The sequence below is a fragment of the Eubacterium sp. 3_1_31 genome (genome assembly GCF_964249515.1).
GTDB lineage: Bacteria > Bacillota_I > Bacilli_A > Erysipelotrichales > Erysipelotrichaceae > Longicatena > Longicatena caecimuris.
The window spans coordinates 1-57671 of sequence record NZ_CAXUBY010000002.1; the positions used below are offsets into that span (position 1 = coordinate 1).

The window sequence follows — 57671 nt, forward strand, 5'->3', positions numbered from 1 at the left end:
CTCAAAATTTAGTAATCCTAAACAGCTTTGCGCTTTTTGTGGAGTAGAGCCTGCCATTTACCAATCTGGAACATCTTCTCATAAAGGCAAAATGGTAAAACACGGTTCTTCTCAATTGCGTTATGTCCTTTTTAATGCAGTTCCATATCTAGTTATTCATAACATAACTTTTCGTAAATTTTTTTATAAAAAGCTTCATGAAGGAAAGAATTACCGTGTAGCACAATCACATGTTGTCAAAAAACTATTACGTGTGATTTATCATTTAGAACTTACTGGAGAATCATTCGACCCAACCTTTCTTTACTAGTCAATTTTATCTAATTTTCAAAGATCAATTTTTGTGCTTTTACTAGCACTTGTTTTTGTCATGCTTTTTCAATCTTTTTCAAAAATGCTTGACTTCTTAATAGTTAGCTCCTTATACTCTTTGCCTAGTTGTGCATAATGCATAGCATTGTCTTGAATTTCCTGTATTTGTTGTGCTGATATTGTCTTTATAACCTTGGCAGGGCAGCCAACAACGATACTGTTTTTAGGTATCTGCATATGTTCTGTCACTAAAGCCCCGGCTCCGATAATACTATGGGAACCAATATGAGCACCATTTAAGATAATGGCACCCATACCAATTAACACCTCATCCTCAATATGACAGCCATGCAAAATGGCATTATGACCCACCGTTACATGTTTTCCTATAGTCAATACATGCTGTGGATCGGTATGTAACGTACAATTGTCTTGAATGTTACTGCCTTCACCGATTTCAATATGATCTTTATCCCCACGAATCACACTGCCAAACCAAACACTGGCATCTGCTTTCATAGTTACATCACCAATGATAGTCGCATTATCCGCAACAAAGCAGGTGGCATCAATTCGTGGAGTATGGTTTCGATATGTCTGTATCATATGTTTCACCTCTTTGCCTTTATTGTAGTTGTATTTGAAAGAAATGTAAATGCTTCTTTAGCTTTTTACAAACGCTTTAAAATGGTATCTTCCCCATCTTTGATTTTTATGAAGCACCATTCAACGCTAAAACCCAATCTAGATGTGTGATAATTACATGCTTATCTATCAGAATTGTAGCGTATAGTAAAAATCATAGATCTTTATACAACTACTTTCCATTGCACTGTTATACCATGCTTTAACAGGTATTCTATGAAATCTTCCTGCTCTATATCAAAATCTATTATCTATTCTAACGAATATTTGCTCATCTTTTCATTTTTTCTTATGTTTATCAAAAATGAGCCTTTCTTTTTTTTGGTATATTTATACTTTGTCACATATTGGTCGATAAACCCAGATAAAAAAGCTAATAGGAAAACCTGATAATCCGTAAATACTTTACCGGTTACAAGCCTCTGTAAGAATAAAACTCAGATGAGAACTACATTGGTGTTTTAATGACTAAAAAAGCATTTTAATTAACTTCCCTTTTAATCGTTTTATATATTTCATCGTCTTTTCAACTCATCGCAAGAATTTCCTCTTTAATCATAAAATCCACCTCTTTCATTGACAAGATCTGTTGCCAATAACTTTATGTAAAGTTACTTGTTAATTCGCATTTTTAATAGGCTTCACATAAAAACACGCTTCTAGCGTGTTTTTACTTACCGGATAATACTTCATTTAAATTGTTGTTTGTTTTTAAGCGTTTTTCTGCTTCCTCATAGGACAGCTTCAGCTTATGCATGACAATGGCGGCTTTTACACTATGATGACTTGCTTCAAATAGCTGCTCTGCACAACTTTCATCACAATCACAGGTCAATTTGATGAGATGCTTTGCTCGCTGCAATAATTTTTCATTTGTTGGCATCACATCTACCATATAGTTTTTATATACTTTACCTAAGGCTATCATTAACGAAGTGCTGATCATATTTAAAACCATCTTTTGTGCCGTACCGGCCTTCATGCGAGTAGAACCGCTGACTACTTCAGCGCCGGTAATGACTTCTATTGCTGTTTCGGCATAAGCCGATATTTTTGCCTTATGACAACAGCTCAATGCACCGGTATATGCACCGATTTCTTTGGCATAGCGTAAAGCTGCCACCACATATGGCGTTCTGCCACTGGCTGCAATGCCAAGCAGGCAATCATTCTTGGTAAAACCGACCTGCTTTAAATCTTCAACTGCCTGTTGTTCATCATCTTCACAACCTTCTACCGCATCCGTTAAAGCAATCGTTCCACCGGCGATAATGCCCTGCACAAGCTCTTTCTTTACACCATAGGTAGGAGGACACTCACTGGCATCCAATACTCCCAATCTGCCCGAAGTTCCTGCACCGATATAAAACAGGCGGCCCTGCTGTTTCAAACACATGGCTGCATGATCCACAAATTCTGCTATCTTTGGCAAACATAACGATACGGCCTGTGCAACCCGTTTATCTTCATTATTAATAATGGTAAGTCTTTCTAATGTGGAAACTTCACTGATCTGTGAAGAAGCCGGATTGATCTGTTCTGTATCTAAGGTTTCGATGGTATCCATGACGTATCTCCTTGTAATTGTTGTTCAATGGCTTTTAATGTTTCCTTTACACGCATTTGCACATTGGCCTCTCGAAATTTTACTCTTGTCTTATAAAACCAGTTATTGATACTTCCTTTTGCACTGTTATCCTCACAATACGTCACTTCAATATGATGTTCATCAACTTCTGTAATATCATAGAAATAACGATTGGATGCCGTCGGTGTCTGATACTTCACTTCATAATAGCGGTTTTCAATTAACGGTCCAACCTGAATTCGAATTTCCAATGCATCTTTTTTTTGTCTTTTTAAAAATCTTGAATACGTATAGCCATCTAGTTCCTCTAACGTAGCCGGTACGGTATTTTTAGAAGCCTGAATATCGGTTTTGATCTGTTTCAACAGATATGTATAAAAACTTTGGGCACTTACTGCCAATGGTACACTGACCTTCATACTGTTTTATCTCCTTTCTCTTGTAATTCTTCCAGCAGCTGACATACCGCAAGAGATTGTTCCCATTGCTGTTGTTGGAAGGCATGATTATTTTTTTGTATCATTTTCAGAAAGGCATCTACTTCATACCAGTGATGATTTTCCTTTGTTTCTGTACCAAGCGCATGCGTGCCTTGTTCATCATGAAAAACAATCGTTCGTAATCGGCTGCAAGCTCCTTCCATATCATAATACCCTTCTTCACATTGGATTCTAGTATGGGCACTTCCCTTACTGTCTTTTCCATAGCTGATGATGGCATTGCATTGCTCATACTGCATCACGATAACACCGGAGGTATCAATACCATTGGTATATCTTACATCATATTTCGTCATAGCTTTCGGATATCCAAGAATGCCATATACAAAATGTAAACAATATACACCTAAATCATACAAAGCACCGCCTTTCATCTGCTTAGCAAACACATTGCTTATTTCTCCCTGTTTTAAAGCATCATATTGTATTGAATATTGGGACAGATCACAGGTTAGTAAATGCGGATGTTTATCCTGTATGGCCTGTTTTAGGATGGAAAAGTTTGGCATGTAAGTTACCGTCATAGCCTCTTGAAAGAAACAGTGATTCTGCTTAGCCAATGCAATCAAAGAATCCAGTTCATCTCTGGAAAAAGCAATCGGCTTTTCACAAAACACATGCTTGCCATGTTGTAAACAGATCTTGCTTTGAGCTACATGTAACGCGTTAGGGGAAGCGATATATACCAAGTCTATTTCTTTATCGTTTACCATATCCTCAAGATCTGTATAAACTTTGGTACAGGAAAATACCGATGCGAATTCCTTTCCTTTTTCCTTTGTTCTTGAATACACAGCATTTACTTGCATATCCGGAAACGTAAGAAAGGTGCTTGTCAATTTTTGGGCAATCTTACTTGTCCCGATAACAGCCAGATTCATGTTCTCACCTTCTCACAGTGTACTAATTTTCTTACGACCTGCATGCCCTGTCGTTCATAAAAACGTCGCCCGTTCTCATCGGTAGAGTGAAACCAAACATTTTTTAAGCCATTTGCTTTCATATCCTGCCACATCAGATGCGCTAAGATGGAACCGATACCGGCATCGCGATATGTTTCTTTCACACCAAAAGGGCCATATCGGTTGGCTTCCTGTAAAATGCCTCTTTGCACATAGCCGATGATTTCCTTTCCTTTTTTACATAACAGAATCGTATTTTCTGCCGTAGCTGATTGCATTGCCGATATAACGTGTTTGCGCCAACCGGCACTGAAATTCATTTGTAGAAAAGATAAAAACGCTTCGCCATCTGCCCATGTAAAGTAAACAAAAGAATAGCCTTCTGCTTCCTTGCGTTGCTTTAATTCCTGGATGCTTTTTGGCATTTGATACGTCGTAAGATCCATCTTCATCGGATATGCGCAAGCTTTGAGCTGATAACCGTGCTTTGTGAAAAAAGACACAGTTTCTTGTTTATTTGCATCAATACCACACATTAGATAATGTGGACTATAAGCACCGACAATCACATGTGGACATTGCAGATAGTTTTCTGCATAAGCCAGTAACCGACTGCCTATCCCCTGTCTTTGATAAGCTTTTTTTACGGCAATGGCATAAATCCATCCCTTATCTTCTTCCAGACCTTTTTCTAAATACGGATACTTTCTTTTGATTGCTATACAAAAACCTACGATTTCTTTTTCGTTCTCTGCTAAGAAAGTAGCCTGATTATCATAATTTTCATCACAAAATAAAGTCTGTACCAGTTTTTTCATCGTTAGCGGATATTCTAAAACCACCTCATTCCACAGTTCCAAAAGCTGGGAAACATCTTTACTTGTAAGTTGATGATAGTTCATTTCCTGCCTCCTAAAAAGACATCCCAAAGGATGTCAAACAGCAATCAGACGATATGCGAAACCTTCCCGATAATATTGCAGTTTCCATGCATCCTCTTTCGCTATACAGCCTGCTACATTAACCCGTTCATCACTGGGCAGATCCTGTAAAACAAACTGTACTTCCCCGCTATAACGCAGGTAGTTTTCATTATCAATGGTAATTGTCAAAGCTTTTCTTTCAACTGTATTATGCGCTTTGATTTTTTTCGCAAACTCCGCCATCTCTCGTGATGATTGGGAACGGAGTATGCGGGAATTGCTGTCATAGCGAATGGCATGCACGCGCCCTAACAGCAACTGCTTTTCTTCCTTTGTTGCATTTTCTAAAAATGAGACATGCAGCACCAATTCCTTTTTATGCAAGATGCAATACAATGCATCCAACTCGGTTTCCTTTAAATAGGCATCCCCTGCCAACAGCCAATCAGCCACTAATGAAGCAGAAAGTTCTAAAGCGGCTTTTTCCACCGACATGTAACGCTGTTTTTCCATGGTAGGCAATCCTTTGAATATCGGCCCTCTTGGATGAGTGTGAGAAGCGATACAGGCAGTGACCGGAATACCATATTTATGAAACAACTGATATTGACTGATCATGAAATCCATATCTAACCCAGTATCTTCTCTAGGATAAAAATTATGACAGTCCTTTATTTGTATCTGATGCTCTTTTGCTTTTTCCAAATATGGAAGCAATTCTTTTTCCTGTAAGATGGAAGCATTTAAAATAAAGGTAGAAATCCCGGTTTGCTTGTGCAAAGCTTCCATGATATCCGCATTACATCCGTAATCCAATCGCATGGCATCTAGTTGTAATGAAGCAATGGCTTCGCATGTAAAGGGATCCTGTAATATTTCCATGATACTGCCACCACCGAAATCCACACTGATTTCCATACGGAAACGATGTACCTGTTTAACCAATATGGCGAGGAATCGGAGTTGTTCTTTTAGCGTGTATTCTGGTAAATGGGCAGAAGTAAATATTTCCTTACAGTCTTTGCTTTTTGCCAATGCCAGATAAGACTGCATTTTTGTTTCATCTGCATGTTCTTCTAAATAAAGAGATACACCATATCCCTGTATCATATTAGGCATCCTGAACAGTGATACGGATGATACCGGTATCTCCTGCTTCTACCATTTCGTTTTCTTTTAATAATTCAATCTTTTCCTGATTCAAAAAAACGATTGGCGTAATTGGTGATTTGGCCTTTTTACGTAATTTTTTATAATCCGCAACAACCAGTAAATCGCCTGCCTTCACATGTTGTCCCTGTTCAACTTTTGTTTTATACAAATGTTTGATAGTGTGCGTTTCCAAGCCGATATGTATCAATACCTGTACACCGCAATCCGCTTGCAGACAAACTGCATGTCCTCCCGGAAATACTGCCGTAACGACACCATCCATCGGAGCAATGACTTCACCGCCTAAAATATCCAGCGCAAAGCCATCTCCCATAACACGATCCGCAAAAACCTCATCAGGAACACAACTGATATCCAACAGTTTTCCTTTTATCGGAGCAAGAAAAGTCTTTATCTTTTCCATAACATTTGAATCTCCTATCTGTTTTCTTTTAATTCCTTTAAGATTTCTCGATAACCATCCAATAACTGGCTCGGAGAATTACTTATCCGTTTTGCCAGACCGACAAAGAGCATATCGACAACAAATAACTGTCCATAGCGTGAAAAAATAGCGGCCAATCTTGATTCATTCATTTCCACACTTGGTATCACAATATTAATATCACTTAAGGCACGCAATTTGTTTTTTGTATTATTGGTAATAGAAATTACCTTTGCGCCCATTTCCTTTGCTTTTCTGGCAGCTATATTGACTTCCTTGGTACGACCGCTGAAACTGATTGCCACAACCACATCTTTATCCGTACACAAAGCGGCATTTAACGTACCAAAGTTAGAATCGGTAATATATAGAGCCCGCTTTCGCAGCTTAATCATTTTCTGATGCATATCCTGAGCAACGATGCCACTGCTGCCGACACCAAACAGGAAGATGTTTTCCGCATCTGCCAGTAAGGTGATAACTTCCTCAAATACCTTGATTCCATTGAAGTCCAGCACATCCTTACAAACCTGATCGATATGCGAAATGATTTTATTCGGCATATCATCAAAGTCTGATGCCCATTCAAATATTTCATGGGTATTTTCCACACTCAAACTTTCAATATTCTTTGCCAGTTCAATCTTGGTTTCCGCAAAACTCTTTCCTAATACTTTTCTTACGAAACGAGAAACAGAAGCAGAAGAAGTACCGATTTCAGCCGCAAGTTCATGAATGTTCATAGAAATTATGTCTTTGCCATGGCTTAAAAAATAATCCGCAATGGCTTTGTCAGATTTAGACAATGTCGCATAGACACTTTCAATTTTTGTGTTCATATTCACACCCCATTAACATTCATATTATATCATTACCCCGGTTATTATGCTAACTGATTTCTCGTTTATCGCTCATTCTTATGCTTTTTAAATAGCATTTTCATGCATATTTCATCGTTTTATGGTTTCCAACCTTGTAAAATACGCAAATTTCCTTTGATGCGATATTGCTTCGCACTTGCCGGTATGAGTAGCGTCTGCGTATAGTTTAAAGCAAATGCTTCCCCTTTACACTCTACAACCCCACTTCCATCTACGCATACGATTACATGATATTGGTTGTTTGTTTCAAACAGTCCTTCCTTGGCAATATCAATCACATCAACATGAAACAGCGGGTGATCCACACCAGTATTTCTCTGATTGCATGGTTTATCTGGCAATGGATGATGTGTCATGCTGCAGGCTTCATCACAATCCAATACCGCAAAGCCTTTTTCCAGATCCAAGGGTCTTGGTCTGCCATAGTCATACAAACGATATGTGATACCGCCAAAGCTGCCAATCTCTATCGCCAGCATATCCTTACCACAAGCATGCAGCAATCCTGCCGGAATCAAAGCAAAGTCGCCTTTTTTTACCGGTATGCGTTGAATGTATTTTTCTAACGTACCTTCTTCAATCGCTTTTTTCAATACTGCTTTATCCGTAGTAGTCGTACCTGCTACGATGCTTGCACCTTCTTTCGCATCCACAATGTACCAAGATTCTGATTTTTCATAATCCCCTAAAATAGCGGCATCTGTTTCCTTGGGATGTACCTGAATGGATAGATCTTCGATTGCATCAATGTAAGCAGCCCGAATCAACTGATTACTATCATCCCTACCCATCAGTTCCTCATGATGTTCTTGAATCAATTCCTTAATACTTTTTCCCTGATATTCACCTTCCGCAATTAGATTTTCTGAATTTTTATAGGCACATACTTCACGGGCGATTCCAATACCTTCTTCCGGTAAGGAACGGATATCATGTAGGGTATGCCCTGCCCATATCGTTTTGATATAGACAGGCTGAAGTCTTAAGGGTTTCATTCCTGCTTCTCCCAGACAATCTTACCATCTCGTTTATAACAGCGGTAAGGGAATCCTCTTTCTTGAATGGATTTGTGATCCTGTTTACTAGAAGGTAGCGAACATGCCGCCACTGCCAACACTTCATCGCCACTATTGATGATACGATGTGCATAATGCCCATTGATATAATGCAAGGAGCCTTTGAATATTTTTTCTACATAGAAATCCTGTGCGCCATCCCAAAACAATAGGAAACCTTCGCCTTTTAAACCATAATAGTATTCATCACAATCACTATCCCCATGATAATGGCCGCTGGTCATGGCACATTCCCCATCTACCGTAAACGGATTGATATAAGTAATACCCCATTGCAGATTTCCTTTCACATAACTTTCACGATTAAAGTTTTGATTGCTTACCCAATACGCTAAGTTATCGCCATGTTCCTTTAATGCTTCTTCATTATTATAAACACCGATGCATTCCTTAACTTTCTTTTGTCGATCTACTACATTTTGTCCCTGTAATTTACAGGTATCCCAAAATTCCTGTATTGCTTTTGGTTCTCTGATAAAATCCATGGTATCCTTCCTTTCTAACGATTTTTATAGTCCAAATTCTTATAACGTGAATAATTTTCTCTTAAGAAGGTCTTATGTATCACAACCGGCTGATAGCCTTTAGCTTCAATGACATAATCCTCAATCGTTGCCGGAATCGTTACAATATCCAAGTATTTCTGAGTATAGCTAAATTCCGGATGCGATTTGGAATATACCTTGATTTCTTCTCCATCCACTAAGGTGAGTACGGTAAACTGACCGTTATTTTTACCTTCGTAAATTGCATGGGTTTCCATTTCGATTCGATTGGTCTGATAATACATCAAGTCTGTAGAACCAACGGTATATTCACGATATTGTGGTGTTTCTTCGACCATTATCGGTTCAATGGCAATGTTGTTATCTACCCATTCACTATCCCTTTCAAAATGTAAAACCTTTTCTGCATTCGCAGTATGGATTGGTCGTACCTTACCTTCTTTATCCTTACGGTTATAATCATATACCTTATACGTATATGAGCCAATCGTTAAGCTTCCCAGTTCCAAAATCAACTGATTTCGTCCGGATGAATGAATCGTTCCTGCCGGCAGCATGATCTGTTTGCCCGGTATGGATGGTACGGCATTAACATATTTCTGATAATCAATATCACAGTGATCCTTTTCTGATTTTTTCGCCAGCTCCAAAAATTCCCTGCCATCATTTTTCCAGCCGACATACGTCTTGGCTCCATGTCCGGTCGCAATCACATAATAAGCTTCATCCTGACGGCCGAATTCATCATAGTTTTCAATGATAAAATCTTCATCCGGATGCACCTGAATCGACATGTTGCCATCACTGTGCCATGTATCATCATAGTTGAAACGAATTGGGAAATAACCTTCAAATTCTTCCATACAATGCTGTCCCATCATTTCTAAGCCTTTCTTTTGAACAAAGGTATAGAATGGGATATCCGCAACATCATCTCCCACTGCGACTTCAATACTTACTTCCATCGGGATAAATTCAAAGATCCATGCGATATTGCCGGCAATATCCATAGGAATATTACGAATCTTACGGATGTATTCTCCTCCCCAGATGCCTTCCAGATATACCGGTTTGGCACGGAATGGATATTGAATCAGCGTATCTAGGATTTCATTTAAGGCATGGTTGTATAACATGCGGCGATCATTATCATCATTATCCAAGATGTAGAAAGTAATGGCATCTTCATCTAGTAAAGTCTTACGTAAACGCAGTGTTACTTCAAAGTCGACAAAGTAATTACGACGCATCAACAAATTGAATGGTCTTGCACTTTCATCGCCGATATTCACGAATTTTTCTTCTCGAGCACGAATCGCCGCAACTTTCGGTGTTACATCTAAATAGGCAATGCCATTGGCTGCCTTACGGATGGCTTCACTGGCACTTCCCATGCCATATATCAAATGAATGCCTTTTTTTCTTTCCTTCAGCGTTTGTACTACTTCCGCCTGTTTCGCAGGATCAATAAAATTCTCGATATTCCCTTTGTATAATCTACCGAATAATAGTACCGGATCATCTTCATAGTTTAATGGTAGACTTTCTTTTGTCAGCTCATCTATTTGCGCCTGTGTTTTATAAATATCCCACATATCGTAAACATACAGGTCTGTTTGATTTTCTTTTGCAGCTTTTTGCAGTGCTTCCACCATAGATCCAAATTGCGCACTGACATAGCCATCCATGCATAAGACATAGCAATCATCACGCATGGCAGTCTGCATAGTGGTAATCATCGTTTTAGCGATAATTTCATTCCCACGAATGAAATTTTGTCGTACATCATCTTTCAATTGAATTTTGTTTACAGCATTTGGCTCATCATAAGCTAATGGTTTAAACATGAAACTCATAACAATTTCCTCCTTTATACGATACATTCATTCTGCTTCGCATATATACTATATGAAAGTTCATTTGCATAAAGTTTTGATACATATATTTTACATAGTCGATACAGAATGAATGGTTTTGTTTTTAATTATGAACTTATGCACCATCCTGCCTTTCATAGGCAGGATGTACATAAGTCTTTTTTTATTCTTCTACGATGAAGGTATCCAGATTTTCCTGTTTAACACCAACAAACCAAGTGAATAAGAAGCCGCAAGCAATAGAAGTCGCATATGCTAATAAGTATACCAGTGGTTTGGTATTAACCAAAGTTCCTAAGATACCGGAAACGTTGATTGTTACGGCGCCCATTTCTGGGAAGAAGCCACAAACCAAGCCGCCAACACCGGCACCTAGGCAGGCAGTCACAAAGGCTCGGCCTAATGGTAAGGTAACACCGAAGATCAATGGTTCACCGATACCTAAGATACCAGCAGGTAAGCCACCGACGATGGCACTCTGTAAAGCTTTTTGTTTACGATATTTGAAATACAACGCGGTCGCTGCACCAACCTGTCCGCCACCAGCCATAGAGTTAAATGCATACAACGGTGTGTAACCTAACTGCTGAATCAATGCCGTATGTACCGGTGTCAGACCTTGATGCATACCGGTCATTACCAATGGCAGGAACAATGCAGATATAACAGCACCGCCTAAAGGACCGGCATTATTGAATAACCACATCAATGCTTCTGTAATACCATCTGTGATAAGTCCGCCAACCGGCTGCAGGATGTAAATCGTAATGATACCGACAATGACAACCGATAAGAGCGACGGCATGTGAATGCGCAAGGCATTTGGTGTATGCTTTTTGATTTTTCTTTCGACAACAGCAATCAATGCACCAGCTGCCATTGCGGCCAATGTACCACCACGGCCATTTGCGAAAGATAAGCCTAAGAAGCCCATCGCAACGCCATTTAATCCGGCAACGTTGGTAACAATACCACCGGCAACCAAGCCAAGGTATGGATTTCCACCCATGACTTTTGCGGCCTGCATGGCAACAGCAATATTCAGATACGTAAAGAATGTACTAGCTAATACATTTAATACAGCCATGAATTGTGAACCGCCATCCACAACAGCAGCCGGATCAAATAAACTAATACCGGTCATGTTAAAAATCAACACAAACAGCTTCATGATACCAAAGATCAAACCGGTTCCGGCAAATACCGGAATCAATGGTGCGAATACTTTCGCAAAGAAACTGAAGATACCTTTAGCATCTTTCTTCTTCATCAAAGCACCATCGGCTTTCACTTCGGAGTAGTTCAAGCCGGGCATCGTTTTTAATTCCGTACAGACATCATCTGCCACACCCGGACCTAATACGATCTGCGGTTCTTCCGGAGAACCAACTACCCGTAAAACCCCTTTAATGTTTCCCAATGCCGCTCTGTCAACCTTAGATGGATCCACTACAACGACACGTAGCCTGGTCATACAATTCTCAAAGACCTTAATGTTTCCAGCTCCTCCTAAGCCTTCTAAGATCTGCTGACCTAGTGATAATTTTTCAGCGCTCATAAATTACCCTCTCTTTCTTACACCGAAATTACATTATCTGAAACTAACTGTAATTTAATTTCATGTATATTATAATATCTGTGTAATTAAATTACAACTATTTTTTATACTTTCTCGTAATTTAATTTCATTTATGTGTAAAATGTATTAAAAAATGGCATTTTTTGCCACTTTTCGACGTATTTTATCTTTTATTATGTAATTTATTTTCTTTTTTCTATAGTATAAAAGTGTACACTTGTTGGATTCATCTCTCTTGTGAACGTAATTTTATCTACATTTTGAAATTTAGTTTCTCTTGAAATACTCAATTTCATACAACTTTTATCTTGCAGACAGTTGTTATGAAAAGCATCCACATAATATTCTTTCATGATATAATCCGCCTTTTTTATATGTTTTAGCAGAAAATGATATTCCCGTTTATCTTCTAATGGATTCGCTGCCATGATGGCATAGCTGTCTTTATCTTTGGTCGCGATGATTTGATTTTCCGTATCTTCTTCCACAATGAGCTGCCAAGGCTTGAGCCAGTGAAACATCGTCATGACATGCCCGCTTGGTGTTGGGATATAAGTATCTTCCATTTGTAAGAACATCGTTCTTCCTAACTGCTGATTCGGATTATGAAAACTGCACCAAGGAAACATCTTTAAGTTTTTACAATAGGAACCTAACAACATGCCGGCTACTTCACCACTGGCGTTATGTAAATTGTCCGGTCTGCCGGCATCTCCCAAACCATAACGCATACCGTATTCGCTCATCATCAAAGGCAATTCCGGTAAGTTAAATTCTTTTCGCAGTTCTTCATGACGAATATAAAATTCTAAGATGCGGCATGGATTTCCATGATATTCATGCATTGAATAATAATCAATTTTGCGCTTTTCATCCTTTGCCAGAAGCCGCATAAAAGCATCCCAGTATTTCCAATTGGACATACCTGCCGACATCCCAAAACCACCAATCTGCAATGGCTGTTCATAAGAATGTTTGGCATTTAAACGAGCTATGGCACGACTAGCACACTGATATAACGGATAGTATTCTTCCATGCGCAAGCCACCGAAACGCGGAATTTCCACTTCATTACAACATTCAATATAGACAATATTGGCAATATGCTCTTTATAGTATTCCACTACCTTTTCAAAAACTTTTTCATAGGTTTCCAGAGTAATGATTCCTTCAATAACTTCACGCTCATAACGGCGAATATTCAACATAACCGTTTTGGCATGCGCCGCATGAGAACGCAGATAATCTTCTTCATGCACCTGAAAAGGACTTACTTCCGTCAACGGCCAATCGTATTCATAATGCTTATTATCACCAACATAGCGATTTTCACCAATCAGATAATTCCAATGATATTCATTCGTTCGATAATCCCAAACTTCGTCCAAGGTCACAAACAGCCGAATGATATCCGGCTTACCGATAATCTCCTCCATGACCTCAGGAAAATCCGTATTCGGGGTATAACGTAAAGTCGTGTTCTGGTATTTCTCTACGTTTGGCCATGCCCTTAAAACAGTTGCTGCATCAATTACAATGTTCATGATATCCTCCTCTTATGTAATTATATTTCATTTATAAGATATCACCATTGTAATTAATTTTCAATATGTTATTGATTCTTTCTTTTCCAATACCTTTTATCTGAAAAATTTATTTCTTTATCTAAAAAATTCATTACAGCATGAAACATAGAAAAAAGAGACTGTAACCTCATAGACTTATCAATCTTGTCTATTTCATTACAGCCTCAAGTAAGACAATTATTTATGCAATTTATTCTTTCAGCTTTTTATCAGCCTCATCTTTTTTATAATCTTCATAGAAATTGGAAAATGCATGACAGGAACTGCAATCACTTGTACAAGAGCCACAACCGCTATTTCCTTTTTTAGCTCTGGTTACATAAAAGACAATGATCAATAAGCCGATAATAATGGCGCTCACGATAACATCTGCTAAGTTCATATCATCACATCCTTCTTATACTATTAGTATATGTTTTTTTCTTGATTCTGTCATCAGAAAAGCAAGGAACCTATCTGATAAACAAGTAGTGCTACCACATAAGCTACACCGGTTTGATAAGCCACTGTAGCCAATGCCTGTTTCATAGAACCTAAATTCACGTTTTGTTGCCGCAAAAGCAGCTACACATGGCATATATAACACCGTGAAACATAGGAAAGCAAATGCGGATACCGGAGAGAAGATCGTTTGCAGAGCTACGGATAATCCGGCATCACTAGTCGTATTGGTTAATACAGAGAGGGTAGAAACAACACTTTCTTTCGCCGTAATTCCGGTAACCAATGCCGTTGATGCACGCCAGTCCTCAAAGCCTAATGGGGCAAAAATATGGGAGATCCAAGTTCCGATGTTAGCCAACATACTGGTAGATGAATCTTCTACAAAGTTAAAGGCAAAGTCAAAGCTTTGTAAGAACCAGATGATGATACTAGCTACAAAGATGATCGTAAAAGCTTTACGTAAGAAATCTTTTGCTTTTTCCCACATGTGTAAGAGCACACTTTTCGCACTTGGAATACGATAAGCCGGTAATTCTAAGACAAAGGGTACAGATTCCCCTTGAAATACAGTACGCTTTAATAATAAAGCAGACAGTATCGCAACAAAGATGCCTATCAGATACACACTAATCAAAATAAGTGCCGTATGTTCAGGGAAAAAGGCAGCTGTGATCATGCCGTAAATAGGCAGTTTTGCACTACAGGACATAAAAGGTGTTACCACGATTGTCATCTTGCGATCACGATCACTACTTAAGGTCCGAGTTGACATGATTGCCGGTACGCTGCAGCCAAAGCCAATCAGCATTGGCACAAAGCTTCTGCCACTTAAGCCAAGCTTGCGCAATGCCTTATCCATGACGAAGGCTACCCTTGCCATATAACCACTATCTTCTAATAAAGAAAGAAAGAAAAATAAGGTAACGATGACTGGAAGAAACGATAAGACACTTCCTACCCCATTACAGATACCATCAATCACCAAGGCATGCAGCCAAGAGCTTACTTGTAAATGCATTAGTAAATCACTTAACGCATTGACCGCAATGTCAATTCCTTCTTCTAATAAGCCTTGCAAAGTACCACCAATCGGTCCAAAGGTTAAATAGAAAATCATCAACATAATAAGGATAAAAACCGGAATACCTAAGTATTTATGCGTTAACAGCTGATCAATGCGCTGACTGCGCTTTAATCCTTGTGAGCGATGATTTTTCACAACACAATCTTTTACCAGCTCTTCAATATAAGAATAACGCATATCCGCTAATGCCGCCTCACGGTCTGTACCTAAAGCATCTTCCATGCTTTTAACGATTTTTTCTATAATATCCAGATCATCTTGATGTAAGTGCAAAGCACGCTGCATCGGTTCATCACCTTCAACCAATTTGGTAGCCGCAAAGCGTGTTGGATAATCTGCAGTCTGCGCATGATCTTCAATGATATGTGCAATTGAATGAATGGCACGATGTACTTCACCTTTACAAAAATCCAGATGAATGGCTTCTTGATGTTTACGTGTTTCCTTCTTGATTACACTAATCAAATCATTGATGCCTTCATTCTTACTAGCGGAAATCGGTACGATGGGAATTTGTAAATGCTTTGACAGCTTTTCTACATCAATACTGTTTCCACTGGCAGTAACTTCATCCATCATATTCAATGCGATGACCATCGGTGTCTTTAATTCCATCAACTGTAAAGATAAATATAAGTTTCGTTCAATATTGGTCGCATCCACGATATTAACAATTAAGGCAGGATGATCTTTTAAGATAAAATCTCTTGTGACAACTTCTTCACTTGTATAAGGCGACAAAGAATAAATGCCCGGAAGATCGACAAGTGTTGCCTCTTTGAAATTCTTAATGATTCCCATTTTCTTTTCTACTGTTACCCCGGGAAAGTTACCGACATGCTGATTGCTTCCGGTTAAACGGTTAAATAAGGTTGTCTTGCCACAGTTCTGGTTACCGGCTAATGCAATTAGCACTTCACTCATAGCACTTCCTCCTTAACTAGTACTTCAATCTCTGCTGCATCCTGCAAACGCAGTGTTAATACATAACCACGCAAATATAATTCCATGGGATCTCCCATAGGGGCAATCTTAGTTACCTGAATTTTGGTCTTAGGAGTTAATCCCATATCTAAAAGTCTTCTGCGCAATGCTCCTTGCCCACCTACACTTTGTATGATGCCGCCCATACCCGGACGTATTTTGTCTAATGTCGTCATCATGCTGTCTACCGCCTTCCTAAAAAAGTTATACGCGTCTAACGTTTACATATCTATCATACTCGAAATTCTTAACTTGTCAACAAATTGCATGTGTTTCGTAAAGAAAAGTAATAAATTCATGTATGAATGCGTTTACATCAAATGATATGCTCTGTCGTGTATAATGATAAGTAAAAAAGACAAGAGCGAAAGTAAATTCTCGTTAGCGGGTCTTTCTGGATTTGATGCATATTAGGCAATGAAAAGCACATCACCCTGTGAAACAAAGTAACGACTAGCTTTGTGCCTAATTGAGGCAAAGACTGCCTTTTATATAAAACAGCTTTCTATATCATAAAGGCTTTTTCCAGATAGATGTGATGTATCAATTAAGATTCTTCATTACAGGAAAAAGCAAAAAACGCCATAATAAAAAGAGTGTTTCCACTCTAACAGCATAATATAGGATAGCACATGCCGCCTCCACCAAGGCACATATTACATAACAGCAAATAACAACAGAAATTGCTTGCACCACCAAACGGTGTCTGCATCTGCTGATAGCGCGTCCTGCCTCTTTGCAACTGCGCATACAATTGACGATACTGTTGGTTGCTTGGATCCATTTGACAAGCTTTTTCCGCCGCATCCATTGCCGCAATATGATTACCTAAGCCATAATTCGCAATGGCAAACAGATAATACCAGCTGGCATCACGTTCTTGAATATTAATTAAAACATTGTACGCTGCCTGATATTGACCGGTATTCAGATAATTCACTACCGCTTGATAATCATTCGTTGCCCCACCCTTTTGATAGCCTTGATAATTACCATAGCTACTGCTAAAGCCACTGGCATTCCAAAAGTCTTGCGGTCCACCGTTTTTCTTATAATCCATGATCTGCTGGTAAGCATTCTGAATTTCTTTAAACTTTTCTTCAGCTCCCGCTGTTTTATTTACATCCGGATGATACTGCTTTGCTAATCGTCGGTATGCTTTTTTTATTTCATCTTCACTGGCATCTCTTGATACCCCTAATATCTTATAAGGATCTTCCATCTTCTTCACCTGTTCTCTTTTTACGTGCTAATTCATATTTTGCCCATATCCCTGAGTATAATACGTTGCGGATGATATCTGCATACGCAATGATAGGCAATATTTCAAAAGCCTCACATGATGCGGAAATCATCAATTCTAAAATCGTGCGCATGCGTTCATCAAAATCGCTTTTCTTCGCTTCTTCTAACAAAGGATTAAAACACTGTTTCTTTTTATCTTCTTCTAGATCATCATAAGCATCCAGCAGATAAATATAGCGTCCCAGATAATCGCCCATCGTTCTTAAAGTGGGTGCCCACACATCTTCCTTGTAGCATAAAATTTCTGCCATAAAACGTCCTGTATAGGAAGCCAACAGATCCAGATCCCTAGTTCCCTTTTTTTCTTCTTCACCAAGTGCTATCAAGGCTTCTTCAATACGTGTTACTTTCTCAGGATACTTTTGCTTAATGCTTTCATAGCGATGCTTTAATACTTTCTGATACATATGTGATGTATGCGAATGTTCATCCTGCCAATTGTCTTCACACTTTAAATACGTTAAGACAATCGTCATCTCGGCCGCATAGCTAAGATAGATGTTATCATACATCCTATGCTTTTGCATGGGATGTATCATACAGCGTTTCATCTTCTCTTCCGTAGGCGGTTCATATAACGCAGTTAACAAAATGGCCAGAAATGTCATATCGTAATTTAAGGAAAACCGTGACAGCTGTCCAAATTCTTTTTTCAAACATTGACAAAGGCCACAGTAAAAACTGCGATAAACATCAAAATCTTTGATTTTTAGTTCCGGTTTATTTACAATGACATAGCCAAACATGCTCTTACCTCAAATATATTCATGTCATATAGTTTAACCTGTTCTTTAAAAAAATTCAAGAACAGGCGTTAAAATAACATGATTCTACATATTCAAAGGATATAAAAAACATTGTTTTAGATGCTTTCTTTGTGTTTCATCAATACCGAATTCTGCTTGAAAATAGGCTTCATAGGTTTGATAGCGTTGTTTAATAGCCTGCAAAGCTGCCCTAAGATACTGCTTTTGTACCCCCATTACAGCCTCCATATCCGTTTGCGAAGCTGTTACCTGCGCATAGATTTTCGCATTCTCCTTTTTACGATACTGATTGCTTAAGACATAATCATTTAAGATGGTTTCTTCATCAACATCAAGCAGCAACAATAGCAAAGCTGCCCCAAAACCAGTGCGATCTTTTCCTGCACTGCAATGAAACAATACAGGTACCTCTTCCTCTAACACCACTTGTACAAGAAGGCGATATGCAGGATTATCAAAAGGAAGCTTCCTATAAACCTGCATCATCATATTCTTTAACAATGTGACATCTACTTGTTGCAATAATGTCGCAAAATCAAAACTGCCTTTTACATCCATTCCTTGATCAAAAGTTATCGCCGATATGGGATGATACTTCGCTTCCCGTAAGTGGATGTCCTCCTTGCCTTTACGTTCCATATCACTACGCAAATCCAGAATATGTTGTATATGCAGTTGATGCAAATAATCCACATGATCCTTCTGTAAATCACACAAAGGAGCACTGCGATAAAAACAATCATAGCGTACCTGTTGTCCATCACGATTCACATAACCGCCAAGATCACGAAAGTTCACAACACCGGTGTCAGGTAGCGCCCGTGGTTTTACGACAAAGGTTTGCTTGTCTTTGCGAATATAGAGCATTGGACGTTTGTCCTTGCCAGAAAGCAAAAGGCGCTGATTTCCTGTAACCTGCTGTAAGAGGCATCTTTTCTCATCGTAGACATCATAAACTCCTGCATCTGCATCCATCTCTAACAACCAACCATCTTCATAACGTAATTCCATAGTTAATATCTCCTATTCATCACACATATCATATATTTTCTACTATCTTCTAGTATACCTGCAATGTATCATGAAAACAATTCTTCAAGAAGGAATCCATACGTTTTCTTGCATTTCGTAATCCTCTATCTGCACATTAATCCTAGCCGTTAGGCGTTAGATAAGTCCTTATTCGATTTATAATTCACTGGAAAGGCATAAAGGATACATTGGTAATGTACCTTATAAAACTACTGGGTAAAACAGCCATAACAAAAAAAGATCCCTCCTTTCATAAACAACGTTTTATTTATTTTCATTGTCTACTTTAGAGGAATCATATCAAAGCTGTCTGAAAAACAGTCAACAAAGGGAATCTTTTTTTTATTCTAGTCCTTATGCATGAACCGTAACGACGTAATCGCCATCAACGACATCAACACTGATGACATCATCCTTACCGGCATTGCCTTCAATCATCTTACGAGCAATCAGCGTTTCAATGTTACGCTGGATATAACGCTTCATAGGTCTTGCCCCATATACCGCATCAACGCCTTGAGTAGCAATACTGCGATATACAGCGTCACTAACTTCTAACTTAATATCTTTATGGGCTAATCGCTGTGTCAGCTCATCCATAAATTTATGAGCAATCTTACCTAACATATCATCATTTAAAGCATTGAACACAACAATTTCATCAATACGATTGATAAATTCCGGCTTAAAGTATTTCTTCACTTCGTTTAAATATTTGTCTTCTTTATCTTCTTCATCAAAGGCAAACTGACTTCCCAGATTACTTGTCATGATCAGCAGCGTATTCTTAAAGTCTACGGTCACACCTTTGGAATCGGTAATACGTCCATCATCCAGAATTTGCAATAATACGTTAAAGACATCCGGATGGGCTTTTTCAACCTCATCAAACAGTACGATAGAATATGGATTCCGACGGATTGCTTCCGTTAACTGACCACCTTCATCATAACCGACATATCCCGGAGGAGCACCAATCAAACGGGCAACGCTATGTTTCTCCATATATTCACTCATATCAATACGAACGATATGTGATTCACTATCGAAAAGCTGTTCTGCCAATGCTTTGGCAACTTCTGTCTTACCGACACCGGTAGGTCCTAAAAATAAGAAGCTTCCGATAGGACGATTTTCATCTTGAATCTGGGCTTTGCTACGTAGAATGGCATCACTTACAAGCTCTAAGGCATTATCTTGTCCAATGACACGTTTTTGCAATGCTTCTTTTAAATGCAATAATTTCTGACGCTCACTTTCCACTAATCGTGCAACTTCTATACCGGTCCAGCGCGAAACAATCTTGGCAATGAGCTCTTCATTTACCGTTTCCTGAATCAAGGCATCCTCATTATGTTCTTTTTCAGCTTGCTCACGAATGAGCTTCTCTAAATGCGGAATGGTTCCATACTGCAGCTTCGCCGCATCCTCATAACGAGCCTCACTTTGTGCCTGTTCTAAGTCTAAGCGTGCTTTTTCCAGTTTTACCTTGGCATCTTTGCTTTCTTCCAAAACAGCTTTTTCATCTTCCCATTTTGTATAAAGCTCATCTTTCTTTGCACGTAACTCTTCCAATTCTTTCTTAATATCATTCAATCGTTCAATTGCTTTTTTATCTTCTTCCTTCTTTAACGCCGTTTCTTCGATTTGCAGTTGCATGATCTTACGTTGTAATTCATCCAATTCTTGTGGCATGGATTCCATTTCCACCCGTAAGGTAGCACAAGCTTCATCTACTAAATCAATGGCTTTATCCGGTAAGAAACGATCTGTGATATAACGATTTGACATAGTAGCTGCCGCAATGATTGCTTCATCTAAGATTTTTACACCATGATAAGATTCAAAGCGATCTTTTAAACCACGCAAGATACTGATGGTATCCTCAACCGTTGGCTCTTGCACAGTAACTCTTTGGAATCGACGTTCCAAAGCTGCATCCTTTTCGATATACTGACGATATTCATTAAAGGTCGTTGCTCCGATACAACGCAATTCTCCACGCGCTAGCATTGGCTTCAACATATTGCCGGCATCCATACTGCCTTCGGTTTTACCGGCACCAACCAAATTATGAATTTCATCAATAAACAATATAATGTTTCCTTCGGCATTTTTTACTTCTTCCAAAATTGCTTTTAAACGTTCTTCAAACTCACCACGATACTTCGCACCGGCAATCAAAGAACCCATATCCAATTCAATCAGTTTTTTATCCTTTAACGAACTAGGTACATCACCCTTCATGATACGCCAAGCAATTCCTTCCACTACAGCGGTCTTACCAACGCCTGGCTCACCAATCAATACTGGGTTATTTTTCGTCTTACGAGATAAGATTTGGATAACACGGCGAATTTCATCATCACGGCCAATAATAGGATCAATTTTACCGCTTTTTACATCTTCGACCAAATCACGACCGTATTTACTTAAAGCCTCTAAATTGCTTTCCGCATTTGGTGTATCCATATTTTTGCCACCACGACGTTTCAGTTCCTCTTCCTTGCATGCTTGCTCATTCAGGTGGAACTCTTTCACCAACTGTTTAGAAATATAAGATTTGTTAAACAGTAAGGCGATAAAAACACTGGCAACACTTAGATAGCTTTCCTGAACGGAATCACTCCATTGCTGCGCCTTATCAAATGACTTCGCAACTTCATTTGAGAATTGCGGATTCACATTGGAACTGCGAGCTACCCTGCTCATCTCATCATCAATCATTTGTAAAGCTCTTATCTTATCAATATTCAATCGCTTAAACAGTCCATCTAACACATCGTTTTCAAAGATAGCTTTCAGCATTTGAATTGTGTCAATGGTTGTATGCTGATAGGTTTTACAGATTTCGACGGCATGCATGATAACTTCTTGCAGTTTCTCACTCATCTTTTCAAAGTTCATAGTATCACGCTCCTTTAGCACTCTAACACTTTGATTGCTAACTGTATTATAGCACAAGTTTTAGCACTGTCAACACTTGAGTGCTAATTTTTACTTAAAATGATTTTCATTTAAAGTAGAGGTATGCTATTTTTAAGAATCATTTGCCAATATTTTAATGACTTGTATATTTTATATTCTTGCATCATAACAAAAAGCTATACTGCATATTGCGCAATATAGCTTTTTACATGTATCTGAAAACTTTTTATACACTATTTTTTCCATACACCACTTTTTTTACGAATACGTCCATTACGAAGGACTAACATTTCGCAAAATAGCAATCGTTTGACAATAACGTATTATTCTTGCTCAAGAGCAAGCGTTCTCGTAGTGATATCGCATACTTCAGCAGGTCCGTAATACTGGATAGCTCCTGGATAAACAAAGCAAGTTTCACTCGCCCATTCTTCTCTATGTGCTTCGAAGAATTTGAATGGTTTTCCATCAAGTTCAACTAAAGCCTTTCTGATAACTGGTTTATCTTCGCCATGACGTCTTTCTACGTTCATCATCTTCGTGATTGGCATACCACCGGCAACCCATTCGCTAGCTGGCTTAGAAAGATTAGAAATCTTTGATAAGTAGCCTGTATAACCATACTGGATCAACATAAATGCGTTATATCCTAATGAGTAGCAGTAGTCTGAATCGAAATTAGATGGGAATGCACATCTTCCTTCATATCCAAAGAAATGGTGAAGAGGATTAAATTTACCATTGTATGTACCGGCTTTTCTTCTCTCTTCTAATTTATCTTTTACTAAAGCAGAGAATAATTTTTCTGATTCGATCAAAGAAACCTGCACATTTCCATGTGGATCTCTTTCTAAGAATAACTGCTGCTGGATACCTTCTGGAAGGATTGCAAATACATCCATAGATGCTTTTGTTAAACCATTTTCGATGAAGGCATATTTTTCTTTCCAAGTTGCTAAAGCATTGAATGCTTCTGCTTTGCTGCCTGCTAATAATTCATTGATTTCCTGAATCAGTGCAGAGAATTCAGGAACGAATTCAACAACACCTTCTGGGATGATGGCAACACCAAAGTTCATGCCTTTCGCTGCACGTTTTTCAACAGAATCAGCGATATAATCAGCAATCTGTGATAATGACATCTTTTTCTCAGCTACTTCTTCAGAAATCAAGCAGATGTTTGGCTGTGTTTCAAGAGCACATTCCAAAGCTACATGAGATGCAGAACGTCCCATAACTTTGATGAAATGCCAGTATTTCTTTGCAGAGTTTGCATCTCTTTCAATGTTACCAATCAATTCACTGTATGTTTTTGTTGCTGTATCAAAACCAAAAGAACATTCAATATCTTCATTTTTAAGGTCACCATCAATAGTTTTAGGACAACCGATAACCTGAACACCTGTATTATTAGCTGCAAAATATTCTGCTAATACAGCTGCATTTGTATTAGAATCATCTCCACCGATAATAACGATAGCCGTGATACCATGTTTTTTACAAACTTCAGCAGCGATAGCAAACTGTTCATTTGTTTCCAGTTTTGTTCTGCCAGATCCGATAATATCAAATCCACCAGTGTTTCTGTATGCATTGATATATGCATCATCGAAAGTTAAATAATCATCTTCGATCAAACCACTAGGACCATTTTTAAATCCCAACAATACATTTTCTTTATTGGTTGCTTTTAATGCATCGTATAAACCACAGATAACGTTATGTCCACCTGGAGCCTGTCCTCCAGAAAGGATAACACCGACAACCTGTTTTTTTGCTTCAGATGTATTTGCTCCTTTTTGGAAAGTGATTTCCTTTTTACCATAAGTATTTGGGAAAAGTTCTTTGATCTTTTCTTGATCGGCTACACTTTGCGTTTCCTCACCTTCTACAACACAAATATCTGCAATACCGTTTCTTAGCATTCCTGGAAGTTTAGGTGCATACTCATATCTAGCTTTTTGTAGTGATGAAATTTCCATAATCATTCTCCTTTTCATTTATCTAATTACATCCTAAATTATAAGGCATTCACCTTAAAATGTAAACTACTAAAAGGTCATAAGTATGATTTTAAAGAGTCCAAGACAGATGTCCATGATAATCACTCATACTTCATTTAAAGAGATAGCTTTGAAACAAAAAAGCTTGTATGATATCTTGCTTATTCACAATCTTTGCTACCTTTAGATCTATTGCTTATTCATCCTTTTTTTGCAATATTCTTTTATAGCATCATGTATCCAAAGACCTTTATTACAGAATATACCTTCACCTTTATCTTTTAGATATTCTATTGCTTCTTGATATTGGGCATTGTAAGTCATTGATAGAGATACCCTTAGTTCTTCATGATATGGTTGATCACTTATATGAGCATAAAAATCATCTATTGTGACCTCATTCATAATCTGATTAAATTTTTCTAAATACAGATCCACATAGCTTTCCATTTCTTCGCTTGTCCACTCTTTTAGATAATCATAGTCTAAATATACTTCAACACCACTAACCGTGAATGCGCCGACAGCCCTTAAACTCAGTGGCTCTGTTTTATTGTTATCCATATGTAGACAATCCCATAATAAATCATCTATCCATAAGGGCTTGATTTTTACTCGTATACTGCAACAACATCTATCGTCAACTGTTTCTCTAACATCAATCATACATTCTATAAACAAATCATTTTTACTATACCAAATCATATAGTCTTTCTTCTTCATTTTGTATGCCTTGACTTTTTCCTTTAACATCCTTGGCAATGCTTTTTTTAATTCTCTTAGTTTTCTTTGTTGCTCTCGTTTCATATTCATTCTCCCAACATATCGTAATAGACTCATCTATGGTTATTCTTACCATATACGTTTCCTCATAAAACTTGTTAGTTATAAATACCTATTCATTCGTTTTTTAATTGTATCATGAAATCTCATTCCATTGATAGATAGTTTCTTTTTAATTATAAAAAGACAATCAATTTCTTATTTAAAATCAACTGTCTTTCCTATGTCTTATTCAATTTTATGTGTTAAATGAGTGCCTTTCAGTTAACACCCTGTTAAAAGCGGTTTTGCCTTGTAAATACAGCGTTTTCCGCTTAGTAGTGTATATTGTCTCTTGTTTTTTGTGCCCCCCTTGTTAGATAACGGGGGCTTGATAAGGCTCGCTACGCTCGCCAGCAAGCTGGCGTGGCGATATGTCTTACGACCGCCACCGCTGGCGGATCACTCCGTCGATTTGCAACATTTTGAGCGTATCTCCCATACAAACTGAGATTTATTGCTCTAACACGAAATATGAATCGTATTCTGTTCCGTCATGACCTATTAGTTTTTCTTCCGAGAGTTTAAAACCTAAGCTTCTCAATGCTGAAATGCGTTCCGTCGCTGATGTAATCCCTTTTGTGGCTATTTTATCACAGTGAAACAGTGTATATGTATGTTCAATTATCAACTTTAGAATTGAAACAATCTCACTTGCAATTTCATAATCACTCCGAATATCTAATCTAAGTAAACCACAATTTGTAAAATAATCATCAGCTTCTCTGTGGAAAAGCTCTATCGTACCTATCGCTTCATTCGTTGCCTTTGAAACAATCGTCCAACGGACAAATCCTTGTCTCTTATACTCCCAAAGCCAGTATTCAATTGCCTGCCCCATTCTGTTTTCAGTTGTATAATGAAAATCATCTTCACCACAATTATCACTATTAAAAAAAGGTACAGATTTCTCATCAGAATAAACTTTTAACAAATCTGCTTTATCCTCCTTGTTTGTTAATCTTAACATATAATATTCATTCTCATAGTTAGGACAATTTTTATATACATCAACCATTTTGTTAATCCCCCTTGATAAATTCCAATTTGCCTTTACTTGTATTATACCATGCTGTTATAAACATTGTCATTTCTTTTCTACTTTTGAAAAGTTACTTCTCAGTCCATGATTTGTAAAGGGTGCTATATAGCATTGCTTACGCAATAAGCCCTTGACAAACCATAGCCCGATAAGTGTAGAGTAATCAAGCAGAAATGAAATAGTCTGCTGTTTCACGATATAGAAAAAGACGCTCTTTTTCAAGCGTCGTTCTTCCATAACTCTGCATTTCTTTGTATAAGTCGTTACATCAGGCTCTTTCGTTTGTTGTAATTTCGTTGTAATTTTCTTTATTTTTCTTCTGCTGTTTTGTCGATAGACACTGTATTTATGCGGATTTTCTAAATTTTTTATCCGTTTTTCGTATTATAAAAGTAGGAAAAATATCCTAGTGATAAGAAAATTAATCAAATTATAAAATGTAGTTTGCATGTATGAACTAGAAATAACATTAATTTTCATAATCAACGCTAGTTTATTATGAAAAGGTAATATAACTTTTATCCATCGACAGGTTTTTCTTTTTAACTTTTCTCAATACTCTTTTCATTTTAACCAACGAGAGTTTGAAAACAGGGTTCTGTTCATAGGGGAACAGGTAATGCCATATATTGTAATAGAAATCAATTCTGCAAATCGAGGTTGTTCTATTTATTCTTTTTGGGTTTTGGATTTGGCAATTCATCATACATGGCATCAAATAAGCCAGTCAAGTAATCCTCGTCGTCAACATCATCAACAAGTAACATCTCTTTTGCTCCTTCATATGGCAATTCATGCACAGCATTTGGCATATATGAAATGGCTGATTTTACTGGTTTCACGAGTAATCGATCATCATATATTCCGCCGACAATCTTGCCCTTATAATAGAGTATAAATTCTCCCATCATTGCTCTATATGATACTTCTTCCAACTCATATAACTGCCCTAAAATAAATTCTAAATATTCTTTGCTCGATGCCATAATTTCCTCCTCAAATTCTAATTTCATATTCATTACCTACAAATGACTGACCGTGCCATTTCCGATGAGAAGATTTTCTCCTGTGGAAGTCAAAATCCCGTGCAGATGCTTTGCCCAATCTTCCATTGTCATAGGCACTTCTCGTTCTGCTTATCTTTCCACAAAATCAGGATATCCGGAAACAAGCTGTTCCATTGCTTGAAGATTGTAAATGGCATCTCCCTTGCCACTTCACGATTTTCTTCTTTTTGAACCTATCGGAATTTTTGACAAGTTGAATTTTCATTCAGTTCGCCTTCACCATAAATATGCTTAATGTGTTCTACAACATTAGTTCGTGAAGTCTGAAACAAGTCTGCCATCTGTTGTTGCGTAAGCCACACCGTTTCATCTTGCAGGAGGTGACCCATTTGGGTTGTGACTTGAGATAATCAATCATCTCCTAAATTCGTTCTTTTTCCTGCCTAGTAATTCACGTTGGCAACCATCGCTGATATTCTGGGCAAAGATAAGTCTACTGTCGCAAAAGAAATAAAACTTCACCGTACAGAATGCCTTTAGAACGCTCTTCTTATTCTTCATACTTGCTTCACACCCATAAAATCAGTCTTTCCAAGAAAACATTATATACATATATAGAAAATAATATTTTCAAGAATATAGGTATCGACATTTCCACATTACCTTCGCTAGACAAGAGAACCCTACTTTTCTTTTCTTGACATCAATACGATACTTTCCACATGAAACGTATTCGGAAACATATCGACACCATACAGTACATCCCCCACATAGCCATATTTTTGAAACAGCTGCAAATCGCGTAACTGCGTTTGTGGATTACAAGAAATATACAGCACCTTTTTAGGACGAATGGTCGCAACACTGCGAATAAACGCTTCACTACTGCCTGAGCGCGGTGGATCTAAGATTACAACATCCAAACGTTCTTTTTTCGCAGCCATCTTCTGCATGAACTTACCGGCATCATCGCAAACAAAACGAATATTACGAATTTGATTCAACTTCGCATTATTCTTAGCATCCTCCACTGCATCCTTATTCAGCTCCACACCAATGACCTGCTTAGCAAACTGTGCTGCATACATGCCAATCGTTCCAATCCCACAATAGGCATCTAAAACCGTTTCTTTGCCTGTCAACTGTAACAGCTCCATACCTTTTTTATACAACACTTCACATTGCTCATGATTAATCTGATAGAAAGATTTTGCCGATATGCGAAACTGTAAGCCACATAAGGTATCTTCAATATAACCCGGACCATATAAAATACGTTCCTGTTCACCTAAGACAATGCTCGTCTTACGTGTATTCACATTTTGTACAATGGTCGTTATCTGCGGATGCTTTTTCAATAGCTCCTGCACAAATGCCTTACGTGCTGGGAATACCTGCTGATTGATGACCAGTACCACCATGATCTGCTTACTAAGCATACCATAACGTATGACAACATGACGAAGTAACCCTTTTCGCTTATCCTCATCATAAGGTTCAATGCGCAGCTTTATCATCAATGCCGTAATCGTATGTAAGATAGCATCACAGATTTCCGGATGCAGCAAGCATTGTTCATAAGGGATAATATGATGTGAAAATTCTTCATAAAAGCCTGCCTGCAGTTTCCCTTGTTTATCCTTTTGAAAACCAATGATCATCTTATTGCGATAATGATATGGGTGTTTCATTGTGGCAATTTCCTCTGCCTTGATGTGCAACTGTTTGTTTTTTGCACACAACTTCTGTAAGTAGGATAGCTTCTGGTGCTTTTGCCCCTGCGCACTCATGTGCATTAAATGACAGCTGCCACAACGCTCATAAATTCCACAAACCGGTTTTATGCGTTCCTTATCTTTCTGAAGAATTTCGATAACATTTGCACTATAACCTTCTTTCAAACGCTTTTGTATTTTCACCTTAACTTTTTCTTTCGCCAATACATGACGTACAAACACCTTATCCTTGCCAGCCATCAAAATACCATTGCTGGATTCATCTAAATAAGCAATCGTTCCGGTTAGGATTTGTCCACTTCTTAACATACCTTCTCTCCTTCCAGCAATTCTTTTAGTTCCTGTAAAGCTGTCTGAATATCACAAACAACGATTCCTTGCATACCTAAGGAACAAGCTTTTTCAATATTTTGTACTCCATCATCTAGAAATACACAAGTTGCCGGTTCTAAATGATAGCGTTGCAGCAGCTCTTCATACATCGCCGCATCTGGTTTGATGGTATGCAGCTCATAAGATAATACCGCACCATCTGCATAGGCAAAGAAATCCTGCGTCTTTTTCAGATAATCTGCGCTATCCTGACTGATATTTGATAACAAATAGATGCCATAGCCTTGCTGTTTTAACTCCTTCATACAAGCTAAGGTTTCCGGAATTGGTTCCATCAGCTTTAGCCAATGTGTCAGCATATGATCCATTTCTTCATGATACTGTGGATACGCCTGATGATAGATCTCATACAGATCCTTTCGCAACAGAATACCTGCATCATACTGTGACCAAGCCTCATGTGAAAACATCAGTTCACATAAGGTACGCGTTTTGGTTTCTTCTTTAAAATACTTTAGAAAATAAGTATAAGGGTCAAATGTCACTAAAACATTCCCGATATCGAAAATAATATTTTGTATCATCGCTAAAGCCTCCATCATGCTCTCATTATACTATAGTCCACAAGGTGAAGAAAGCAAAATTGTCTATCCCCGACATATCTTTTCACAGACGAAAAAAGACTGGTCTTGTGTTTCCCCACACAGCCAGTCTTCTTCTAAATAATACTTTCTTAATGATTCACTCTTATCGACGATCTTAATTTGCTGCTTTAACCATAAACTCACAGATTTTTCTTGAGAATTCTGCTGGATCATCAATTGGGAATCCTTCAATCAACAATGCCTGATCATACAGTAATTGTGCATAATCCTTTACCGCATCTTTATCTTTCGCATACACATTTTGTAAGGCGGTAAAGATTGGATGGCTAGGATTGATTTCCAGTATTCTTGTGGCTTTCATGCCGTATGGATTGCCATCTGGCATTGCGCTTAACACCTTTTCCATCTCAAAGGACATACCTTCATCGGCACTTAAGCATACCGGATCATCTACTAAACGTGTACTCAGTTTGACTTCTTTGACTTTTTCACCTAAAGCCTCTTTTAAGCCATCAAGCATATCCTTGCTTTCTTCAGCCTTCTTTTCCAGTTCCTTCTTTTCTTCTTCACTATCTAAGTCTAAATCTCCCTGTGAGATATTCTTAAAGTTCTTTTCCTTATAGTTCATCAAAGACTGTAAGACAAATTCGTCCACATTATCTGTCAAATACAAGATTTCATAGCCTTTCTCTTTGACCTTTTTAACAATTGGCAACTGGTCAATCTTTTCTACCTTGTCACCACTGACAAAGTAAATATCTTTTTGCCCTTCTTCCATATGGTTGATATACTCGTCCAGTGTAATCAATTTCTTTTCCTTGCTGGAATAGAACATTAATAAATCCTGCAGCAATTCTTTATGTGCGCCAAAATCATTGTATACACCAAACTTGATCTGTACGCCAAAGTTCTGCCAGAATTTCTCATATTCTTCACGTTCGTTTTTCAGCATCAGCAACAGTTCTGATTTGATTTTCTTTTCAATACGGTTTGCAATAACTTTTAACTGACGATCATGCTGCAACATCTCACGGGAAATGTTCAAAGACAGATCCTGAGAATCTACCAAACCTTTCACAAAACGGAAATGCTCCGGCAGTAGTTCTTCTGCATTATCCATGATAAAGACACCGCGGCTATACAGCTGTAAACCTTTCTTATAATCCTGTGAATAGTAATTCATTGGTGTCTTACCTGGAATGAACAATAAGCTGGTAAAGGATACCGCACCCTCTACACTGAAATGGATGACTTTTTGGGGATCGGTATAGTCATTAAACTTACTCTTATAGAAGTCATTGTATTCCTCTTCCGTGATCTTTGCTTTTTCACGTTTCCACAATGGAATCATAGAGTTCAATGTTTTTTCTTCCATCACAGTTTCATATTTTGGTTCTTTTTCTTCTTCGCCTTCTTTTGTTTCCTCTTCCACACGGCGCTGTTCTTCCACCATCATCTGAATAGGATAACGGATATAGTCAGAATATTTTTTGATCAGACGTTCAATTTCATACTGCTGCATGTATTCATCATAGTTTTCATCATCACTGTTCTCTTTCAGATATAAAGTGATTTCAGTACCACAGCTATCCTTTTCACATGGTTCAATCGTATAGCCATCAACTGCATTGGAACTCCAGATATAAGCTTCTTCACTGCCATATTTCTTTGAGATGACATCAACTTTTTGAGCAACCATGAAAGCGGAGTAGAAACCAACACCGAACTGTCCGATGATATCTACATCATCCTGTTTTTCCTCTTCTTCTAATTCCTGCTTGAAGGCCAAAGAGCCACTCTTCGCAATTGTTCCTAAGTTTTCTTCCAGCTCTTCTTTATCCATACCTAAACCATTATCACGAATGGTTAAGGTACGAGCTTCCTTATTTACTTCCAGATAAATGTGGAACTTATCGCGTTCGACATCGCTCAGATTTTCACTTAAAGATTTATAGTATAATTTATCGATTGCGTCACTCGCATTGGAAATCAATTCACGTAAGAAAATTTCTTTATGCGTGTAGATAGAATTGATCATTAAATCTAACAGACGTTTTGATTCTGCCTTAAACTGTTTCTTTCTAGCCATTGCAAATTACCTCCCATTTAGCACTCTTTTACTAAGTCTGCTAATAGTATAAATCTTTTCTTTAGCACTGTCAACACCCTAGTGCTAAAAAATCTTGCTTCTCTACATGCAGGTGGCAAGGAATCGTATATGGGGTTGTCCTTTTTGTTTTGTTCTATCTAAGTAACTAAGAAATGTTTGCTTGTTTTCTGTTTCTCGTCTATAATATAAGAAACAATTTACAAAGGGGTTGTAAAAAAATGAAAGAAATGAAAGATGTGCGCAGAATTGTTGTGAAGGTAGGCTCTTCCACCTTAACCCATCCACAAGGAGGACTTCACTTTCAGAAGATTGATCAGCTTGCCATGGTATTGAGTGATATCAAAAATAGTGGCAAAGATGTCATCTTAGTGAGTAGTGGTGCTGTGAGTGCCGGTGTTGCGAAATTGCAAATGCGTCATCGCCCCACTTTGATGAAAGAAAAGCAAGCAGCAGCTTCCGTAGGACAGAGTGAATTGATGTTTATCTATGATAAATTCTTTTCCCAATACGGTCAAACCATTGCACAGCTGCTGTTAACAAAAACCATAACCCATAATGAAACTTTACGAATAAATGCCGTTAATACGTTAGAAACGCTGTTATCTTATGGTGTCATTCCGATCGTCAATGAAAATGACAGTGTCGCAACGGATGAAATTGCCTATGGTGATAATGATACGCTAAGTGCCGTGACTGCTTATCTTACAAATGCCGATTTACTTATTTTGCTATCTGATATTGATGGCTTGTATGATGATAATCCTACCCTTCATCCAAATGCCAAGCTGATTCCTGTCGTCAATCACATCAGCGAAGAAATTCAGGCAATGGCAAAGGGCGCCGGCAGTAAGCATGGAACCGGTGGTATGGTGACAAAACTATATGCTGCACAATATGCTGGTGAACATGGTATTCCGATGATCATTGCCAATGGCAAGCAACCATCAATTTTATATCATATCTTAAAAAATACGTATCGTGGTACGTTATTTGATTTAAAAAAGGAGGAGAATTTATGACGTTAGAACAATTGGCACAGAAAACAAAAGCTGCTTCCACCGCAATCATGAATGCGGATACAAAACGCAAAAATCAGCTCTTAGCAACCATCGCAAAAGGTTTAGAAGAACATATGGCAACCATTTTAAAGGCGAATCAAAAGGATGTCGAAACAGGCAAAGTGAATGGCATGCCAGCTGGTTTGTTAGATCGCATGATGTTGAATGAAGAACGCATGAAACAGATGATCAAAGGCATTGAACAGGTTATCGCCTTACCTGATCCAATTGGCGAAATACGTGCTATGCATACAAATGAAAATGGTTTACAAATTGGTAAGATGCGTGTCGCCTTAGGGGTTGTCGGGATGATTTATGAAGCTCGTCCAAATGTTACCGTAGATGCGGCCATTCTTTGTTTAAAAGCAGGCAATGCCGTTATGTTAAGAGGTTCTAAGGATATTTTGGAATCAAATAAGAAACTCGTTGCCATCATGCAGGAAGCACTTATGAGATGTGGCTTTGATAAATATACCATTGCTTTATTAGAAGACACCTCCCATGCATGTGCAACGGCATTCATGCAATTAAATGGCTATTTAGATGTCTTAATTCCCCGTGGTGGTGCCGGACTGATTCATAATACGATGCAGCATGCAACCGTTCCGGTATTAGAAACCGGTACCGGCAACTGTCATGTTTATATCGACGCGGATGCTGATCTGCAAAAAGCGATGGATATTGTTATTAATGCGAAGACTTCTCGCACGTCGGTATGCAATGCCTGTGAAAGTATTTTGATCCATCGCGGCATTCGTGACAGCTTCATTCGCTCTTTATTGCAAGAATTATCAAAGTATAATGTTAAGATTCATGGCGATATGACCATTTGTGAGTTGCATCAAGAATGCATTCCGACAACCCAAGAGGACTATTACAAGGAATATTTGGACATGGAGGTTTCGATAAAAATGGTAAACAGCTTAGCCGAAGCCATAGCCCATATCAACACTTGCAGCACGCATCATAGTGAAACGATCGTATCTGAGAATTATACGAATGTGAAAAAGTTTTTAAAAGAAATTGACAGTGCCTGCGTGTACGCCAATGCCTCCACAAGATTTTCCGATGGCTTTGCATTTGGCTTAGGTGCCGAAATCGGTATCAGTACCCAAAAGCTGCATGCCCGCGGGCCGATGGGATTAGAAGCTTTAACGAGTGAGAAATATATCATTCTCGGTGATGGACAAGTTCGCTGATGAACGTAACAAGAAATATGCAATTTTCGACAATTTTCACGCAAAATCATCCAAATAGTTTCACAAAATTTCAAAATACTTCTATAAGGAATGAATTTCTTTTTCTATCCATCCTACACATAATACGAAACATTTAAAAAAGTTATAAAGAGCTCTAATGCAAACAAAGAACTATTTCAATAAATGAAGAGAATTTGCCTTATGAAATACGCTCAAAAAGATACCATCAAAAAGGAAGGACTATAACCTATGCCTATGCATACTGACATGTCAAAACGTAGTCCTTCCTTTTTTAATATTTTTAAATTTTTTATGTGCCAACAGTTCTGCTAAGTATAAATTCTCTTCTACATGGATAAGGCGATACTCAGCACGTAAGATACTAAGATCAACACACTACATAACAATACTGCTCCGCGATGTTTTTTTCCATAAATAACACCTAATGTTGCCAGCATGGAAAATGCCCCAAAACCTAACAAGTTCAAAACTTGTGGCTCATTCACATAAATACCACCCTTGACATAAAGCACATCCGCAAAGCATAAAATGATAAAATTAAACAAATTGCTTCCCACAATATTGCCAAAAGAAGCATTAAAGTTCCCAATACGTACCAAATTAATGGAAGCACTCAACTCAGGTAATGAAGTTGCCACTCCAAGGAAGATAGCACCAGCCACCGTAGCTCCCAACTGCAATTCATTCGCAATCTTATCTGTTACTTGGGTTAATAAGATACTTACAACAACCAAAGCAACACTGAAGATGATAAAACGCAAAGCAATTTGTTTTACTGTTAATGAAATATACACATCCTCCACATTGTCTCCACTTTCATCATGTTTCATGAACTTCACATTCACAAGATAAACAATCAGAATGAGAACCGACATCAAATTTACCTTTAAAAAGCCAATTCCTAGTTCATAAGGATAAAAAATGGCTATAAAGACACAGGCGTACATGACGATGCCATACCATAACGTCTTAGAATGGGAATTTGACAGTGTTGCACGTTGATAGCGTTTGCTGGTAAACAGCATCAATCCGCCAATCACACAAAGGTTAAAGATATTAGAGCCAAGCACATTCCCCTGCACCAGATCAGGCTGATCTAATGCCAACACAGCAGTTAATGAAGTGAATAGTTCAGGCAGTGAGGTGACTGCTGCCAGCATGACTCCCCCGATAAAAGCGCCGGATAAATTGGTCTTTTTATCCAGGCAATCCACATAATAGGATAGTCGGACAGACAAATAAACAACCAGGATCGCTAATACCAGATATTCAATATATATCATACATTCGTTTCCTTTCTTATTTTCAGCTTTTTTATGATACCTTCCCTTACGAAAGAAGTCAATAGCCTTTCTGGGAAAACACCATCCGTTTCCGGCTTGTAATCATTCTTGTAAAAAAACAGAAACACTTTAGGTTTCTATTTCATGATTTATCCTTTTTTAGTCGTAGGAACACGTTTACTAAATCACCTACAAAGTTATTTCACCATTTTTTCAAAAGCATCCTTGGCAGCCATTTGCTCAGCCCGCTTTTTGGAAAAACCCTTTCCTCTTCCTAACGTGATATCATCCAACATCACAGCTACTTCAAATTCCGGCTTATTGCTAGGTCCTGACACATGAATGGTTTCATAGTGGACCGTCTTGCGTGAATCGGATTGGATATATTCTTGTAATTTTGTTTTATAGTCAATGACCTTCTCACTTTTTGGTTGTGTGATGGCTGGCGTAAGTACCTCTTCTAAAATAACATTAATGCTGTCCATCCCGGAATCTAAATAGATAGCACCTAATACTGCTTCAAACATATCCGCCAGTATGGAATCACGTTCTCTACCACCAGTCTTTTCTTCTCCTACCCCAAGCAAAAGATAACGACCTAAGCCTAATTTGCGATTATATTCCGCTAAAGCCTCCTCACATACCAATTGTGCACGCAAGGTGGTCATCTGCCCTTCACTTAATTCCGGTGTCAATTTAAACAACTTGGTTGTTGACCATAACTGTAAAACCGCATCCCCCATAAATTCTAAACGCTCATTATCGTGGGCAAAGGTCTTATGTTCATTCACATAAGAAGAATGAACCAGTGCCTGACGTATTAATTCCTTATCTGTATATGGAATTTTTTTGCTTTCTAACCAATCAAAAATCGTATTCATATCATTTCTCCTTCTTATATACCCTATTTAAAGTCACCTTTGCTTTTCATGAGTATGATCTTTCCTTTTATTAGTAAGCAATCACGAATCCCTTATCTAAAACGAAACATCATACCAACTGCCATTGTATGATCAAAAGCGCGGTCACACCGCTATTATATCACACTAATCCAAATATGTGGCACGCGCAATGGTCATATCAATATAATTTTTTATCTGTTCATAACCAGGATCATGGATGTGCTTTAATAATGCTTGTGCATCTTCTCTGGCAACCTCTAAAATATTTGCATCTTGAATAACATCCCCTAAAATAAATCCCGGAACACCACTTTGCCGTGTCCCTAAGATATCTCCCGGACCTCGCAATGCCAGATCATAACGCGCAATCACAAAGCCATCATTTGTTTTCTCACAAACCTTTAAACGCTGTAGGCTATCTGGATCTTTTGAATCACTTAATAAAAAACAATACCCCGGTTGACTGCCGCGTCCCACACGTCCGCGGAGCTGGTGAATTTGACTCAAACCAAAACGATGTGCATCATAAATAACCATTATATTGGCATTAGCGACATCCACACCCACCTCAATAACCGTTGTTGATACTAAGATTTGCAAATCCCCCTCTACAAATGCTTTCATTACAGCATCTTTCTCTTGCGCACTCATTTTTCCATGGAGCAAGCCTATCTGATAACGTCTTCCTAAGGAAGCCTGCATGCCTTGATAGATATCTGTGACATTACGCATCTCATAATCTTCATTTTTCTCAATGGCCGGGCAGACAACATAACACTGATTGCCTTCATCAATTTTCTCTAACACAAAATCTAAAATACTACTCATGGATCTTGCGTGCACCAGCTTTGTCGTGATTTTTTGACGTCCAGATGGCAATGTCTGAATCGTGGATACATCCATGTCGCCATACAAAGAAATGGCTAATGTTCGCGGTATTGGTGTAGCACTCATCAATAAGAAATCAACCTTATCCCCTTTTTCTAACATTTTCTTTCGCTGGGCAACCCCAAAACGATGCTGTTCATCCGCCACGACCATACCCAAATCATGAAACTCTACACCTTCTTGAAACAAGGCATGCGTTCCTACAAGAATATCAATTTCATTTCGCGCTAAACGCTCTAAAATATCTTTTTTCTCTTGTGTCTTTAAGCTGGCATACAATACCTCAACCTGAATTTCATAATCGTGAAAGATTTTCTTCAAATTGTTTCCATGCTGTTTCGCTAGGATTTCCGTCGGTGCTAAAAAAGCTGCCTGCTTATGTGCTAATACACAGGCATACATGCCAAAAGCCGCCACCAAGGTCTTTCCACAGCCTACATCTCCCTGCACCATACGATACATGATGTGATCACTCTTCAAATCGGCTAAAATCTCTTCGATTGTTTTGATTTGATCCTCGGTCAAAGAGAAAGCTAAGGTTTTTTGCAGATCCATGACTTCCTCATTATCAAATCGCTTTTCATGTCCATGTACCACTTCTTTTTCCTGTACCTTTAAAGCTTGCATCGTGATTTGGAATTTTAAAAACTCTTCATATTTTAAATGGCGCAGGCTCTGTTTTACCGCCTCCATATTTTTGGGATGATGGATGAAATACAAGGCCTGCGAACGAGAAATTAAGCGATACTTCTGTAAGTATTCCATGGGCAGAAATTCTTTAATGCTTTCTTGTTGCGCCAGCCATGCCTTATCAATGTATTTACGGATATCTTTTTGACTGATTCCCTCTTTTACATTATATACCGGGAAAATACCAAGCTGTTCCTGTAATGGCTGAAAATTATATTGCAATGCCGTCATCCGTGAACCACCTTCATATTTAGCGATAAGTGTAATTGTTTTTCCTACCGTAAACGCTGATATCCAAGGGCGATTAAAGATAGCGATATCCAATTCTTCCTCTTCATATAGAAGTTTAAATTTTGTGACACTCTGTTTGCCTTTCAAGCGTATTACTCTGGCACGATTTAAAATCACACCTTCCAATGCGATCCGATCTTCTTTTTGCCATTCCTTACGTGGTTTCGTTTCTACGCTTTCATAACGAAACGGATAATACGTTAAAAGATCCATGGCATTTTCAATTCCCATGGTATGCAAAAGTGCTCTTTTTTTCTCTGATATCCGCAGTTCCTTCAGTTCCATATGTCACACCCTAACTGATTTTCATTATATAATAGGTTTTGAAAACATTCAAACAGAAATATCCTTCCCCTTTACGATCGTATCGCACAATAGCATTTCTTCTTATTATCTTTATCTATCTTCATCTTATCCTTATCTTTTATAAAAGTGATGTTTCCATCATCCTTACCTGATACTTCCCCATATCCATTTCTTCTTTCGTAAAATGAAATCCCAACTTTGTCCAAAACTTTTCGGCCACGACATTTCCCTTAATGCAGCCCAAACGCGCATACTTAGCAGAAAAACACTGATGCAACAGCGTCTTCATCAATGTTTGGGCAAACATCGTACCTTGATACTTTTTGTGAATCATAAACCATCCGATATACAAACAATCTTCATTGGGATAGCCAACAATAGCATCCAAAAAACCTAACAATTCCTCCTGGTGATAAAAACCAAGAAAGTACTTATCCTGCATGCTTTTCCCCATAGGTAAAGCAGTTAAATCTTCTTTCAATGAAGCTTTCGTTGGTTTGCTTTTCATACAAGCAAAATAATAGGGATTGCTGATACAGATGGCATACATAGCATCTATATCTTTTTCACTCAGTTTACAAACCTTAATACCATCCTGATACGGTGGAATCGTTATTATGCTTTGAAAACAATGCTCTTTATTTTTCATGATATACCTCCATTGGCCATTTTTTTAGTTTCTCGTTATTCGCTTTACTTTCCTAAGATATCATAGAAATCTTAAGCGATACGTGCAATGCTGACACAACGCTTCCTCTACTTGATGCTTTTGAAAGCCCTCCAACATCTTTAAACAGCGTTTCGATGATAAGATTTCTTCCAAAGGGGTCTCAAATAAATTCCCCAAAGCAATATCTCCTTTACTGTCTAAACAGCATGGCACTAGTGTACCATCCACCAATACCCCACACATGCTTTTCATACCTAAACAACTTCCTGTCTTCGACACAAAAGGATTCATCAAAGAAGGCCAAGTAAAGATATTCTCAAAATGCAGATGAATATGATCCGCTAAATCAAAACGATGCATTCGCTTAATCATCACATCTTCTAAGTTCTTCTGATATTGTTTTACTACGGTCGTTAACAGTGTTTGTGTTTCTTTGCTTAACTTTTCATCTTGTATGCTCCATAAACGATAGTTCACATGTATACCACAGGCTGCTAGCTTTTCCGCACATTCCCATATCGTCTCTAAATATCGTGGTTGTTCATGCTGAGGAAAGCTGTGCAAGGAGATATTTAATTGTCGGATACATTGGGAAGCACATAAAGCATCCACTTGTTTTTTTAATAAAGTTCCATTTGTCGTCAGGATGACCTCCATATCATTCGCTTTGCATATCTGTAAAAAAGCGGGAAGATCTGGATGGGACAGCGGTTCCCCTAATACATGCAGATAAACATGTCTTGTGACACTGCGTACCTCCTGAATGACATGCGTAAATTCTTGTATATTCATCCTGCGTGGCTGTCGCTGATTTTGAATACAGAAGCTGCAGGCAAGATTACAAGTGTTGGTAATTTCGATATAGACTCTCTTAAATCGCATAAACGCTCCTTTTTTTCTCTTATTTTACCACAGCTGATAAAACAAAGAAATAAGAAAGCTATCTTCGCTTTTGTTAGCAAATCTACTTTTTCTGCAAAAACATAAAAGGAAGTAAGAAAATCCCATCTTCGTAGGTACACATTTACTCATTCTTGTATCTTCTTTGATGGGATCCTATCAATGCTTTTAAACTTCCATATTTATTCAACAATCACTTTCTGCCTATAACCTGTTTTCTTATTTATCCTTCGCGAACCATTTGCTAGCTTCATTAATGAAAATCACACTGGCACTTAAGCCAAACACCAACCCCCAACTCATCATATCTAACGGTACCGTTTTTAATATAAAATTAAAGATCGGCAACTGACATACGGCGATCTGCAATGCTGTACTAAACAAGAACGTCAAGATTAACCATTTGTTCTTAAATAAACCGACGGCAAAGATAGAATGGGTACGGCTGCGCAAATTAAATGCATGGAAAAGCTGTGATAAAGACAATACCATAAATGCCATTGTTTGTGCTTTAGCGGGACTGCTATTTAATCCATAACGGAAAGCGACTAGTGTAATGGTACCGATAAACATACCATTTAAAATGGTAAACATCCAACCTCCATGGGCAAACAAACTCTCTTTTGCATTTCTTGGTTGTTGCTCCATGATATCCCATTCCATAGGATCTACACCTAAAGCAAGTGCAGGGAAAGCGTCCGTAATCAAATTAACCCATAAGATCTGGATAGCACTTAAGGTTGATACCACATGTGGCATGCATAAAATGGCTAAAAATAATGACATAATTTCTCCAAGGTTACAACTTAACAGATAAAGAATCGCTTTTTGGATATTTTCATAGATTCCTCTGCCCTCTTCCACAGCTTTCACAATGGTCGCAAAGTTATCATCTGCCAAGATCATATCACTCGCCTGTTTACAAACATCGGTCCCTCCCTGTCCCATAGCGATACCGATATCTGCCTGTTTCAAGGAAGGCGCATCATTGACTCCATCTCCCCCCATGGCTACCACCATATCATTTTGTTTAAAAGCCTGAACAATGCGTACTTTATGCTGCGGTGTCACGCGGGCAAACACACGATATCCTTTTACACTGGCACACAGTTCCTCATCACTCATCGCATCTAACTGATTTCCGGTAATCACTTCTGTCTCTTGTTTGGCAATTCCAAGTCTGCGGGCAATTGCTAATGCGGTTAAAGGATGATCTCCGGTGATCATCGCCACACGGATACCGGCTTTATAACATCGGGCAATAGCATCTTTAACTTCTTCTCGCGGTGGATCCATTAAACCAACAAAACCAATGAAGCACATCTTATTCTCAACATCATCTTCATAAGGCGATTTCAATGTTTTTCTTGCTAATGCCAAGACCCGCTGTGCATCTTCACTCACTTGACGGCTGGCTTCTAAAATGCGCTGCTTTTCATAATTTGACATGCGTACTGCCTTGCCATCCTGCCAAACACTGGTGCACATCGCTAAGATCTTTTCCAATGCTCCCTTCGTATAAGCAACAACTTCTCGCTCATGCTGATGGATTGTCGTCATTCTTTTTCGATTAGAATCAAAAGGAATTTCATTGACGCGGACATATTTCATATCCAAGTCCTTCTTATGAAAGCCTTGTTTTTCACCAAAGCATAACAATGCTGTTTCTGTTGGCTCTCCTAATACTTCATTTTGCGATATACTGGCATCATTGCAAAGCACCATACCTTTCAATAATTCATCATTTACTTCCTGCAACATGCCATTGGCATAACTGCTGACCACATGCATCTTATTCTGTGTTAAAGTTCCGGTCTTATCACTACAAATAACACTAACAGAACCCAATGTTTCTACCGCATGCAGTTTGCGCACGATGGCATTTTGCTTACTCATGACCTGAACGCCTAATGCTAACACAATGGTGACAACGGCTGGTAAGCCTTCTGGAATAGCCGCCACTGCCAAAGAAATGGAGAGTAGCAGCATATCAAAAAGATTTCGCCCTTGTAATATGGCAACCACAAACATGGCCGCACAAACTCCTAACGATAGCATTCCCAAAATCTTTGATAAATGTGCCAACCGTTGCTGCAAAGGCGTCATATCCTCTTTTGTTTCATCCAGCATGCGGGCAATCTTGCCAACCTCACTGTCCATCCCACAGCGAACGACCATCCCTTGTGCTTTACCATATGTAACATACGTCGACATGAACACCATGTTGCGCTGATCCGCGATATGCATCTCATCCGGATAGACAATATCTGCCTGTTTTTCAATAGCCTCACTTTCCCCAGTTAGCGTGCTTTCTTCCACCTTTAAATTGGTACTGGTGAGCAAACGCATATCGGCAGGTATATAACGACCTGCTTCCAGCTCTACAATATCTCCCACAACTAAATCTTCGGAATTGATTTCTTTCAAATAGCCATCTCGCAGGACATACGCTTTTGGCTCTGATAACTTTTCCAAAGCATCAATCGCTTTTTCTGCTTTAAACTCTTGAATGACACCAATGATTGCATTTAACACGATCACAACCAAAATGATACAAGCGTCCATATATTCCTTTAAAAATATAGATACGATTGCCCCAATAATCAATATAATGACCATTGGATCCTGAAATTGTTCCAGAAACATTTGTAAGAGCGTTACTTTCTTTTTCTTATTTAAAATATTTTTCCCTTGCTCTTTTTGTCTTCTTTGTGCCTCTTCTTCACTCAATCCTTTATGAAGATCACTTTGACAAGCTGTTTCTATCTCCTGAATCGTCTTTCGATACGGCATACGATCCCTCCTTCAGTTACACCTTATGATGCTTTCATGCATGCTATGTACACTTCGTCAAAACATGACAAAACTACTGAAAAAAGGTGTTTTCACATAGGAAGAAGGCGCAAGTGAGTTCTAAAGAAAAAAGTATAAAACAACCGCAGCTATTTCATACTTTCTTATTATTTAATTTATTTCATCTTTCTTTTTCTTCATGTCAAAGATTTTATCTTGAATGGCTTTTTCTAGTTCTTCCACCAGAAAATCAAAATTTTCTTCCTCATGATGATCCACAAACATATCCAGATAAATCCGTTTCGCTTTTTTTTCTTTTTCATCAAATTCCACGCAAGTACCCGAATATGCATGCTGAATTGGATAACCCTCAATGGCCGCATACCCAGTATGCAAGGTTCCACAAATTCCATCCACATCAAATATTGCTGGACTGCGAACGATGGAAATATTCTTACATTCTTCAAGGAACTTACGGTATCGTCCATTCTCCTTATGAGCTGCACTCACCAAAATCAATTTCACCTGATTTTTACGTAAATGGCACAAAAAGCGATGACGAATTTCTTCTTGAAATGCCCCGGCTTCAAACATAGCATCATCTATGTAATAAAACTTCATCATTATCTTCTAGTGAAGAAGGAAGGAATCCCTTCATTGTCATCCTCTTTTGCATCATTTATGCGTGAAGTTGCATATACTTCCGGTTCTGATGCTTTTACACTTTGCTTTGGCGCAGCCTTAGCAGCAGAATAAGAGAATGCTTTTTCTAAGACATCTTCTTCATTCTTATCAGCGTCAAAACCTGTAGCAATGACGGTAACAATGATAGAATCTCCTAGTTTTTCATTGATCGCAACACCAAAGATAGCATCAATATCATTTCCAGCAGCCTCACGTACTAAAGCCATAGCATCCTCAGCATCAAATAAGGTGATAGATTCTCCACCGGTAATATTGACAATAGCATTGCGTGCACCAGTAATCTGTGCCTCCAGCAATGGGGATTGAATAGCTTTTTCAGCTGCAGCACGTGCTTTGTCTTCTCCTTCTGCCATACCAATACCAATTAATGCAGAGCCTTGATTTTCCATAATTGTGCGAACATCCGCGAAGTCCAAATTGATCAATGCCGGTACGGCAATTAAATCCGTAATCGTCTGCACGCCCTGACGCAATACATTATCAGCAGCCTGGAATGCTTCCGTCAATGGTCTTCGTCCGATGACCTCAATAAGGTTATTATTAGAAACGATAATCAAAGAATCTACGTATTCTTTCATTTCAGCTAAGCCTTCTTCAGCTGCCTTCATACGTTTCTTGCCTTCAAAGGTAAATGGTTTGGTTACGATACCTACAGTCAATGCGCCTTCTTCTTTTGCTATCTTCGCAAATAATGGCGCAGCACCAGTACCAGTACCTCCACCTAAACCGGTAGTTATAAAGACCATGTCACTTCCTTTGATTGCCTCACGAATTTCATTTTCATTTTCCTGTGCAGCTCGTCTTCCCATTTCCGGGTTTGCGCCTGCTCCAAGACCTTTGGTAATCTCACGTCCAAGCACCAGTTTATTTTCTACAGGAGAAATATTTAATGCCTGTAAATCCGTATTTGCCACATAAAACTCGACCCCTTTAACACCTTCGCTCACCATACGGTTCACCGCATTACAGCCGCCACCGCCGATTCCAAACACTTTAATATTTGCTACCTGTTCAAACTGTAAATCACTCATCTTTATTCCTCGCTCTCTCTTCTTTTATCGATCATTCAACAGAATGCTTTTCAATTTCTTCGTAAATCCGCCTTCTTCATCCTGTGTGGACGTCTTACGGCGTATAGTTTCCACAACCTGTTCTACTTCTGCATCAGCACAGCTTGTACGTTGATCATTGCGAATATCTATCTGTTCCTTCCAACTGTAAAATAAGCCTAAGCAAGTTACTAAGGAACAATCTCTAGCTCCAATCGTCTGTGGCACATATAGCTGCCAAGGCGCATTTAATTCATCGAACAACGGTTCAACTGCCTGAATCTCACAGCCTTCTCCTGTGATTAGATAGCGAACATCGCCACTCTCAATAATTGGTGCACAGGCTTCATTAATGCCTTGGATCCATTCATGAATGTATGGCGCAACCAGCTGACATACTTGCTTTTCACTCAGCTGTTTCTGCTCTTTGCCTTCACTCCAAACATAAATAATCGTATCCTTTGCTTCATGTTCTTTTAAACAGCAAGTATTTTGTACCAAGCGATAACCGACATGTGGCGATAAATGGTTTTCTTCACAAAGCTTTGCTAACCATTTGCCATATCCATCTTCTAATACCTCGCAGTTTACAAGTTTACCATGCGTAAATAAAGAAAGTGTAGTATTCTGTCGAGCTAAATCAATTAATATGACATATTTATCAACCGTCTGCTCAAAAACCGCTGCTTCTTGGGCAATGGCATAAGAATCCAAACATACATCCAGAATTTCTAAACCAGCTTTTTCGATACAGCGTGCATAGGAATACACGGTTTCTTTATCTGCGAATAATAAATCAACATCCATGATCAACATATCACTTATTTCATCGATTGGCATTTTTCTTGAAGTAATACCATTGGTTATGTATTTAATACAGCCGACATTCACCAATTCTAATTCAGGATCTGGTTTATATGTAATCGCTTCATTCAGTCCTTTTTGAATATCACTTAACCGAATACGTTTACTGCTTGCCTGTGGCAATACATGAACACGTTTATTATGTCTGGCCACATTGACGCTCGGTAACGATACCAATGCTCGTTCAATATGATAACCAAGCGATTCCTCCGCCTGTTTCACAGCTTTTATGATTCCATTTACAACATTTTGTTCATCTATAATTTTCTTTTTTTCAATTCCAGTAATCCCTGCTCTTTCAACCCGCAGAATATTAAATCTGGTATCATAAAATTCTCCAACAATCAGGCGAATTTCATGATCGGCAATTTCTACGGAGGCATAGATTTCCTTTCGATTCATAAGGTTTACCCCCTTACACACGTTTTCACTTATACTCATATATAATATCATAAAAATGGTGGATAAAAAACATTTTACAGGAATTTGTCATATTTTTTTCAGATTTAGGATTTTCCTTGCTCCGCCGTTTTAAAAAAGAGAGAATCTTAGAAATTCTCTCCATCTTCTTGCTGCATTTTAACCAAACTTTCGTGCTCTATTTCAGCGCTTTTTGATAATGGTCTACCCTTCACATCAATCTTATTAAAATGTTTTGGTTTGCGTTTCTTGACACATATGATAAGAATAGCCAAGAAAAGGATAGCACTCAATGCACAAAGACCATACACGATCAGTTTCAGCTGCTTCGTTTCTTCCTCATGTGCTTTTAGTAATTTTTCATATGCATTCTGCGTGATTGCCGCACCACCGGCATACCGCTGTAATGTATTCCCTGTTTTCTCATATTGATAATACACCTTATCACCGGCATCATTCATTACATAAAGCAATGCGTAATCAGCAAACGCCTTATCTTGATATGTCCAACCAGGAAGTTCTTTTCCATCGACCTTTACTGTTGTAAACACCATACCGGTACGTTTTTGCAACGCTTTTGGTACATCAATAATCGCAATATTTTCTCCAAGTAAGCCCACCGGGCGATAAATGGATGTTACTTCTTTCTTTTCCGTATCATAAAAATAAAAGTCTTTTTTATCATCGTTTTCTAAATACAACAATGTCATATGTAAGCTTTTATTGGTCCAAGCTGGTACGACTTTTCCATCAATGGTAAGCTTTGTTTCCTCAAATAATTTCTTAGACAATTTCGCAGCTGAACGTGAAACACCAAGTTTTTTCCCTTGATAATTTACAAAGACTAGTGGTTTTTCATCCACATGTACTTTTATCGTATAGGTTGTCGATGTCCCATTTTCTGCAGTACATATCACTTGAATCGTATTATTACCGGGTTTTAACTTCTTTTTCCCGATTCCACGCAGTGATGCCTTGCTGTTATTTGCTGCTGCACTGACCTTTAGTGTATCTACACTACCAGGCAGATCAACCTTATATGAAGTTGTTCCAGCTTGAAATGCCGGTGATAATTTGCCTTCGCTGATACTTAAAGACTTCAAGGAACTATCCTTATTTTTCTTTTCTTCTTTTGGTTTCTCTGTTTTATTACTAGGCTCATTCTTTGGTGTATCATTATTGGAAGGAGCATTGTTATAATCATCATTATTGTTCTGTGGAGTATCATTATTTCCTGAATTACTTGAACTATTATTATTGTTGTTTGATGGTTTGCTGCGTTCTTTTACCACCACGGTACAAGAAGAAGACAATGACTGATCCTTTTCCGTATTAAAATCGGCAATCGTTCCTGAAGCATAGACGCTAAGACTGCCAGCACTGGTTCCTTTTACGGTATAGGATCGAGAATTATTTTCAAACCAATCAGAATCATTTGCAGCACCACTCACAGCCACCATACCTGCTCCGCCAGAAACACTGACCGTAAAGGTCACAGTATCTCCAACATAAATTGTTGAACTACTACAAGATACGGATAAGCCTGCTGCAGCGATATGTTTTTTAGGCAGATTCAGTACTGTTACTGCTAAAATGGCAACACTGATACCTGCCAGAAATTTTGTTATTTTCTTTCTCATCTTTACCTCCACTATTTCCCCATGATCCTGTTCTTAACGACTACATAATCAGCTGGTGAAATTTTACCATCTTGATTTGCATCCGCTGCTTTTAAAGGCGTTCCTTTTAATTTTGTCACACCCATGATATGATTTTTGATTTTCACATAGTCAGCAGGAGATAATTTCCCATCACCATTAACATCTCCGGGTAAAACTTTTTCATCTGGTTTATTCGGTGTGTCAGGCACCTTATCATGGTTAGCATCTTGATTACCTTCATAAATGACCATCATCGAGTCTTTCACCTTTATGTATCCATAATTGTATGTGTAATCATATAGACCATTGGAATCATTATCCTTAGCACTGCGATCTGCTTTTAAGATGCAGTCTGTACGTATTTTATACCATGTACCTTGACTGTTTTTTACCGTATCTAACACAACAAATGGGAATTGATGAATGACCTTGCTATTGCTATTTCCGTTTTGATAATATTCTTTGCTGGAGGTTTTAGCATCCTTATATATACTGATTGGTTTTACACCGGTGTCAATCACAAGGGTGTACTTATCACTGTCCTTTTTACCAGAAAGATCTTCTAAAAAATAACCTTGTGCTGCCGCTTTTTCCCCCCAGTAAGGATCACTAGCATATTGCACATTCATACCACTTTGTTTATCCCCAAGATGAGGTCCATAATATCGCCAATCATATGGATCTGTATAACCAAGCGACACCCAGTTTTTCGCAAAATCATTGATACATGCCGCTACTGAGGCGAATGTATTCGCTGATGTTCCCGGACTGGTATCCACAGCATTTAATCCAAAGATGTTGTTTTTTTCCTGTGCGATAGAGCTATTGCCCCAAGCACTTTCATTCACTGCCAAACCAAAAGCCAAAGCTGCATTTGTACCATATTGTTGTGCATTGATAAAATCTACGCCACGATTTCGCAGCTTTGATTTCGTATTTGTCGTACCTTCTAACAAACGTTTATTTAAATGATCTGCTGTAAAACTAGATACCGTACGCATAGAAAGAAACTGATAGTAATTATAATAAGGTGATTCCTTATTAACCGCATGACTGTATACATCCTTTTGATAATCATTGATCATGGTTTCAAAAGCAGTATAAAAATAATGACCGTCATAGCTGAAATATTTTGTATTCTCTTTCAAATACGCTGGCGCATTTCCAACGCGCTGAGATGAACTGTAATATGGTGTAAATATCTGATGATAGAGTTTATTCTTTGTCACATAATAATAACTGACATTCATCTTTGCTGTATATTCCTGAATAGTAACATATTTCGCATCCACCAAACCGGTAACTCCGGCCATACGAAACTTGACCTTCCCATCCACTGTGCCAAGGTAGGCTGCATCTACCGCATAAACGGCACTCGTATACCCACTGATATTGGTATCGACTTCCTTATATGGTGTTGTCATTCCACCATCCAACACTTTAAATTTTACGATAGATGGTTTGGTAGTGCTGCGTAATACATTCTTACTATACACAGAAACATCTACATCACTATTTGCTGAACGCATCATGCTGCGTGTTAGCTGTAACATATTTGCTGTCTTTACCGCATCCTCAATGGTATCATAATGGCCAACCTCTGCACTAGCTCCATCTTTGGTTTCCATTTCCACATCAAACGTTACCTCTTCATCAGTTTCTTCCGGCAAGGTAATGTCCTCTTTGATGCCCTCTGGATTCGCTTTTACATAAGTGATTTTTCCATCTTCATCCATCTTTAAAAACATACCTGTTTGATCGCCATAAGAAGAACCCTTCCTAGTTTCTGAATGTTCTTCTTCTGCAAACAGCTTTTTTTCTATATTTGGCATAACGTTAACTGCCAGTAAACTTACCCCAAGAAAGATTGTAAATACCTTTGTTTTTCTCATACCATCATTCCTTTTGTTATAATAACTCAGTCTAATTATAGAACAGCCCTTTCATGAATGCAATTGGTAAATATTACACATCCTTACTACTAGCCCGCTATCCTTCCTTAAAATTGATTGAAAACCCTTTAAAATCACCGTTTTACAAACATATCCTTAAGGGTGATCAACAGATAAATAAAAATAAAAAATATTCTTGCATTTTATAATCTTAAATGGTATGATATTTAAGCGAATTATGTTAAGTATTATACGGAAGGAGGTAAACGGTATGTCAAAAGTTTGTGCAATTACAGGTAAAGGTCCTTTATCAGGTAATAAACGCTCTCACTCTATGCGTGCATCTCGTCGTAACTGGAATGTAAATTTACAGAAGGTTAAAGTCGTTGTTGATGGGAAACCTCAAACGATCCGTATTAGTGCTCGTGCATTGAAAACATTAAAGAACAAAAACGCTATCTAAGAGTGATTTAAACAGGGAAACCTGTTTTTTTTTATTCTCTAAACCTTCACGTACAATCTAAAATTTAATGAGACATCAGCAAGCAAAAAGAGCAGAAGTCTGCTCCTTTGGATTGCTAAAATTACGATACATCAAAGATGCTATTCCCAATAAACTCTGCCAAAATAGAGCTGCGTGGAATGGCTGAGGAATCCCCAGTCAAGAAATAGTCTAATAGCTTATGCAGACGATTCGCTTCCAGATACGCTTCTTCCTTTATGTCAACTTCTTCTAACAAAGGAAGAACAATAGGCTTTAATACTGCTAATTCATAGACCATAGAACTATTGAAAATGGCATCTGCTTCTTCTTGATATGGATAAATATAGCGATCTTCGCCATAACGGACATTTTTCCATGAATGAATCGTTTCTGCAGCACTCCAACCGCGAGATTGATAATCTCGTGCGATACGACGTATTAAACGATAATCACTTGTTGGAATACGATTATGATCATCTAAATTGAGATGCGTCAATGCATTGATATAAATACGGAATTTTGCTGAATCTGGTATATAAGCACTTGTCGTTGGATTTAATCCATGAATGCCTTCTATAATTAAAAGCTGATCCTGTTGCATGCATAACGTTTCTCTCCACTCACGTTTTCCTGTTTTAAAATTAAAATGCGGCATACGAGCTGGAAGGTTATGCAATAACTTTAACATCGTTTCATTAAACAGCTCCAGATCTAAAGCTTCTAACGATTCAAAGTCATAACTGCCATCCGGCAATTTTGGACAATCCTCACGGTTTTTATAAAAATCATCCATGGATATAGCAATAGGTTCTTTCCCATGTATTTTCAAATGGATGGATAAGCGCTTTGAAAACGTTGTTTTCCCTGCTGAACTAGGGCCGGCTATTAAAATAAAACGAGTACCTGCATGCTCTTTTAACATTTTCACTGCAATATCCTCTAATTTCTTTTCGACCATCGTTTCACTCATTAACACCAACTCATCCATCTTTCCTTCCATAATTTTCTGGTTTAGCTGCGCTATATGTGATACGCCGATGGCTTTTCCCCAGGCCTCAAATTCTTGAAATACTTGGAACATCTTTCCCTGATTCACAAAGTGTTCTTGTGGTGATAACCAAATACCGGGGGCATAATAGCGCAATGCAAAATGCGTCAGATAACTGGTGTTTGGCAGCATGATACCATAAAAATAATCATTGACATCTTCTAAATGATATATGCTACTTGTTTTACTATGGCGATTTCGCAATAAGCTTGCCTTATGCAACATCCCGCATGCTTCAAAAAAAGCTACGGCTTCTTTTGTAGGCACGACGCTGCGTAAGATCGCCATCTTTTCCCTGGTCATCTCTTTCATGGTCTGTTCAATTTGAAAAACATCCTCAGGTGTTAAATAACCTTGCTGTTCCACTTCACAAAACAAACCATTACTTAGCGCATGTTCAATACACACATGCGCTTTAGGGTATAAGCGATGCACAGCTGCAATAAATAAAAAGCTCAAAGATCGTTCATAAATTTGTTTTCCTATCTCACTATCCGCATAAACAAAGGAAAGATCTCCTTCTTCCTTTAAACAATACTTCACATCATGGAGCTTCCCATTGAAGACAATGGCATAGACATTTGCTTTTTCTTCTGCCGGAATAAGCTTTTCCACTGGCGTATCTTTGGTGATTTCTATTATTTTTTGTTGTAACGTGATTTTCATATTCATCCTTCTTTCTCTGTTAGGATATGTCGTTGCTACCCTTATTATAATACAGAATAGCTGTTCCACAAAGAAGAACGATAAAACGAAAGGATTCACTCTATTTCATATACCGTTTCATCCTTAATAACAACTGTATTTTAAACAATGTTTGATGTACTACATATTGCCTCTTATATGCTAACCAATATACAAAAATTGCTGTTATCAACCGTGAACAACACAAGATAGCTTAAAACTGTCCAAAATGTTTTTTAACATATTTTTCTATCTCACATCCCTTTATTCACAATATGAAAACCGGCTAGTTATGTCGTTTCAGCTTTTTAAACAACAGTTACAGATCATATCATTTGCTTTCTGAGATTTTGCATCTATGAGCCAAGCAACAAGGATAACTACCCAATTACCAAAGATTCCATGTTGTCATAAGAAACTGTGTTTTTTATTATGAACATGCACCATCTGTATAAACAAAAAGCTACATGTGGTAAAACGTATATGAAAAAAACTCCATGCATTTGGTTATCCAAACTTTGGAGTTCGCTTCATCATATTTTATCACTTGATTCAATCATTAAAAAGCTTCCTTTATGTACAATAATCTCAGCATGCTCATTTAAGATTTCATTACTGATTGCATATATATCTCTTGTAGATAAACAGCGTTTGGTTAACGGATAGGCAACACCGATTTCTGTTATCTGGGAGTCTTCTAAAGCTAGAAACGACAGATAGGTATATTCTTTAGGTACTTTATAAGTACCTTCTTTTATTACACGAATACGATTTTGTTCATTAACCAGAGTGATGGGGTAATTGCGATGCATTAAAAGATATAGATTGGCTAATTCATGATCTAAGCGCCCACCTAATGCACCATAGACCCAAATATCATCATAACCATGTGCAAGAGCGTACAATACCGCCTCTTCGGTATCCGTCTCATCCTTATGTGAAGGAAGTTGTTCCATTCTTTCTGCCATCTGTTGGATTTGGATAACCTGCGTTTTACTCACACTATCAAAATCGCCAATGGCAGCTTTCATTTCAACGCCTTGCAAAGCACAGATATAGGCGCCATGATCTACACCGATGATGTCATAGCCTTCTTTTGTATACACCCGTTCAGCTAATCCACTGATTAGAATTACGCCAGGCATAATAAGGATTCTACCGCCTCATGCACATCTTGTTTAAACACATAGCTTCCCGCAACCAGCGTATCACAGCCAGCTTCAATCGCCTGTTTTGCTGTTTTCGCGTTGATACCACCATCAATTTCTATGCGTACATTTAACTCATGTGCATCAATATAGCTGCGCAATTTTCTTACCTTATCCAACTGATCTTCCATAAAAGATTGACCGCCAAAACCTGGTTCCACACTCATGATCAAGAATACATCCATTTCGTGTAGATATGGTAATATTTCATCAATCGGTGTTTTAGGGCGCACACTCACGCCGGCTTTCGCACCTAAGGAGCGAATGGTTCTACACAAGGCGACACATTCTTTGATCGATGCAACAGCTTCATAATGAAACGTTACGATATCGGCCCCGGCTTTAATGAAAATAGGCGCATAAAACTTAGGATCACTCACCATGATATGCACATCCATCACCATATCTACTGCTTTTTTAAAGCCTTTTAAGATATCCGGACCAAAGGTTAAATTCGGCACAAAGTGTCCATCCATCACATCAAAATGCATCCATTCTGCACGTGTTTTATTCAAATCGGCCAACTGTTCACTCACTCTTGCATAATCTAATGATAACACCGATGGCGCGATTACTAATTTTTGTCTCATTTTTTTCCTCCTTTTCTTATATTAGATTAATACTTAGGTTTTGCTTGTTTGATCATCTGCACAACTTCCAGATAATGTGCATAACGTTCACCGTTGATTTCTTGCTTTTCCACAGCCTCGCGAATAGCACAGTTTGGTTCTTGCACATGAATACAGTCATTAAACTTGCAGTGATGCAGATAAGGTGCAAAATCAGGAATACGTTCAGCCAGCGTTTGAATGTCCATCGTTGTAAAATCCATGGAAGAAAAGCCCGGCGTATCGGCTACCCATCCACCGGCAATCTCATGCAATTCACAATGTCTGGTCGTATGTTTTCCACGTCCTAACGCCTTGCTGATTTCTTGTGTCTGCAAATGAAATGTTGGATCAATACGGTTTAGCAATGAACTTTTTCCAGCACCACTTTGTCCTGTCAAGACGGAGATCTTCCCTTTCAATATTTGTATGAGCGCATCACTGGCATACCCTTTCCCACTGATATAAACATCATAGCCACTATCGCGATATGCCATGATTTTCTTATGAATTTCATCATCTTCCTCGATAAGATCCATTTTCGTAAAGCATAAGATGGGATGGATCTGTGCGTAACATACTTGAAAAATCAAACGATCTACCAACACCGTAGAGAAATCCGGATCTTTACAAGACATAACGATGATTGCCTGATCGACATTGGCAATTGCCGGACGCAGCAATTCATTTTTTCTAGGTAAGATTTTCTGAATACCGATTTGTGCGTCAAATCGCTGAAGCTTTACAACATCGCCAACAACCGGTGCTTTATGCTTACGCAGCTTGCCCATGGCAATGCAGGCTAAATGTTCACCCTGTTCATTTAATACCTCGTACTGATTTGAAATGATTTTAATAATTCTTCCTGTTTCCATCAATAGTAGTACAATGTGATCGTATTAGAGCCTTCCTGTATGTACCAACTGCCTTCGACAGGATCACTCTTGACCACAACTCCTTCCTCAACATCTTCATCATCCTCTGGTTTATCCATTTGTACCAATACCGGGATGATTCCTTTTTCCCCTAAGATGTTCTGTGCTTCTTCCACTGTTTTACCATTCAGCTGAATCGTGAATTCCACGCGTTTTGTTACCGTTACATATAATTCACAAGGTTGCTGTGGATCCAGCTTTTCGCCAATATTTAAACCGCTTTGTTCGATAATGTACCCTGGTTTATACTCTGCATTCTCTTTTTCTTTAACAATGAGCTTCACCTTAGGTGCATATTCTTCTAATTCCTTTTTCACATCTTCATACGGACGGTTTTTGTAATCTTCGACGATATAATACATACCTTTTGAAATCGTTAACGTAATTGGATCACTGGTTTTATACTTACTGCCCGCTTTCGGATAAATATCCACTACCGTACCAGAACTTTTATCATCGGTTAATTTTTCTTCGATTTTGATCTTATCCTTAGCAAAACCTGCTTCACTTAATTTGGTGATAGCTTCATCTTTCGCAAGATCAATAACTTCTGGAATGGCCGCTTCTTTCGGCGACATGATATTAGTGAAAATCATGAAAGCCACAAGTGCTCCAATAGCGATACAAATGCCAATTATGAGTGGTGTTTTGTGCTTTTTCTTCTTTGTTTTTTGCTGTTCCGCTTTTTGCGGATGGTCATCTTCATCCGGTATTTCCATCACTTTTGCTTGTCGCGGTTTATGCTGAGTCACCTTTTTTTGTTCCTTCATGATCAGGGTAGGATCTTGTTCCTGCGCAAAGCTGAGCTTTTTTACATGCGCATTTGATGCATCTAAACAATGTTCTAAATCATATAACATTTCTTTGGTGCTTTGATAACGCAATTTGCGGTTTTTTACCGTCGCATGGATAATGATATTTTCAATTGATTGAGGAAGGGTAGGATTAAATTCACATACACTAGGTACTTCCTCACGTAGGTGTTTCATGGCGATCTGTACCGGATTATCACCGCGGAAAGGTACGCTGCCTGTCAACAATTCGTAGAAAACAATTCCTAAAGCATAAATATCAACCTGATTCGTAGGTGTTTCCCCTCTGGTAGTTTCCGGTGCTAAGTAATGCGCACTGCCCAGTACTGCATCACTTTGGGTCAACTGTACTGAATCATGTGCTAGCGCAATACCAAAATCCGTAATCTTGATTGTTCCATCATCCTTCACTAAGACGTTTTGCGGTTTGATATCACGATGGATGATGTTATGCTCATGCGCATGCTGTACCGCACTGGTTAATTGAATCATGATATCAACAGCCTCTTCCTTATGCAAGGCTCCACGCTGACTGATCAACTGTTTTAAGGTTCTTCCTCTGACATACTCCATGACAATATAATGATGCCCATCATATTCTCCTACATCATAGACATCAACGACATTGGGATGCGAAAGCTTACTGACCGCACTTGCCTCACGCTGAAAGCGCAATAACGTGACTGGATCTTTGCTTAATTCTCCACGCAGCACCTTGATGGCAACCTCACGATTCAAGATCGTATCCTCAGCCAGATACACATCTGCCATGCCGCCTTCTCCGATACTGTCTTTGATGATATAGCGTTCTGCTATCATTTTTTGCATTCTATTCATCTGCTGCATCCTCCTTATCCACAAGGATGACACTAACATTATCATAACCACCGGCATCTAATGCCGCTTGAATTAATAAATCTACCTTTGCCTGTAATGCACAATCACTTTCCATGATATGGCGGATTAATTCTTCACTTACATAGCCATGAAGACCATCACTGCACACTAATAGCATCTTATAATCTTCTTTGACCTTATTGATATCAACCTTTACACTATCCCAAATACCCAAAGCATTTGTCAGCACATTGCGATTAGGATGATGCTTCGCTTCTTCTTCACTCACTTCACCGCGTTTTAATAAATCAGCCACATAGGAATGATCTTCTGTCAAACATAAAAAATCATCTTCATATAACCCATAGGTACGAGAGTCCCCGACATTAAACACATAGGTCGCATCCGGACAATGCAAGATACCAACCATGGTTGTTCCCATACCGCGCTGTTCTTCTCGTCTGGTTGCCTGCGTAAAAATCAAATCGTTTGCTTCCTGAATGACACCTTTCAGCCATTGTTTTACTTCTACATCATTTTTATGGCATAATACTGCTTGTTCAAAGCTTTTTTTCATATGTTCTGCGGCCAATGCGGACGCCACATCACCGGCTTTACCTCCGCCAATGCCATCACAGACAACGGCTAATAAAGCATGCTGTTGATTTTCTGCCAGACAGATACTGTCCTGATTATTTTTACGACGTAAGCCGATATGACTCTTTCCATAATACTTCAAGCTAGTTTCCCTGCCTTTCTTTTGCTTCTTTGCGTAAATGCTTCACTCTTAACTGTCCGCATGCCGCATCAATATCCGCTCCATGCTCCTTACGAATCGTACAGCGAATCCCTTCTTTCATGAGGGCATCATAAAAGACCATTGCATGGGCATGATCAACACCTTGAAAACCTTTCTCATCCACTGCATTGTAAGGAATCAAATTTACATAAGCATTTAAACCACGCAATAGTTTTGCCAACTGTTTCACATGCTCTTTTTGATCATTGACACCTCTTAATAAGATATACTCAAACGTTAAACGTCGATTGTTTTCTGCTGCATACTGACGAATTGCCTTCATGAGTTCTTCCAAAGGATAGGCGTGATTGATCGGCATCAGCTCATCACGCAGCGTATTGTTAGACGCATGCAAAGAAATCGCTAAGTTATACTGGGTATGTTCCTTTGAAAATTCATAGATCTTAGGAACGACACCGCAAGTCGAAATCGTAATATGTCTTGCCCCGATACCTAAGCCACGATCATGATTCACCGTACTTAAAAAATT

Annotated in this window: 48 protein-coding genes and 1 pseudogene (1 of these 49 running past the window's edge); 4 read left to right on the forward strand and 45 right to left on the reverse strand. The window is 38.5% G+C overall.

Annotated features, from left to right (window positions below):
* Nucleotides 1–310: transposase (locus ACESSZ_RS00890; RefSeq protein WP_499842665.1), on the forward strand; the 310-nt coding region annotated here is incomplete at its 5' end.
* Between the two features lie 68 nt (nt 311–378).
* On the opposite strand, the gene ACESSZ_RS00895 is transcribed toward ACESSZ_RS00890, so the two are convergent.
* From ACESSZ_RS00895 to htpG, 27 genes and pseudogenes are all read right to left on the reverse strand, one after another.
* Complete coding sequence (locus tag ACESSZ_RS00895; RefSeq protein ID WP_499842666.1) at nt 379–918, reverse strand: gamma carbonic anhydrase family protein; 540 nt, start codon at nt 916–918, stop codon at nt 379–381.
* Nucleotides 919–1627: 709 nt separating this feature from the next.
* Nucleotides 1628–2524, reverse strand: a complete 897-nt coding sequence (gene murQ, locus ACESSZ_RS00900; RefSeq protein ID WP_008689138.1) for an N-acetylmuramic acid 6-phosphate etherase — start codon at nt 2522–2524, stop codon at nt 1628–1630.
* Nucleotides 2503–2964, reverse strand: coding sequence for a DUF3284 domain-containing protein (locus tag ACESSZ_RS00905; RefSeq protein ID WP_008689140.1), 462 nt, complete (start codon nt 2962–2964; stop codon nt 2503–2505). Before ACESSZ_RS00905 ends, murQ begins: the two co-directional genes overlap by 22 nt.
* Complete coding sequence (locus tag ACESSZ_RS00910) at nt 2961–3926, reverse strand: Gfo/Idh/MocA family protein (protein ID WP_008689141.1); 966 nt, start codon at nt 3924–3926, stop codon at nt 2961–2963. Before ACESSZ_RS00910 ends, ACESSZ_RS00905 begins: the two co-directional genes overlap by 4 nt.
* Nucleotides 3923–4849: a GNAT family N-acetyltransferase gene (locus tag ACESSZ_RS00915; RefSeq protein WP_008689142.1), complete on the reverse strand. Its 927-nt coding sequence runs from the start codon at nt 4847–4849 to the stop codon at nt 3923–3925. Before ACESSZ_RS00915 ends, ACESSZ_RS00910 begins: the two co-directional genes overlap by 4 nt.
* A 33-nt stretch (nt 4850–4882) precedes the next feature.
* Nucleotides 4883–5980, reverse strand: coding sequence for a MupG family TIM beta-alpha barrel fold protein (locus ACESSZ_RS00920; RefSeq protein ID WP_499842667.1), 1098 nt, complete (start codon nt 5978–5980; stop codon nt 4883–4885).
* Nucleotide 5981: 1 nt separating this feature from the next.
* The gene (locus tag ACESSZ_RS00925) at nt 5982–6446 is read right to left on the reverse strand and encodes a PTS sugar transporter subunit IIA (RefSeq protein ID WP_008689144.1); all 465 of its coding nucleotides are present in this window, start codon (nt 6444–6446) and stop codon (nt 5982–5984) included.
* 14 nt (nt 6447–6460) lie between these two features.
* The gene (locus ACESSZ_RS00930) at nt 6461–7306 is read right to left on the reverse strand and encodes a MurR/RpiR family transcriptional regulator (protein ID WP_008689145.1); all 846 of its coding nucleotides are present in this window, start codon (nt 7304–7306) and stop codon (nt 6461–6463) included.
* A 119-nt stretch (nt 7307–7425) separates the two neighbouring features.
* Nucleotides 7426–8343, reverse strand: a complete 918-nt coding sequence (locus ACESSZ_RS00935) for a class I mannose-6-phosphate isomerase (RefSeq protein WP_008689146.1) — start codon at nt 8341–8343, stop codon at nt 7426–7428.
* A complete protein-coding gene (locus ACESSZ_RS00940; RefSeq protein WP_008689147.1) occupies nt 8340–8909 on the reverse strand; it encodes a glucose-6-phosphate isomerase family protein in 570 nt (189 codons plus the stop codon). The genes ACESSZ_RS00935 and ACESSZ_RS00940 overlap by 4 nt, the downstream gene beginning before the upstream one ends.
* A 14-nt stretch (nt 8910–8923) precedes the next feature.
* On the reverse strand, nt 8924–10786 hold the full coding sequence (locus ACESSZ_RS00945) for a class I mannose-6-phosphate isomerase (RefSeq protein ID WP_008689148.1): 1863 nt from the start codon (nt 10784–10786) through the stop codon (nt 8924–8926).
* A 184-nt stretch (nt 10787–10970) separates the two neighbouring features.
* On the reverse strand, nt 10971–12365 hold the full coding sequence (locus ACESSZ_RS00950; RefSeq protein ID WP_008689149.1) for a PTS transporter subunit EIIC: 1395 nt from the start codon (nt 12363–12365) through the stop codon (nt 10971–10973).
* A gap of 203 nt (nt 12366–12568) precedes the next feature.
* Nucleotides 12569–13930, reverse strand: a complete 1362-nt coding sequence (locus ACESSZ_RS00955) for a hypothetical protein (RefSeq protein ID WP_008689150.1) — start codon at nt 13928–13930, stop codon at nt 12569–12571.
* Nucleotides 13931–14162: 232 nt separating this feature from the next.
* A complete protein-coding gene (locus tag ACESSZ_RS00960; protein ID WP_008689151.1) occupies nt 14163–14354 on the reverse strand; it encodes a FeoB-associated Cys-rich membrane protein in 192 nt (63 codons plus the stop codon).
* A 53-nt stretch (nt 14355–14407) separates the two neighbouring features.
* Nucleotides 14408–16424 (reverse strand): annotated as a pseudogene (feoB, locus tag ACESSZ_RS00965) (ferrous iron transport protein B).
* Entirely contained in the window at nt 16421–16660 is a 240-nt protein-coding gene (locus ACESSZ_RS00970) for a FeoA family protein (protein ID WP_026006704.1), read from the reverse strand. The pseudogene feoB and the gene ACESSZ_RS00970 overlap by 4 nt, the downstream one beginning before the upstream one ends.
* 431 nt (nt 16661–17091) lie before the next feature.
* A complete protein-coding gene (locus tag ACESSZ_RS00975; protein WP_008689158.1) occupies nt 17092–17706 on the reverse strand; it encodes a tetratricopeptide repeat protein in 615 nt (204 codons plus the stop codon).
* Nucleotides 17690–18535, reverse strand: coding sequence for a DUF5685 family protein (locus ACESSZ_RS00980; protein ID WP_008689159.1), 846 nt, complete (start codon nt 18533–18535; stop codon nt 17690–17692). The genes ACESSZ_RS00975 and ACESSZ_RS00980 overlap by 17 nt, the downstream gene beginning before the upstream one ends.
* A gap of 84 nt (nt 18536–18619) precedes the next feature.
* Nucleotides 18620–19567 (reverse strand): tyrosine-protein phosphatase, encoded by a 948-nt coding sequence (locus tag ACESSZ_RS00985; protein WP_008689160.1) that lies wholly within the window; start codon nt 19565–19567, stop codon nt 18620–18622.
* Between the two features lie 375 nt (nt 19568–19942).
* A complete protein-coding gene (locus ACESSZ_RS00990) occupies nt 19943–22495 on the reverse strand; it encodes an ATP-dependent Clp protease ATP-binding subunit (protein ID WP_008689161.1) in 2553 nt (850 codons plus the stop codon).
* Between the two features lie 344 nt (nt 22496–22839).
* Nucleotides 22840–24498: a diphosphate--fructose-6-phosphate 1-phosphotransferase gene (locus tag ACESSZ_RS00995; RefSeq protein ID WP_008689162.1), complete on the reverse strand. Its 1659-nt coding sequence runs from the start codon at nt 24496–24498 to the stop codon at nt 22840–22842.
* Between the two features lie 210 nt (nt 24499–24708).
* Nucleotides 24709–25326, reverse strand: coding sequence for a hypothetical protein (locus ACESSZ_RS01000; RefSeq protein WP_008689163.1), 618 nt, complete (start codon nt 25324–25326; stop codon nt 24709–24711).
* Nucleotides 25327–25795: 469 nt separating this feature from the next.
* Complete coding sequence (locus tag ACESSZ_RS01005) at nt 25796–26359, reverse strand: GNAT family N-acetyltransferase (protein WP_008689164.1); 564 nt, start codon at nt 26357–26359, stop codon at nt 25796–25798.
* 689 nt (nt 26360–27048) lie between these two features.
* Nucleotides 27049–27369: a TfoX/Sxy family protein gene (locus ACESSZ_RS01010; protein ID WP_008689165.1), complete on the reverse strand. Its 321-nt coding sequence runs from the start codon at nt 27367–27369 to the stop codon at nt 27049–27051.
* A gap of 704 nt (nt 27370–28073) precedes the next feature.
* Complete coding sequence (gene rlmD, locus ACESSZ_RS01015) at nt 28074–29435, reverse strand: 23S rRNA (uracil(1939)-C(5))-methyltransferase RlmD (RefSeq protein WP_008689166.1); 1362 nt, start codon at nt 29433–29435, stop codon at nt 28074–28076.
* On the reverse strand, nt 29429–30043 hold the full coding sequence (locus ACESSZ_RS01020; RefSeq protein ID WP_008689168.1) for an HAD family hydrolase: 615 nt from the start codon (nt 30041–30043) through the stop codon (nt 29429–29431). Before ACESSZ_RS01020 ends, rlmD begins: the two co-directional genes overlap by 7 nt.
* 175 nt (nt 30044–30218) lie before the next feature.
* Nucleotides 30219–32153, reverse strand: a complete 1935-nt coding sequence (htpG, locus tag ACESSZ_RS01025) for a molecular chaperone HtpG (RefSeq protein WP_008689171.1) — start codon at nt 32151–32153, stop codon at nt 30219–30221.
* 239 nt (nt 32154–32392) lie between these two features.
* On the opposite strand from htpG, the gene proB reads away from it, so the two are divergent.
* Both proB and ACESSZ_RS01035 read left to right on the forward strand, forming a co-directional pair.
* Complete coding sequence (gene proB / locus ACESSZ_RS01030) at nt 32393–33193, forward strand: glutamate 5-kinase (RefSeq protein WP_008689172.1); 801 nt, start codon at nt 32393–32395, stop codon at nt 33191–33193.
* Nucleotides 33190–34431 (forward strand): glutamate-5-semialdehyde dehydrogenase, encoded by a 1242-nt coding sequence (locus ACESSZ_RS01035; protein ID WP_008689173.1) that lies wholly within the window; start codon nt 33190–33192, stop codon nt 34429–34431. Before proB ends, ACESSZ_RS01035 begins: the two co-directional genes overlap by 4 nt.
* Before the next feature lie 347 nt (nt 34432–34778).
* Here ACESSZ_RS01035 and ACESSZ_RS01040 read toward each other — a convergent pair whose 3' ends face one another.
* From ACESSZ_RS01040 to ACESSZ_RS01090, 11 genes are all read right to left on the reverse strand, one after another.
* The gene (locus tag ACESSZ_RS01040; protein ID WP_008689174.1) at nt 34779–35735 is read right to left on the reverse strand and encodes a sodium:calcium antiporter; all 957 of its coding nucleotides are present in this window, start codon (nt 35733–35735) and stop codon (nt 34779–34781) included.
* Nucleotides 35736–35932: 197 nt separating this feature from the next.
* Nucleotides 35933–36616: a ribonuclease III gene (rnc, locus tag ACESSZ_RS01045; RefSeq protein WP_008689175.1), complete on the reverse strand. Its 684-nt coding sequence runs from the start codon at nt 36614–36616 to the stop codon at nt 35933–35935.
* Between the two features lie 165 nt (nt 36617–36781).
* Nucleotides 36782–38791, reverse strand: coding sequence for an ATP-dependent DNA helicase RecG (recG, locus tag ACESSZ_RS01050; protein ID WP_008689176.1), 2010 nt, complete (start codon nt 38789–38791; stop codon nt 36782–36784).
* Between the two features lie 139 nt (nt 38792–38930).
* Nucleotides 38931–39461, reverse strand: coding sequence for a GNAT family N-acetyltransferase (locus ACESSZ_RS01055; protein WP_008689177.1), 531 nt, complete (start codon nt 39459–39461; stop codon nt 38931–38933).
* Between the two features lie 60 nt (nt 39462–39521).
* On the reverse strand, nt 39522–40364 hold the full coding sequence (locus ACESSZ_RS01060) for a radical SAM/SPASM domain-containing protein (RefSeq protein WP_008689178.1): 843 nt from the start codon (nt 40362–40364) through the stop codon (nt 39522–39524).
* 237 nt (nt 40365–40601) lie between these two features.
* On the reverse strand, nt 40602–43175 hold the full coding sequence (locus ACESSZ_RS01065; protein ID WP_008689179.1) for a calcium-translocating P-type ATPase, SERCA-type: 2574 nt from the start codon (nt 43173–43175) through the stop codon (nt 40602–40604).
* Between the two features lie 171 nt (nt 43176–43346).
* A complete protein-coding gene (locus ACESSZ_RS01070) occupies nt 43347–43796 on the reverse strand; it encodes a hypothetical protein (protein ID WP_017144613.1) in 450 nt (149 codons plus the stop codon).
* A 2-nt stretch (nt 43797–43798) separates the two neighbouring features.
* Nucleotides 43799–44911, reverse strand: a complete 1113-nt coding sequence (gene ftsZ, locus ACESSZ_RS01075; RefSeq protein ID WP_008689183.1) for a cell division protein FtsZ — start codon at nt 44909–44911, stop codon at nt 43799–43801.
* 24 nt (nt 44912–44935) lie between these two features.
* On the reverse strand, nt 44936–46195 hold the full coding sequence (locus tag ACESSZ_RS01080) for a cell division protein FtsA (protein WP_008689184.1): 1260 nt from the start codon (nt 46193–46195) through the stop codon (nt 44936–44938).
* A gap of 146 nt (nt 46196–46341) precedes the next feature.
* Entirely contained in the window at nt 46342–47853 is a 1512-nt protein-coding gene (locus tag ACESSZ_RS01085; protein ID WP_008689186.1) for a cadherin-like beta sandwich domain-containing protein, read from the reverse strand.
* A gap of 11 nt (nt 47854–47864) precedes the next feature.
* The gene (locus tag ACESSZ_RS01090) at nt 47865–49766 is read right to left on the reverse strand and encodes a glucosaminidase domain-containing protein (RefSeq protein ID WP_119957477.1); all 1902 of its coding nucleotides are present in this window, start codon (nt 49764–49766) and stop codon (nt 47865–47867) included.
* A 271-nt stretch (nt 49767–50037) separates the two neighbouring features.
* On the opposite strand from ACESSZ_RS01090, the gene rpmB reads away from it, so the two are divergent.
* Nucleotides 50038–50229, forward strand: a complete 192-nt coding sequence (gene rpmB / locus ACESSZ_RS01095) for a 50S ribosomal protein L28 (RefSeq protein WP_008689190.1) — start codon at nt 50038–50040, stop codon at nt 50227–50229.
* A gap of 121 nt (nt 50230–50350) precedes the next feature.
* Here rpmB and ACESSZ_RS01100 read toward each other — a convergent pair whose 3' ends face one another.
* The 7 genes from ACESSZ_RS01100 to rlmN form a co-directional block, all read right to left on the reverse strand.
* Nucleotides 50351–51964: a nucleoside kinase gene (locus ACESSZ_RS01100; protein ID WP_008689191.1), complete on the reverse strand. Its 1614-nt coding sequence runs from the start codon at nt 51962–51964 to the stop codon at nt 50351–50353.
* 551 nt (nt 51965–52515) lie between these two features.
* On the reverse strand, nt 52516–53127 hold the full coding sequence (locus ACESSZ_RS01105; protein WP_008689192.1) for a thiamine diphosphokinase: 612 nt from the start codon (nt 53125–53127) through the stop codon (nt 52516–52518).
* Nucleotides 53115–53780 carry a ribulose-phosphate 3-epimerase gene (gene rpe, locus ACESSZ_RS01110; protein ID WP_008689193.1) on the reverse strand — a complete coding sequence of 222 codons (666 nt, stop codon included), beginning with the start codon at nt 53778–53780 and terminating at the stop codon, nt 53115–53117. Before rpe ends, ACESSZ_RS01105 begins: the two co-directional genes overlap by 13 nt.
* 26 nt (nt 53781–53806) lie before the next feature.
* Nucleotides 53807–54673, reverse strand: coding sequence for a ribosome small subunit-dependent GTPase A (gene rsgA / locus ACESSZ_RS01115; protein ID WP_008689194.1), 867 nt, complete (start codon nt 54671–54673; stop codon nt 53807–53809).
* Complete coding sequence (gene pknB, locus ACESSZ_RS01120) at nt 54673–56382, reverse strand: Stk1 family PASTA domain-containing Ser/Thr kinase (protein ID WP_119957476.1); 1710 nt, start codon at nt 56380–56382, stop codon at nt 54673–54675. The genes rsgA and pknB overlap by 1 nt, the downstream gene beginning before the upstream one ends.
* Nucleotides 56375–57121, reverse strand: coding sequence for a Stp1/IreP family PP2C-type Ser/Thr phosphatase (locus ACESSZ_RS01125; RefSeq protein WP_008689196.1), 747 nt, complete (start codon nt 57119–57121; stop codon nt 56375–56377). Before ACESSZ_RS01125 ends, pknB begins: the two co-directional genes overlap by 8 nt.
* A gap of 1 nt (nt 57122) precedes the next feature.
* Nucleotides 57123–57671, reverse strand: partial view of a dual-specificity RNA methyltransferase RlmN gene (gene rlmN / locus ACESSZ_RS01130; RefSeq protein ID WP_008689197.1) — the 3' portion only. The gene runs 510 nt beyond the window's last position; only the last 549 of its 1059 coding nucleotides appear in the window; its start codon lies off the right edge, out of view; it ends in the stop codon at nt 57123–57125.

Excerpts from the sequence above, each read along its gene's own strand:
- ACESSZ_RS01060 (WP_008689178.1), bottom strand. The coding sequence starts at position 40,364 with ATGCGATTTAAGAGAGTCTATATCGAAATTACCAACACTTGTAATCTT.
- rlmD (WP_008689166.1), bottom strand. The coding sequence starts at position 29,435 with ATGTTAAGAAGTGGACAAATCCTAACCGGAACGATTGCTTATTTAGAT.
- ACESSZ_RS00940 (WP_008689147.1), bottom strand. The coding sequence starts at position 8,909 with ATGGATTTTATCAGAGAACCAAAAGCAATACAGGAATTTTGGGATACC.
- rsgA (WP_008689194.1), bottom strand. The coding sequence starts at position 54,673 with ATGGAAACAGGAAGAATTATTAAAATCATTTCAAATCAGTACGAGGTA.
- ACESSZ_RS00905 (WP_008689140.1), bottom strand. The coding sequence starts at position 2,964 with ATGAAGGTCAGTGTACCATTGGCAGTAAGTGCCCAAAGTTTTTATACA.
- ACESSZ_RS01085 (WP_008689186.1), bottom strand. The coding sequence starts at position 47,853 with ATGAGAAAGAAAATAACAAAATTTCTGGCAGGTATCAGTGTTGCCATT.
- rpe (WP_008689193.1), bottom strand. The coding sequence starts at position 53,780 with ATGAGACAAAAATTAGTAATCGCGCCATCGGTGTTATCATTAGATTAT.
- pknB (WP_119957476.1), bottom strand. The coding sequence starts at position 56,382 with ATGAATAGAATGCAAAAAATGATAGCAGAACGCTATATCATCAAAGAC.
- ACESSZ_RS00910 (WP_008689141.1), bottom strand. The coding sequence starts at position 3,926 with ATGAATCTGGCTGTTATCGGGACAAGTAAGATTGCCCAAAAATTGACA.
- ACESSZ_RS00955 (WP_008689150.1), bottom strand. The coding sequence starts at position 13,930 with ATGAACATTGTAATTGATGCAGCAACTGTTTTAAGGGCATGGCCAAAC.
- rpmB (WP_008689190.1), top strand. The coding sequence starts at position 50,038 with ATGTCAAAAGTTTGTGCAATTACAGGTAAAGGTCCTTTATCAGGTAAT.
- recG (WP_008689176.1), bottom strand. The coding sequence starts at position 38,791 with ATGGAACTGAAGGAACTGCGGATATCAGAGAAAAAAAGAGCACTTTTG.
- ACESSZ_RS00960 (WP_008689151.1), bottom strand. The coding sequence starts at position 14,354 with ATGAACTTAGCAGATGTTATCGTGAGCGCCATTATTATCGGCTTATTG.
- ACESSZ_RS00950 (WP_008689149.1), bottom strand. The coding sequence starts at position 12,365 with ATGAGCGCTGAAAAATTATCACTAGGTCAGCAGATCTTAGAAGGCTTA.
- ACESSZ_RS00935 (WP_008689146.1), bottom strand. The coding sequence starts at position 8,343 with ATGAAACCCTTAAGACTTCAGCCTGTCTATATCAAAACGATATGGGCA.
- ACESSZ_RS01100 (WP_008689191.1), bottom strand. The coding sequence starts at position 51,964 with ATGAAAATCACGTTACAACAAAAAATAATAGAAATCACCAAAGATACG.
- ACESSZ_RS01035 (WP_008689173.1), top strand. The coding sequence starts at position 33,190 with ATGACGTTAGAACAATTGGCACAGAAAACAAAAGCTGCTTCCACCGCA.
- ACESSZ_RS00895 (WP_499842666.1), bottom strand. The coding sequence starts at position 918 with ATGATACAGACATATCGAAACCATACTCCACGAATTGATGCCACCTGC.
- ACESSZ_RS00995 (WP_008689162.1), bottom strand. The coding sequence starts at position 24,498 with ATGGAAATTTCATCACTACAAAAAGCTAGATATGAGTATGCACCTAAA.
- ACESSZ_RS01065 (WP_008689179.1), bottom strand. The coding sequence starts at position 43,175 with ATGCCGTATCGAAAGACGATTCAGGAGATAGAAACAGCTTGTCAAAGT.
- ACESSZ_RS00990 (WP_008689161.1), bottom strand. The coding sequence starts at position 22,495 with ATGAACTTTGAAAAGATGAGTGAGAAACTGCAAGAAGTTATCATGCAT.
- rnc (WP_008689175.1), bottom strand. The coding sequence starts at position 36,616 with ATGAATACGATTTTTGATTGGTTAGAAAGCAAAAAAATTCCATATACA.
- ACESSZ_RS00970 (WP_026006704.1), bottom strand. The coding sequence starts at position 16,660 with ATGACGACATTAGACAAAATACGTCCGGGTATGGGCGGCATCATACAA.
- ACESSZ_RS00915 (WP_008689142.1), bottom strand. The coding sequence starts at position 4,849 with ATGAACTATCATCAACTTACAAGTAAAGATGTTTCCCAGCTTTTGGAA.
- ACESSZ_RS01080 (WP_008689184.1), bottom strand. The coding sequence starts at position 46,195 with ATGAATCGAAAGGAAATCTATGCCTCCGTAGAAATTGCCGATCATGAA.
- murQ (WP_008689138.1), bottom strand. The coding sequence starts at position 2,524 with ATGGATACCATCGAAACCTTAGATACAGAACAGATCAATCCGGCTTCT.
- htpG (WP_008689171.1), bottom strand. The coding sequence starts at position 32,153 with ATGGCTAGAAAGAAACAGTTTAAGGCAGAATCAAAACGTCTGTTAGAT.
- ACESSZ_RS01070 (WP_017144613.1), bottom strand. The coding sequence starts at position 43,796 with ATGAAGTTTTATTACATAGATGATGCTATGTTTGAAGCCGGGGCATTT.
- ACESSZ_RS01040 (WP_008689174.1), bottom strand. The coding sequence starts at position 35,735 with ATGATATATATTGAATATCTGGTATTAGCGATCCTGGTTGTTTATTTG.
- proB (WP_008689172.1), top strand. The coding sequence starts at position 32,393 with ATGAAAGAAATGAAAGATGTGCGCAGAATTGTTGTGAAGGTAGGCTCT.
- ACESSZ_RS00920 (WP_499842667.1), bottom strand. The coding sequence starts at position 5,980 with ATGATACAGGGATATGGTGTATCTCTTTATTTAGAAGAACATGCAGAT.
- ACESSZ_RS01090 (WP_119957477.1), bottom strand. The coding sequence starts at position 49,766 with ATGAGAAAAACAAAGGTATTTACAATCTTTCTTGGGGTAAGTTTACTG.
- ftsZ (WP_008689183.1), bottom strand. The coding sequence starts at position 44,911 with ATGAGTGATTTACAGTTTGAACAGGTAGCAAATATTAAAGTGTTTGGA.
- ACESSZ_RS00930 (WP_008689145.1), bottom strand. The coding sequence starts at position 7,306 with ATGAACACAAAAATTGAAAGTGTCTATGCGACATTGTCTAAATCTGAC.
- ACESSZ_RS01055 (WP_008689177.1), bottom strand. The coding sequence starts at position 39,461 with ATGAAAAATAAAGAGCATTGTTTTCAAAGCATAATAACGATTCCACCG.
- ACESSZ_RS01105 (WP_008689192.1), bottom strand. The coding sequence starts at position 53,127 with ATGCCTGGCGTAATTCTAATCAGTGGATTAGCTGAACGGGTGTATACA.
- ACESSZ_RS01000 (WP_008689163.1), bottom strand. The coding sequence starts at position 25,326 with ATGAAACGAGAGCAACAAAGAAAACTAAGAGAATTAAAAAAAGCATTG.
- ACESSZ_RS00925 (WP_008689144.1), bottom strand. The coding sequence starts at position 6,446 with ATGGAAAAGATAAAGACTTTTCTTGCTCCGATAAAAGGAAAACTGTTG.
- ACESSZ_RS01010 (WP_008689165.1), bottom strand. The coding sequence starts at position 27,369 with ATGGCATCGAGCAAAGAATATTTAGAATTTATTTTAGGGCAGTTATAT.
- ACESSZ_RS00980 (WP_008689159.1), bottom strand. The coding sequence starts at position 18,535 with ATGTTTGGCTATGTCATTGTAAATAAACCGGAACTAAAAATCAAAGAT.
- ACESSZ_RS00975 (WP_008689158.1), bottom strand. The coding sequence starts at position 17,706 with ATGGAAGATCCTTATAAGATATTAGGGGTATCAAGAGATGCCAGTGAA.
- ACESSZ_RS01020 (WP_008689168.1), bottom strand. The coding sequence starts at position 30,043 with ATGATACAAAATATTATTTTCGATATCGGGAATGTTTTAGTGACATTT.
- ACESSZ_RS00985 (WP_008689160.1), bottom strand. The coding sequence starts at position 19,567 with ATGGAATTACGTTATGAAGATGGTTGGTTGTTAGAGATGGATGCAGAT.
- ACESSZ_RS01005 (WP_008689164.1), bottom strand. The coding sequence starts at position 26,359 with ATGGTTGATGTATATAAAAATTGTCCTAACTATGAGAATGAATATTAT.
- ACESSZ_RS00945 (WP_008689148.1), bottom strand. The coding sequence starts at position 10,786 with ATGAGTTTCATGTTTAAACCATTAGCTTATGATGAGCCAAATGCTGTA.